Origin of the sequence: Caulobacter sp. CCG-8, from assembly GCF_037402475.1 — a bacterium.
Classification (GTDB): domain Bacteria; phylum Pseudomonadota; class Alphaproteobacteria; order Caulobacterales; family Caulobacteraceae; genus Caulobacter.
In genome coordinates this window covers 225,164-280,642 of record NZ_JBBEUD010000002.1, presented here as the reverse complement: position 1 = coordinate 280,642, position 55,479 = coordinate 225,164, and the positions used below count along the sequence as shown (strand labels likewise).

Sequence of the window (55,479 nt, the reverse complement as noted above, 5' to 3'; positions counted from 1 at the left end):
GCTTTCGGCGCTCTATATCCCCGGTCACATGACCATCGATCACGACTCCCGCCTCCGGCGGCTGAAGTTCCGGGCCTGGCATCGCGGATTTCGGGAAGCGGACCTCATTCTGGGGCCGTTCGCGGACACCCATGGCCCCAACCTGACCCCCGAGCAGCTGGATACGTTCGAAGCGCTGATGGAGGAGTCGGATCGCGAGATCTACGCCTGGATCGTCGGCCAGGAACCGACCCCGGCCAAGTTCGACACCGACGTCCTGACCCTGATCAAGACCTTCCGCTACGAAGCTCATGCGTCGCGGCCGATCGGGGACGGGATGTGATCCCCCTGAATCCGCTCATCCCGGCGAATGCCGGGACCCAGATCCCATGGCGGCGCGGATGATTGGAGGCGCTCAGCGTTCATGGCGTCAGTCATACCGCCATTCCATCTGGGTCCCGGCATTCGCCGGGATGAGCGGGGGTTGAAAGTCCCGAGCGCGATCTTGGTAACAACATCATCGTCAGCACGTTGTCGCTGACCAGTCTTCGAAGAGTCCCCATGGCCTACGACGCCAAACAGATCGCCAAGGCCTCGGGAGGCCTGACCCTGGCCGGCGCGCCGGAGGGCTTCGACGCCCTGGTCATGGCCGACATCGCCCGGGCGCGCGGCGGCCTGACCGCCTTCGTGGCCCGCGACACCGCCCGGGCCAGCGCCTTCATCGACGCCCTGAAGTTCTTCGCCCCCGAGATCGAGACCGTGCTGTTCCCCTCGTGGGACTGCCTGCCCTATGACCGCATCGGCCCGTCGGCTGGGGTGGCGGCCGTGCGCATGGCCACGCTGCACCGCCTGGCCGAGGGCCTGGGCAAGGACAAGCCGGCCATGCTGGTCACGGCCGCGCCGGCCCTGCTGCAGCGGGTGCCCGAGAAGGCCGTCCTGCTGCGCGCCAGCTATTCGGCCAAGGTCGGGAATTCCGTCGATGTGGCGGACCTGGAACGCTATTTCGCCATCAACGGCTACAGCCGCGCCTCCACCGTCTCCGAGCGCGGCGAATTCGCCATCCGCGGCGGGGTGATCGACGTCTATCCGCCGGCCGCCGAGGAACCGGTGCGCCTGGACCTGTTCGGCGACACGCTGGAGAGCATCCGCGCCTTCGATCCCGAGACCCAGCGCTCGACCAAGCAACTGAAGGAAATCCAGCTGCTGCCGGTCAGCGAGGCCCTGCTGGACAAGGACGGCGTCTCGCGGTTCCGCAACGGCTACATCCGCGCGTTCGGCGCGCCGGGCGACGATCCGCTGTACGCCACGATCAGCGAGGGCGGCCGCCGCGCCGGCCTGGAGCACTGGCTGCCGCTGTTCTACGAGCGGATGGCGACCCTGTTCGACTATCTGCCGGACGGAGCCCTGGTCGGCGTCGACCACCAGGTCACGGAAAGCCGCGACGAGCGCCTGGCGATGATCGCCGACGCCTATGACGCCCGCGCCTCGGCCGACCGCAAGTCGGCCTACCGCCCGCTGGAGCCGCACGCCCTCTACCTGACCGCCCAGGAATGGGACCAGGCGCTGGACGACCGCCCCAACCGCAAGTTCACGCCGTTCCAGCCCCAGGGCCTGGACGTCGTCGACCTGGGCGCGAAGCTGGGCCGCACCTTCGCCGCCGAGCGGGCCCAGGACAGCGTCAACCTGTTCGAAGCCACCGCCGACCACGCCCGCAAGCTGGCCGGGGAGGGGAAGCGCGTGCTGTTCGCCTCGTGGTCCGAGGGCTCGTCCGAGCGCCTGGGGACCATGCTGGCCGACCACGGCCTGAAGAAGATCCCCTACGCCGCCTACTGGCAGGCGGCCAAGGCCAACGATCCCAAGGCCCCGCAGCGCGTGGTCCTGCCGCTGGACAACGGTTTCGAGACCGACAGCCTGGCGGTCATCTCCGAGACCGACATCCTGGGCGACCGCCTGGCCCGGCCGCGCAAGAAGCGCCGCGCCGCCAACTTCCTGGCCGAGGCCAGCGCCCTGACGCCGGGCGATCTCGTCGTGCACATCGACCATGGCATCGGCCGCTACGAGGGCCTCAAGACCCTCGATGTCCAGGGCGCGCCGCACGACTGCCTGGACCTGCTGTACGGCGGCGAGGCCAAGCTCTACCTGCCGGTCGAGAACATCGACCTCCTGACCCGCTACGGGACTGACGGCGAGAACGTCCAGCTGGACAAGCTGGGCGGCGCGGCCTGGCAGGGGCGCAAGGCCAAGGCCAAGGAACGCCTGCGGGTCATGGCCGAGGGCCTGATCCAGATCGCCGCCGCCCGCCAGCTGAAGTCGGTCGAGGAGACCGATCCGCCGCACGGGGTGTTCGACGAGTTCTGCGCCCGCTTCCCGTACGAAGAGACCGACGACCAGCTCTCGGCCATCGCCGACGTGCTGGAGGATCTGGGCTCGGGCAAGCCCATGGATCGCCTGATCTGCGGCGACGTGGGCTTCGGCAAGACCGAGGTCGCCCTGCGCGCGGCCTTCGTGGTGGCCATGAGCGGCAAGCAGGTGGCCGTGGTCTGCCCGACGACGCTGCTGGCCCGCCAGCACTACAAGACCTTCAAGGACCGCTTCCAAGGCTGGCCGGTCAAGGTCACCCGCCTGTCGCGCCTGGTGACCGGCAAGGAGGCCTCCGACACCCGCGAGGGCCTGGCCAACGGCCAGTTCGAGATCGTGGTCGGCACCCATGCGGTGCTCTCCAAGCAGGTCTCGTTCAAGGACCTGGGCCTGGTGATCGTCGACGAGGAGCAGCACTTCGGGGTCAAGCACAAGGAGAAGCTCAAGGAGCTTCGCGCCGACGTGCACATGCTGACCCTGACCGCCACGCCGATCCCGCGCACCCTGCAGATGGCGCTCAGCGGCATCCGGGAGATGTCGATCATCGCCACCCCGCCCGTCGATCGCCTGGCGGTGCGCACCTACATCAGCCCGTTCGACCCGGTCACCCTGCGCGAGGCCCTGCTGCGCGAGAAGTATCGCGGCGGCCAGGCCTATTACGTGGTGCCGCGCATCAAGGACCTGGAGGACATCGAGAAGTTCCTCCGCACCCAGGTGCCCGAGGTGAAGTACGTGGTCGGTCACGGCCAGATGGCCCCGACCCAGCTGGAAGACGTGATGACGGCCTTCTACGAGGGCCAGTACGACGTGCTGCTCGCGACGACGATCGTCGAAAGCGGGCTCGACATCCCCTCGGCCAACACCCTGATCGTCCACCGCGCCGACATGTTCGGCCTGGCCCAGCTGTACCAGATCCGCGGCCGGGTGGGGCGGTCCAAGGCCCGGGCCTACGCCTACCTGACCACGCCGGCCGAGAAGCAGATCACCTTGTCGGCCGAGAAGCGCCTGAAGGTCCTGCAGTCGCTGGACAGCCTGGGAGCCGGCTTCCAGCTGGCCAGCCACGACCTGGACCAGCGCGGCGGCGGCAACCTGCTGGGCGACGAGCAGAGCGGCCACATCAAGGAGATCGGGGTCGAGCTCTACCAGCAGATGCTGGAGGACGCCGTCGCCGAGCTGCGCGAGCGCCAGGGGGCCGAGGCCCTGCTGGAGGACCGGGGCTGGTCGCCGCAGATCAACACCGGCGCGGCCGTGATGATCCCCGACGACTACGTGCCCGACCTGAACGTGCGTCTGTCGCTCTATCGCCGCCTGTCGGAAGCCGAGAAGGCCGCCGACCGCGAGGCCCTGGCCGCCGAGCTGATCGACCGCTTCGGCCCGCTGCCGCCCGAGACCGACAGCCTGCTGAAGGTGGTCGCCATCAAGGGCCTGTGCCGCGAGGCCAATGTCGCCAAGATCGACGTCGGTCCCAAGGGCGCGGTGGCCAGCTTCCGCAACGACGAGTTCGCCAACCCGCTGGCCCTGGTCCAGTTCGTGTCCAAGAACAGCCTGATCTGGAAGGTGCGCCCCGACCAGAAGGTGGTGATCAAGGGCGAGTGGGACACCCCGGCCCAGCGGCTGGACGCGGCCGAGAAGATCCTGTCGCAGCTGGTGAAGTTGGCGAAGGCCTAGAAGGCCGCTCGCAGCCGCACCCAGCCGGACACGCGGTTGAAGCCGGACCCGACTTCACCGTCGGCTCCAGCCGACACGGTGGTCCCCGCCCCGAGCTTCAGATCGAGCCCACCGGCGATTAGGGCGACATTGCGAGGCGGCCTTGAACCCAGGATCGTCATGTCCGAACCCGGCAGGCCGATGAACCGCGCGGTCATGGCGCGGTCCCGTTCGAGATAGTATCCCCATCCCGCTTGAACGAAGCCCGCGACTTTGTCGGAGCCGACCAGCTCTCCGGTCGTGGCCCTCAAACCCAATTCGGCGCGCGCGTTGTCGCTCGTGCGCCCCGCGACCTGAAGCACGGTTTCCGTCACGGTCGCCTCTTCCTTGATGTCGGGGCTTTCGACCGACACCCATCGCAGGCTCGCGATCGGCGCGAGGGCGCCGGCCTTGCCTTGGATGACGGCAATGGACGCATCCAGTTGTGCGCTCCAGGCCTTCAGATCGTACTTGGCCGAAACGTCCGACAGGCTGAACACCGGAATAGCCCGATGCGTATCCGTGTCGAACACGCCATGGCTGACGGCGCCGGCGAGGTAGAGTTTGCCGATCCGGCCAAGGCCATAGACCCCAAATTCCAGCGTGTCGGACTTGGCGCGCCCCTGATCCCGGGCCAAGGACAGATCGTTTGTGCCGGCCGCGATCGCGGCGCCGAACAGCGCGTTGGCGTTCGGATGAATATCGACGCCGAAAGCCAGTTGGCCGTCGTGACTATCGCCATGGGTGGATCCGACGCCCGAGACGTCCCCGTCGCTGCGACCGGTCGACCCAAACGCCGCGCCCCAGAGGATCAGACCGCGTTCGTCGCGGGTGACGCGGCGGCCGTCGGCGGCGAAGGGATCCAACATGACGCCCAGGAATTGCTCGGCGACAGGCGCGACCGAGGACGCGGTCGCCACATGGATTTCCCCAGACAGGCTCGCCAGGGCCGGACCCAAGGCGCCGCTGGGCTGGCTGTACAGGGCGAAGAACGGCGAGGGATCGCCGCCGGCGGCGACAGCGCGATCTATGCCGACCGCGACATTGCGTTCGTTCTGCGTAGTGGCCCCCTGCTCAAGGAGCAAAGACAGGTCATCCGGCAGCACGTTCAGCACGACCGAATTGGCGGTGTAGGCGATGAACCACCGGACGTCGGGGCCAAACGAGCCCTGGGTTTCGACCGTGCCGAACTTTCCCGTCCGGCCACCGGTGGCGGACAGGAGCGTATAGGAGACGGCGCCGGTATAAGGTCCGACCGCGGGGAGGAGACGCAGGGTTCCGGCCAGGCTGGCGACACCGCCGACATTGACCCGATCGGCGCCCGCGGTCACGACATCAACGATGTAGACGCCGTCCGCGCCGAAGGTGAGCGGACCATTGATCGTGAAGACGTCCGCGACGACGGGATTGCCCGGCGCCAGCGCGCCATGAACGATCGCACCGCCCACCGAACCTGATCCGCTGAGCCTTCCCGACGGGTTGACGGTGACCGTGGATACAAGCGAGCCGTTCACGATCAGCCGGCCCTCTTCGATGATCGTCGGCCCGGTATAGGTGCTGCCCCCCGTCAATGTCAGCTCGGACGGGTCGCGCTTGATCACCTGGCCCGTGCCGGAAATGACACCGTCGAAATTGGCGCGACCGCCGCTCGCGAAAATCAGCGTCGCGTTGTCGACTACATTGCCGACAATGCTGCCTGCGCCGCCACGACCGATCTGCAACGCCCCGGCGGAGATCACCGTGCCGCCGGTGTAGGTGTTGTCGCCACTGATGATCGTCGTGCCCGTACCGTCCTGGTGCAACGATCCTGAACCGATGACGCTCCGGACCAACTGGAAATCATTGGAATGGTTGATCGCAAGCACACCCGACCCCTGGGTCACGATGTTGCTGAGCAGGCGTCCGGGGAACGCTCCCGTCGTCCCGCCATCGCCGAACTGAAGCACGCCGTTCTGGATGACCACACCGCCGGTGGCGAAGACGTTGTCGTTCGTCAGCACGGTGACGCCGGAGCCGATTTGCCAAATGTTTCCCGCCCCCCGCATCTCCGTCGCGACGACGAGCCGGTCGGACCTGTTGAACTGCAGAACGCCATTACTGAAGATCAAGCTCGTGTTCGCGATCGAGCCGGTGACTCCTCCGTTTCCGAGGGCGAGGGTCCCGCTAATGTCCGTCCGCCCGGTGTAGGTATTGGCGCCCGTCAGGACGAGCGTACCGGCGCCGCCCTTGGATATGCCGAAGGGACCGCTGATCGGGCTGGATTGGGTCGCCGACGCCGCTTCCGCTGAGACGACGAGGGAGCTGTCCTGGGTCAAGACGATAGGACCGAAAGGATCGACCTGGCCGTCCTGATAGACGTACGTCTGGGCCCGCGCCGGCGAAGCGCAAACCGACACCGCTGCTGCACATCCCAACAGTAGGACCTTTAGGGGTCGTGAAGATGTCGTCCGCACAACAGTTCTCCTGCGCTCGCCAAGAGACAACTTAAGGGTGTCATACTACGGGGGATCGGTTGGGCTTGCTTATTTTCTTGATCGACCGGCCCTCGGCCGCGACGACCGGGTCCGGATCCCGCCAGCCAGGCCGACGCGGATTTGCCAGGGTCGGGGAAACCTCAGGAGGAGTTTTCCCATGGCTGCCGTCACCAAGTCCGTCGATGTCGCCGTCGCGCCCGCCCAGGTGTGGGACGCGGTGCGCGACTGGGGCCGCGTCCATCAGCGCCTGTGTCCCGGCGTGCTGACCGACTGCCAGGTGGAGGAGGGGGCCCGGACCGTCACCTTCGCCGGCGGCCTGGTGGCCCGGGAGCTGATCGTCGCGGTCGACGACGAGACCCGCCGCCTGGTCTGGTCGGTGGTCGGCAGTCAGCTGCTGAGCCACCACAACGGCGCCATGCAGGTGCTGGACGAAGGGTCGGGCAGCCGCATCGTCTGGACCGCCGACATCCTGCCGCACGACGCGGCCGAGCGGGTGGCCGGCTTCATGGACCTGGGCTGCGCGGCGATGAAGACGACGCTGGAGGGGTGACGCGCCGACGGGGACATGCGCATGCGCGTGTCCCCAGGTCTCGGCTCAGTGAATGCTGATGGGGACACGCCGCGAGCGCATGTCCCCGGCTTGAAACGCTCAGGCCGCCGCCTTCGCCGCCCGCGCCTCGCGCAGCAGGCCCCAGGCCCGCAGGCCCATCTCCACCCGCGACACGGCCAGCAGGCCCACGCCCAGCACGATGAAGCCGTCGGTGATCAGGGCGGCGCTGACGTGCCAGGCCGAGGCCTCGCTCTCGATCAGGGCGCGCAGGGCGAAGCGGACGACGAACAGGCCCAGCAGGAACAGGATCGCCGCCGGCGACGGCTTGATGTTCAGCACGTGGGTCTCGGGATCGATGGCGATCGGCATCAGCTTGCCGCGCCACCAGCCGATCGCCGCCCCCACCGCGAAGATCGCCGCCAGCCAGGCCCAGTCCAGGCCGTGGGGCGGGAACTGCAGCAGGACCGCGACCATGGCCGCGACCAGCAGGGCGGGCATGATCCAGATCAGCTCCAGCTTGAACGGCCGTTCGCGGGTCATGCCGCGGAACCGCAACGCGAAGATCACGGCGACGACGGCGATGGTGATCGCCATCTGGATGCTGGAATGGTTCATGAGACGCCCCCGAAAAAGACCGCTGACAACGCGGTTTCCGCCGGGGAGATTGTCGAGCTAGGCCGTTTGTTCAAGGGCCTTGTCGATGGCCTCGGCGATATTCTCCGGGCTCTCGGCGCCGACCACCGCCAGCTTGCCGCCGAAGATCACGAACGGCACGCCGGTGACGCCGCCCTGGACGGCCATGGCGTGCTCGCGGGCGATCACGTCCTTGTCGGCGCCTTCGGACAGCAGTTTCAGGATCAACACCGGGTCCATGCCCGCCGCCTCGCCGATCTGCGCCAGCACCACGGGATCGCCGATGTCGCGGCCTTCCGTGAAATAGGCGGCGAACAGGGCCTCGACCACGGCGTCCTGCCTGCCCGCCCCATGCGCCCAGCGGATCAGCCGGTGGGCGGCGCTGGTGTTGGGCGACAGGGCGATGGCGTCGAAGTCGAAGACGATGCCTTCCTCGGCCCCGGCCTCGACCAGGGCGGTATGCACGGCCTTCAGCTTCAGGGCGTCCTTGAACTTGCCGGCCATATAGGCTTTGCGGTCAACACCTTCCTCGGGAAGGCTCGGGTCCAGCTGGTAGGGCCGCCAGACGACCAGCGGCTCGACGTCCGGACGCAGGGCCAGGGCCGACTTCACGCGACGCCAGCCCAGATAGCACCAGGGGCAGACGACGTCGGCGACGAGGTCGATCAGCAACGGCTGGCCCATGGAGGTTTCCTCTTACGCGGAGTGGCGCTGCAGGGCCTGGGCGGCGGCGCGTTCCAGGGCGTGGACCGCGCTCTCGCCGGCCTCGATCTGGGCCACGCCGATGTCGAACTCGCAGACGAACGGCGGACGGTCGTCGCCGGCGTCGAAGGCGGTGCAGCCGATCACCGCGGCGATCCGCTCGGCGGCGGCCCGTCCAGCGGCCGCGTTGGTGGCGGGCAGGGCCAGGGCGAAGACCTCGGGCGCCAGGCGGGCGGCGGTGTCCTCGACGCGGACCAGGCGGCCGACCATCGAGCCGATCTGCGGGATGGCGCGGTCCAGCCAGCCGTTCTTGCGGGCCCAGACGGTGTCGGGCTTGTCGGCCACCCGCAGCACGCAGATCGACAGGGGCCGGGCCCGTTCGCGGGCGGCGGTGGCCAGGCGCACCAGGTGGGCGGCGAACAGGTCGCGGGTGAACAGGCCGGTGGCGGCGTCCATCAGGCCCGAGCTGCGGGCCTTCTCCAGGGCGCCGCGGATGGCTTCGCCCCGGCGATAGTTGCGGGCCAGCTCGATGACCCGCTTGGCGGTCTCGATCTCGGCCGTCTCCGGCGAGGCGACGTCGGACACCCCGCGATGGAAGGCGTCCGACATGGTCACGTAGCTCTCGGCCTTCAGGTACAGCAGGGCCGGGATGTGGAAGAGGCGGGTGTTGCGTCGCATACCCGCCGCGATCGACAGGGCTTCCTGCTGATTGTCGCCGGCCCACAGCACCACCGCGTCGAAGGCGCGCTCGTGCAGATAGTCGAAGGCCGTATAGGCGGTGAAGGCGCCGACCACGTCGGCCCCGCTGCGGGTCAGGGCGTTGGACAGGGCCAGGAACTGCGGGGCCGGCTCGCCGATGGCCAGGATGCGGAACGGCTCGGCCTGGGGCTCGGGCAGGTCCAGCCGCCGGCCGCGATCGCCGAAGGTGGCCAGGCGGAGCTCGAACTCCTCTTCGGCGATGGCGGTGCGGACCAGGCTCTCCAGGCGCAGCACGGCCTGGCTGGGATGCAGGGGCGGCGACAGGGTCAGGTCGAAGGCCTGGTGGTTGGCCTCGGTCCCCGGCTCGCCGATGGCGATGACCGGCAGGCGGCGCGGGGCCACCGCGGCCTTCAGGCGGCGAGACAGGGAATGGGCGTCGGGACCGGCGCTCTCCAGGTCGACGATCACGGCCTCGATGTTCAGGTCGCCCAGGGCGGCGAGGGCGGCGTAGGGGCCGCGCGCGGTGATGGTCCGCCAGCCGAGCTTGTCGAGCCCTTCGGACAGCGGCCCGGCGCGAGCATCGTCGCGCGCCACGATCAGGATTCGGGCGTTCACCGCCAACTCAAGCCTCCGCCCCGGATACCGGTATCGCTCGACGACGCGGCGTCCTCGAGATTCGACGTTGCAACATAGCAGAGGCCGCAACGCCTCATAGGTCCGCATCGCCGCAGGCCTGTGAACGGATAAACGCTCTTGCCTGACCGAAGGGCAGGGTCGTTCTAGTGGCTTGGACGATGAAGCGCCGCGAGAGTCGGCCGGGAGGAACGTCATGGCCCAGGGTCCGCTGTCCGGCCTGAAGGTGCTGGAATTCGCCGGGATCGGCCCGGGGCCGTTCTGCGGCATGCTGCTGTCGGACCTGGGAGCCGACGTGGTGCGCATCGACCGCAAGGGCTCGGGGCGCAGCTCGCCCGCCGACGTCACGGCCCGGGGCCGCCGCTCGGTGGCGCTGGACCTGAAATCGCCGGCCGCGGTCGAGACCTGCCTGAAGCTGATGGAAGGCGCCGACGGGATCATCGAGGGCTTCCGGCCCGGCGTGATGGAGCGGCTGGGCCTGGGTCCGGACGTCGCCCTGGCCCGCAATCCCAGGCTGGTCTACGGCCGCATGACCGGCTGGGGCCAGACCGGCCCCTACGCCAAGGCCGCCGGCCACGACATGAACTACATCGCCATCACCGGCGCCCTGGCCGCGATCGGCACGCAGGACAAGCCGGTGCCGCCGCTGAACCTGGTGGGCGACTTCGGGGGCGGGGCGCTCTATCTGGCCTTCGGTCTGCTGGCCGGGGTGATCCACGCCCGCGCGACGGGGCAGGGCCAGGTGATCGACTGCGCGATGAGCGACGGCGCGGCCTCGCTGATGGCCATGTTCTACGGCTTCAAGGCCGGCGGCATGTGGGGGGACGGAAGGCGGACCAACCTGCTGGACGGCGGGGCGCACTTCTACGACACCTACCAGTGCTCCTGCGGCCGCTGGATTTCGATCGGCTCGATCGAACCGCAATTCTACCTGCTGCTGCTTGAAAAGACGGGGATCACCGACCCGCAGTTCCAGCACCAGATGAGCCGCGAGGAGTGGCCCCAGCTTCGCGAGAAGCTGGCGGCGGTGATCGCCACCAAGACCCGCGACGACTGGTGCGCCCTGATGGACGGCACCGACGTCTGCTTCGCCCCGGTCCTGACCATGGACGAGGCGCCGACCCACGCCCACAACGCCGCCCGTCAGACCTTCGTGGAGGTGGCCGGCGTCACCCAGCCGGCCCCGGCCCCGCGCTTCTCGGCCACGCCCGGCGCGATCCAGGGCCCGCCGCCCAAGATCGGGGCCGACAACGACGCGGCCCTGGGCGACTGGGGCTTCTCGGCCGAGGCCATCGCCGATCTGAAGGCCCAGGGCGCGCTCTAGGAAGGGCGCCCCAGAGACCTTCCCTGACGACGCCATTCAGGTGCGGTTCAGCCGGAGGGGCCTAAACCTGATCCTGCAACCGGCCGTCGCGCCACCCGTCCCTCGATGCGGCGTTCGGTTCAGGTTCGTCCTGCGGAGGCCCGCCGCTTTCCCTGAAGCGGCGGGTCTTTGTCGTTGGACTCCATGTTTTTTCGGCGGCGCGCTTGCGTCAAAGCGGCGCCGAGGCCAGTTTCCGCCGCATGAAATCCCCCCAGGACCGCCTTCGCTTTCGGGACCTCGACCTAGATCCGATCCATTGGGTGACCGAAACCCTCCGCGTTCTGGGCCTGGCCCTGCAGCGTCTGTGGGGCCGCGACGTCATGCTCTACGTCGGCGGCGTCTCGTTCTTCATCCTGCTGGCGGTGTTCCCCGGCCTGGCCATCCTGATCGGCCTGTTCAGCCTGCTGCTGACCCCGGAACAGGCCGCCTTCCAGGCCGACAAGCTGTCGTTCCTGATGCCGTCCGGCGCCCGGCCGATCTTCCAGAGCGAGCTGGCCCGCCTGGCCCACGCCCCGGAGAAGGCCATCTCCGCCCAGAGCGCCGTGGTGCTGGTCATCGGCCTCTACGCCGCCCATCGCGGGTTCAAGGCCCTGCTGGCCGGCCTGTCCTTCATCCATGACGAAGAGGACCAGCGCGGCTTCTTCGGCTTCAACTTCATGGCCCTGGTGGTGCTGGTCGCCGCCTTCGGCCTGCTGTTCGTGATGTCGGGCGTCTTCCTGACCTTCCGCCTGCTGGCCAGCACCCTGAACCTGCGGCCCCTGGCCGGCGCGTCGTGGATCCAGAGCGAGTGGACCTGGGCCAGCCTGGGCCTGCTGGTCGGCATGACCCTGATCTACCGCTACGCCATGTCGCGCGAGCCGGTCGGCTGGCGCGCCTCATCGACCGGCGGGTTCGCCGCGGCGGTGATGTGCGTGTTCATGTCGTGGGCCAGCGCCTTCTATGTCGAGCAGGTGGCCCATCTGGGCGCGACCTACGGCTCGATCTCGGCGGTGATCATCTTCCTGATCTGGCTGTCGTGGAGCGTCAACGCCGTGTTCTTCGGCGGCGCCCTGGCCACCGAGATGGAGATCGCGCTGGACGAGCGGCCCCGGGCCCTGCTGGAGGGACCCAAGGCCATTCCGCTCAAGGCGCCTTCGCCACCAGAAAGCTGATCGCGCCGTTCGGGGCGTCGACGACCTCCAGCACCGTGGCCCCGGCGCTGGCGGCGAAGTGCGGCACGTCGATGCGGGCCAGCGGGTCGTCGGCCAGCAGGCGGACCAGACCACCGGGCGGCGCGTCCTCCAGGGCCCGGCGCAGGCGCAGGGTCGGCACCGGGCAGCGGTGGCCGCGGGCGTCCATCAGGCGCTCTTCAGACATCGAAGACCTCCTCTGCCTGGGCCGCCGTCAGGATGCGGTGCTGGCCCGGCTCCAGGTCGTCGGGCAGGGCGATCCCGCCGATCCGCTCGCGATGCAGGCCAACCACGTGGTTGCCCACGGCGGCGAACATCCGGCGCACCTGGTGATAGCGCCCTTCGGTGATCGTCAGCCGCGCCTCGCGCTCGCCCAGCACCTCCAGGGTCGCCGGCAGCAGGGGCTTCTCCTCGCCCTCCAGCATCAGGGTCCCGCTGGCGAACGCCGCGCCCTCGGTTCCGGTCAGCGGCCGGTCCAGCGTGGCGCGATAGACCTTGGGCACGTGGCGCTTGGGCGAGATCACCCGGTGCAGGAAGTCGCCGTCGTCGGTGATCAGGATCAAGCCCGAGGTGTCCTTGTCCAGCCGCCCGACGCTCGACAGGGCCGGGTCGCGGATCTGCCAGCGCTTGGGCAGCAGGTCGTAGATGCGCTCGCCGTCCTCGCGGTGCGAGCAGACCACGCCCAGCGGCTTGTGCATGATCAACACCAGGGGCGCTGGCGGATCAACGGAAACGCCGCGGATCTTCATCCGCTGCGGCAAGTCGGCGGTGACGGCGATCTTCTGCCCCGAGTCCTTGATGGCCAAGCCGTCCAGCACGACCTTGCCGGCCGAGACCAGGGCCTGGACGTCGCGCCGGCTGCCGTAGCCGAGATTGGCCAGCAGGCGGTCCAGACGCGCCATCAGGGCTTTCGTCACTTGCGGGCCTCGTAGACCTTGAACCCGCCGGCGTCGGCCACGGGACGGACATTCTTGAAGTGCTCGTTCAGCACCGCCTCGTAGGGCAGGTGGCGGTTGGCGACGATCCACAGCACGCCGCCCTTGCGCAGCATGCCGGCCGCCGAGGTGATGAAGGTCTGGCCCAGGCCCTTGTCCTCGACGCCGGTCTCGTGGAACGGCGGGTTGGTCACCACGAAATCCAGGCCCGTGGCCAGGTCGCCGCCGCGCCGGGCGTCGGCCTGCACCACCTCGACGCGCGGGTCGTTGACGTTGCGCTTGGCCGCCTCGACCGCCCGGCGGTCCAGGTCGACCAGGGTCAGCTTGGTCACCTTGGGCGAGGTCAGGACGGCGTGGGCCAGCACGCCGATGCCGCAGCCCAGGTCGACGCCGGCGCCGGCCAGCGGCGGCAGGGCTTTGAGCAGCAGGGCCGAACCCGGGTCCAGGCGGTCCCAGCTGAACACGCCGGGCTGGGTCCATAGGCCGTCGCCGTCCAGCCGGCGCGGCGCGCCCTCGGCCACGGCGGCGTCCAAGCCGACGGGCGCGGCGGGCTTGAGGGCGACGCAGATCCGCTGGTGGCGCTTGGCGCTCTCGCCGACGACGCAGCCGAACGCGGTCAGCTCCTTGTTCATCCGCAGGCCGCCCCGGTCCTTGGGGGCGAGGGCGGTCAGGCGCCCCTCGACCTTCAGCGCCCGCAGGGCCTGGGCCAGGACGTAGCGCCGCTCGGCGACGCCGGCGGGGGCCTGGATCACGATCTCGTCCAGCGCGCCGTCGGCCAGGTCGGCTAGGTCGGTCGAGCCCACCACCAGCGGCGAGGTCTGCACGGCGCCGCCCGGGACATCGACGATGTCGAAGGACGGGGAACCGTAGACGGCTGCGCGGACGGTGTCGGACATGATCTGGTCTCGGGAGATGTGGCGGGCAGGGTGGGATTCGAACCCACGGTGGACTTTCACCCACGGCGGTTTTCAAGACCGCTGCCTTAAACCACTCGGCCACCTGCCCGGAGCAGGGGCCTATATCAGCGGTCGCGCGCCGGCTCTAGTCCGTTTGCGGTTCGTTTGGTCGCACCTTTAGTTAACCAGACCTCAAGCCTCCTGAACGACCCTGCTTTCTGATATACAACCTTCAGGAGGGCGGCTGGGTCATGGGAGGCGAGGCGCGAGGCGACTTCCGTCTGCTGCGCGGCGTGGCCGTGGCCGCCTTGGGCTGCGCCGGTCTGGCCGCCTGCGCCACGCCGCTGCCGACCCGCCTGCCTCAGGCCACCTCGACCGCCAGGCCCTATTCCGGACCCCCGCCGCCGGGCTCGACCAACGGCCTGCGCGGCACGGAGAAGCCGTATCAGATCAAGGGCATCTGGTATTATCCCAAGGCCGATCCCGACTATGACGAGAAGGGGATCGGCTCGTGGTACGGCGAGCAGTTCCACAATCGCCGCACGGCCAACGGCGAGATCTTCGACATGGACCTGCCGTCGGCGGCCCATAAGACGCTGCCGCTGCCCAGCATCGTCGAGGTCACCAACCTCGACAACGGCCGCAAGATGCAGGTGCGGGTCAACGACCGCGGTCCGTTCGTCGACGGCCGGATCATCGACCTGTCCAAGGCCGCCGCCGAGCAACTGGGCTACGGGCGGGCAGGCGTGGCCCATGTCCGCGTCCGCTACATCGGCCCGGCCGGCAAGACGCCCTTCGACCAGCGCCGCATGATCGCCTCGGCCGCGCCGCCCCCGCCGGAACCGCGCTACACCCCGCCGGCCAAGCCCCGCGTCTACACCACGGGCCTGCCGCCGGCCCAGCCGGCCTGGGACGCCCCGCCGCCGCCCAAGGCCGCCGATCCCGACTTCGTGCCCTATGCGCCGCCGACGCCCGCGCCGGTGGTCCCGGCCGAGCCCGCGCCGGTCCTCGCCAACGCCGGCGTGGAAAGCGCCTATCGTGTCCAGGCCGGTTCGTACGCCAGCCGCGCCAACGCCGAGCGCGCCGCCGCCCAGCTGAGCGGGGCGGGCGAGGCCTCGGTCGAGTCGGTGGAACGCGCCCAGGGCACGCTGTATCGCGTCGTGGTCAAGGCCGGCCCGGACGAGGCCGAAGCCTTCGGCGTGCGCGATCGCGTGGCTTCGATGGGCTTTTCCGACGCCACGGTGCTGCGGCCCTAGAGCTCCCCGCGATCGCCTCTGGACAAGAGGTGCGTTACGGCCGATTTGAAGCCCGTGACGCGTGGAACCTTCATCAGTTTCGAGGGCGGCGAGGGGGCTGGAAAGTCCACCCAGATCCGCCGCTTGGCCGAACGCCTGAAGGCGGACGGCGCCGACGTGGTGCTGACCCGCGAGCCGGGCGGCAGTCCGGGCGCCGAACAGATCCGCGACCTGATCCTGAACGGCGACGTCGACCGCTGGTCGCCGGTCACCGAGACCCTGCTGATGTACGCCTCGCGGCGCGACCACATCGAGCGGGTGATCCGGCCGGCCCTGGAACGCGGGGCCATCGTGCTGTGCGACCGCTTCGCCGACAGCACCCGCGCCTATCAGGGAGCCGGCGGCGAGGCGCCGATCGGCCTGATCAAGGCGCTGGAGGAGCACGTCCTGGGCGGTACGGTCCCAGACCTGACCCTGATCTTCGACATCCCGGCCGAGACGGGCCTGGAACGCGCCCTGGCCCGGGGCGGCGAAGCCCGCTTCGAGTCCAAGGGCCTGGACTTCCACAAGCGCCTGGGCGAGGCCTTCCTGGAGATCGCCCGCCGCGAACCCGAGCGCTGCGTGGTGATCGAGGCGGACGACGCGATTGACGCGGTCTGGGCCGACGTCTGGGACGCGGTGTCCACGCGGCTGGGCCTCTAGGTCATGGACGCGCCTCCGCATCCCCGCGACGTGTTCGCCATCGACGGCGTCGAGGCCGCCGAGCTGGCCTTCCTGGACGCCCTGGACCGCGGCCGGCTGCACCACGCCTGGCTGCTGACCGGCCCCGAGGGCGTGGGCAAGGCGACCCTGGCCTACCGCATGGCCCGCCGCCTGCTGGGCGCGCGGCCCGATCCCGCCTTCGGCGCCCTGGGCTCGGCGCCCACCGACTTCGTCAGCCGCCAGGTCGCCGCGCGCTCGCACCCGGACCTGATGGTGCTGGAACGCGAGACCGACGACGGCAAGGCCCGCAAGTCGATCCCGGTGGACGAGGCCCGCCTGCTGCCGGCCTTCTTCGCCAATTCGCCCGCCGTCTCGCCTTATCGGGTGGCGATCATCGACGCGGCCGACGACCTGAATGTCAACGCCGCCAACGCCGTATTGAAGACTCTTGAAGAGCCGCCGCCGCGCGGGGTGATCCTGCTGATCAGCCACTCGCCGGGCCGGCTGCTGCCGACCATCCGCTCGCGCTGCCGCCGGCTGGTGGTGCCCGCGCCGCATCTGAACCTGGCCGCGTCGATGGTCCAGCAGCGGGCCGGCGTCTCGGCCCACGACGCCGATCGCCTGTCCCGGATGGCCAAGGGCGCGCCGGGCCGGGCGCTGCAACTGGCCGCCGCCGGGGCCATCGAGGCCGACGACGCGGCCGGCGAGATCCTGCGCAAGCTGCCCGACCTGGACGAAGGCGCGCTGCTGGCCATGGCCGACACCTTCCGCGGCGCCGAGGGCGTCCAGCGCTTCGAGCTGCTGTTCGACCGCCTGGGCGACCAGATCCACGCCATGGCCACCGGCATGGCCGGCGAGCGCACCCCGGCGGGCCTGGACCGCTGGGTGGCGGCCTGGGAGAAGATCGTCCGCGCGCCGGGCGAGGCCGAGGCGGTGAACCTCGACCGCGCCGACGTGTTCTGGACCGCGATCATGGACTTGCGCGCCGCCGCCCGGGCGGCCATGTGACCGAATGCTCATCGACAGCCACGTAAACCTGCACGCCCACCAGTACGACGAGGACCGCCAGGCGGTGATCGACCGCGCCCGCGAGGCCGGGATCGAACTGATGGTCACCATCTGCGACAAGATTCCGTCGTTCGAATCCGTCCATGCCATCGCCATGGCCAATGACGACATCTGGTGCACAGTCGGGGCCCACCCGCACGAGGCCAAGGACCATGTCGACCTGACCACCGCGCGTCTGGTCGAGTTGGCCGGCCGCCCGAAAGTGATCGGCATCGGCGAGACGGGCCTGGACTTCCACTACGACCTCAGCCCGCGCGACGTGCAGGCCGACGTCTTCCGCGCCCACGTGGCGGCGGCCCGCCAGACCGGCCTGCCGCTGGTGGTCCACACCCGCGAGGCCGACGACGTGATGGGCGCGATCCTCGAAGAGGAACACGCCAAGGGCCCGTTCAAGATCCTGATGCACTGCTACACCAGCGGCGCCGAGCTGGCGAAGCGGGCGGCGGCGCTGGGGGCGTGGTTCTCGGTCTCGGGCATCGCCACCTTCAAGCAGGCCCAGGACGTGCGCGACATCATCGCCGACATGCCTGCCGACAGGATCATCCTCGAGACCGACTGTCCGTACCTGGCCCCCGTGCCGATGCGCGGCCGCCGCAACGAGCCGGCCTATCTGCCCCATGTGCTGGACAAGCTGGCAGAGATCCGGGGCTGGACCCGGGCCGATGCGGAACAGCGCACCGAGGACGCCTTCTTCGCCCTGTTCGACCGGATCCCGCGCAAATGACCGGAAAGCTGGAGTTCACGATCCTGGGCTCCGGCTCGTCGGGCGGCGTGCCACGCGCCGACGGCAACTGGGGCGATTGCGACCCCGCCGAACCGAAGAACCTGCGCACCCGCTGCTCGATGCTGGTGCGCCGGCCTGGAAGCGATCCGGCGGCCGAGACCACTGTCGTCGTCGACACCGCCCCGGACTTCCGGCTGCAGGCGGTGAGGGCGGGGGTCAGGCGCGTCGACGCCTGCCTGTTCACCCACGACCACGCCGACCAGGCCCACGGCATCGACGACCTGCGCCCGTTCTTCCTGAACGCCCGCAAGCGCGTGCCGACCTATATGGACGCCTACACGACCGCCAGCCTGGAGCGGCGGTTCGACTACGTCTTCAAGAGCCAGGGCGGCTATCCGGCGATCTGCGACCCGCAGCTGATCGCGCCCCACGGCCAGGCCTGGGAGATCGACGGCCCCAGCGGCGCGATCCCGGTCACCACCTTCGACGTCGATCACGGCGAGATCCGCGCCGTCGGCTATCGCTTCGGGAACGTCGCCTACACCCCCGACGCCATCGGCTTTCCCGAGGAGAGCTGGGCGGCGCTGAGCGGCCTCGACGTCTGGGTGGTGGACGCCCTGCGCTGGACGCCGCACCCGACCCACGCCCATGTGGGCCTGGCGCTGGAGTGGATCGCCCGCGCCAAGCCGCGCCGCGCCATCCTGACCAATCTGCACATCGACCTGGATTTCAACGCCTTGGCGGCGAAACTTCCGCCAGGGGTCGAGCCCGCCTATGACGGCATGCGCTTCGAAGCCTGATCGCCTAGACTGTCCTCCTCCCCGGAGACTCGCCTTGCCCGCCGACGCTTCCGACACGAACCGCCCCGATCCGGAGGCGCTGCTGGCGGCCGCCAACCGGGCGGGCCGGGGGCGGCTGAAGGTGTTCCTGGGCATGGCCCCGGGCGTGGGCAAGACCTACGAGATGCTGCGCGCCGCCCGCCGCCGCAAGGCCGACGGCCAGGACGTGCTGATCGGCCTGATCGAGACGCACGGCCGTCGCGAGACCGAGAGCCTGCTGCGCGGCATGGACGTGCTGCCCCGCAAGCCGATCGATCACCGCGGCCACGTGATGATGGAGTTCGATCTCGACGCGGCCCTGGTCCGTAAGCCGGCCCTGCTGCTGGTCGATGAGTTCGCCCATTCGAACGCCCCGGGATCGCGCCATCCCAAGCGTTGGCAGGACGTCGAGGAGCTTCTGGCCGCCGGCATCGACGTCTGGACCACCCTGAACGTCCAGCACCTGGAGAGCCTGGTCGACGTGGTCCAGCGCATCACCGGGGTGCGCCAGCGTGAGACGGTGCCCGACAGCGTCCTGTCGCGGGCCGACGCCATCGAGGTGATCGACATCACCCCCGACGAGCTGCGCGAGCGGCTGGGGGAGGGCAAGGTCTATGTGCCCGAGACCGCGCGGCTGGCCTCGGAGAACTTCTTCAAGGTCGAGAACCTCACGGCCCTGCGCGAGCTGGCCCTGCGGCGCGCGGCCCAGACCGTGGACGACCAGCTGGTCGCCGCCATGCGCGAGAAGGGCGTCGAGGGCCCCTGGGCGGCGGGCGAGCGCATCCTGGTGCTGGTCGGCGGCGACGCCATGGCCGCCAGCCTGGTGCGCGCCGGGCGGCGGCTGTCGGACATGATGATGGACGCGCCGTGGACGGTGACCCACGTCGAACGCCTCGACCATCCGGTCACGGGCCCGGCGGCGACCGAGCGGCTGCGCGACGCCCTGAAGCTGGCCGAGCAGCTGGGCGGCTCGACCGTGGTGCTCAGCGGGGCCGACATCGTCGCCACGGTGATGGCCTACGCCCGGCGCAACAACGTCACCCAGATCGTCATCGGCAAGTCGGCCGACAGCCGCTGGCGCGAGCTGCTGGGCCGGTCCCTGGCCGCGGCCCTGCTGCGCGAGGCCCGGGGCGCGGCGATCCACGTCGTCACCGAGGCCACCCACGAGCCGGTGGTCGAACCGCCCAAGCGCAGATCGGCGGCGGGCTGGACCGCCTATCTGCTGGCCGCCGGCTGCGTGGCCGCCGCGACGGCGGTGGCCTGGGGCCTGGACGTGGCTTTCGACCGCGTGGACCTGGGGATGATCTTCCTGGCCGCCGTGCTGGCGGCCGGCGTGCTGCGCGGACTGCGGCCCGCCCTGGCGGCGGCGACCGTGGCCTTCCTGGTCTACAACTACATGTTCCTGGAGCCGCGCCATTCGTTCGCCATCGGCGCGCCGACCGACTTCCTGACGCTGATCGTGTTCTGGGCCGTCGCCCTGGCGGCCGGCGGCCTGGCGGGGCGGGTGCGGGACCAGGGCCGCGACGCCCAGCGGCGGGCCTCGGCGGTCTCGGCCCTGCTGGCGGCCAGCCGGACCTTCTCGGCGGCCGCCGGACGCGAAGCCGCCGCCAAGGCCCTGGCCGAGCAGACCGCCGCGGCCGTGGGCGCCAAGGCCGTGGTGCTGCTGCCGACCGGCGGCGAGCTCCAGACGACCGCCGGCGCCCCGACGCTGGACGAGCTGGACGCCGCGCCCATGGCCGCCGCCCGCTGGGCCTGGGAGAAGGGCGAGGCCGCCGGGTTCGGCACCGGCACCCTGCCTCAGACCCGCTGGACCTTCTGGCCGCTGGAAGGCGTGCGCTCGCGGGCGGGCGTGGCCGGGATCGAGGCGGGGGCCATGGCGCCCGGGTCGGAGGACGAACGCCTGCTTCTGGCGCTGCTGGAGCAGGGCGCGGTGGCCCTGGAGCGGGCCGAACTGGCGACCGAGGCGGTCGAGACCGAGACCCTGCGCCGCGCCGACCGCTTCCGCTCGGCCCTGCTGAACTCCATCAGCCACGACCTGCGCACGCCGCTGTCCACGGTGCTGGGCGCCTCCACCACCTTGCTGGACTTCGGCAAGGGCATGACCACGGCGGTGCGCGACGACCTGCTGATCAGCATCCGAGAGGAGGCCGAGCGGCTGAACCGCTATGTCGGCAACCTGCTGGACATGACCCGCCTGGAAGGCGGAGCCCTGCGGCTGCGCACCGACTGGACCGACGTCCGCGACGTGCTGGGGGCGGCCGCCGACCGCGTCTCGCGCCGGCTGGCGACCCGGACCCTGACCCGCGACTTCCCGGTCGAGCTCAGCCTGGTGCGGGCCGACTCCAGCCTGCTGGAGCAGGCCGTCGTCAACATCCTGGAGAACGCCATCGCCTACAGCCCGCCGGCCACCCGCATCGAAATGGCCGCCTACGAGGATCGCGCCAACGTGGTGATCAGCATCGAGGACGAGGGCAGGGGCATCCCCACCGCCGAACTGGAGCAGGTGTTCGAGAAGTTCCGCCGCATGGAGGAGCCCACCGACCGCAGCCAGGGGGCGGGCCTGGGCCTGTCGATCTCCAAGGGCTTCATCGACGCCATGGGCGGGCGCATCGCCGCCGCCAGCCCCATCTACGACGGCAGGGGCACGCGCATCCTGATCAGCCTGCCCAAGGCCGTCGCGACTCCGCATCATCTGCTATGAGCGCCTGATGTCCGCCATCCGACAACGCATCCTAATCATCGACGACGAGCCGCAGATCCACCGCTTCCTCGGCCCGGCCATGGACGCCGCCGGCTATGAGCCCCTGCGCGCCGACAGCGGCCAGGAGGGGCTGCGCGGCATCGCCCTGTGGTCGCCCGACGCCGTGGTGCTGGACCTGGGCCTGCCCGACATGGACGGCAAGGAGGTGCTGGAGAAGGCCCGGGCCTTCTACGACGGCCCGATCGTCATCCTCTCGGCCCGCGACCGTGAGCCCGAGAAGATCCAGGCCCTGGACCTGGGCGCCAACGACTATGTGGAAAAGCCGTTCGGGGTCGGGGAGTTGCTGGCGCGTCTTCGCGTCGCCCTGCGCCAGCGCGGCGCCGCGCAAGGTCCGGTCGCGCCGATCCGGGCCGGGGCCGTCGAGATCGACCTCGAAAAGCGCCTGGTGACCCGCGACGGCGCCGTGGTGAAGGTCTCGCCGCGCGAATACGACGTCCTGGCCCGCCTGGCCCAGGCGCGCGGCAAGGTATTGACCCACAAGGACCTGCTGACCGCCGTGTGGGGTCCGGCCCATGCCCACGACACCCAGTACCTGCGGGTGTTCGTCGGACAGCTGCGGCAGAAGCTCGAGGCCGATCCCTCGACGCCGAAGATGATCCTGACCGAACCCGGCATCGGCTATCGGTTCATCGGGGACTAGGGATCACATGAAGTCCAGGAACAATAACGCCTGAAATTCAGCGGCCTGCGGCCTCAATCGGAGTCTTGGTGACCCGCCAGGGCGGCGACGCCGTCGTTGGTGATCACCCAGCCGCCGCCGTTGCGCTCCGCCAGGCCCAGATCAGTCAGGACCCGGGCGTCGGCGATGTTGATCCAGTCGACCGCCTCGCCGGCCTTCTTGCGGGCTAGGTTCTTCAACGCCACGAGCTGGCCCGGTGAAAGCGTCATCACCGGCCGCCCGCCAGCGGATCGGGCGAGATCGCCGCCCGTCGACCATGCATCCGCTCCAGTTCCTGCTGCATCCTCAGGACCTGGCCGCCCAGGCTGGTGACGTCGTCCTGCAGTTGGGCGTTACGGCGCTTGAGATAGTCGTTCTCCCGGCGCAAGGCCTGAGCTTCCTCGTCGGTCATTGGTCGGCTCCCGCCGCGTCCTGCACGGGAACCGCCCGGATCACGGCCCGCAGCAGCGCGACGCGATAGGCGGATATTCCGGAGGCCTTGAGCTCCAGGCGCGCGCCCTCGGCGATCCGCCCCTGGTGGCGGTTGCCCAGGAACATGGTCTCGGCGCGGATCTCCTGCGCGGTGATCCGATGGATGCCGAGGAGTTCGAGCAGGGCGGTCCAACGCGTCGTCTCGCGCGTGTCCGGGTGGTCGGACATGAAGTCCTTTCAGGCCGGCGATCCCGCATGGCGCGGGGCGATCACGGGCGCCGCCCACTATAGCGCGCCCGTCGCCCAATAGCTCTGGGGCTTTTTCGGATCGCCCCTGGAAAGCCTCAGGGCTTCGGCGCGACCACCAGGCGGCTGAGGTTGGCGGGATAGCGCTGGGCCAGGGCGTCGGCCTTCTCGGCCAGCGCCTTGTCGCCATAGGCGTTCGCGGCGGCCGCGAACAGCGGCAAGGCCTCGGACGAGGCGTCCTCGGGCTTCAGCTCCGGATAGGGGAAGCTGGCCTCCCGGCCCACATAGGGCGCCAGGAAGTCGAACGCCGCGCGCAGGCCGCGACCGTCGGCGGTCCGGTAGCGCCAGAGGTCCAGGTCCACGCATCGCCCGAACTGCGCCGTGCCGACCAGGGCTTCCAGGGCGAAGTAGCTGTAGTGCAGGGCGCGGGTGCGGGTCAGCTCCAGCGGCAACGAGCCGTCCGGCGCGACCTGGGTCGCGATCCGCCGCGCGCCGGCCTCGGCCACGACCTGGCGGGCCACGTCGTCCTGGCGGGCGAACAGCGAGAACCCGGCCAGCTGGTAGTCGAACCAGATGCCATGGTTGTTGGCGGCGGCCTGCTCCTCGCGCCCGTTCGGATCGGTGCGCATCCAGGTCGTGTAGTCGGCGAACCACCGCTCCAGGCCCTTCTGGTCGGCGTCCGACAGCGCCTTGGACGGCGCCAGGAGCCCGACGCCCTCGATCACCCTCAGCAGGCGGTAGGTGTCCAGCACGCCCTCGGCCCGTCCCGTGGTGCGCCCCGGCACGCCCTGGGCGTACTTGGTGTTGGGGTTCATCCGGGTCGCCGGGTCCAGGAACCAGACGCGCAGCAGCTGGGCGGCCTTGGTCGCGTAGCGGGCGTCGTCGGTGAACCAGTAGGCCAGGGACAGGGCCTCGACCGAGGCGCTCATGGCGTCCAGGTCGGTGACGTCGAACGCGTTGGTCGAGCGCTCCGGATTGAACTCGCCGTCGCGGCGGATGTAGGGCTCGCCGTTCGGCTTGGCGGGATCGGGCCACCAGTAGGGGCCCATCGAGATGTAGTCGTGCTTGTCGCCGCTGGGCGGGGTGCGGGTCTTGTCGACGACGGTATAGGTCGGGCCAGCCAGGGCCGCGTCGGCGCGCTTGATCACCGCCGCATAGGCCGGCGCGATCGCGGGGTCGGTCCGGTGCGCCTTGGCGTATCGCAGGGCCTCGGGGCTCCAGCGGAAGGTGCGGCGACCGCCGAACGCCGCGGCCGTCCCGTCACCGCCCTTGCAGACGCCGGCCGGCGCGGCGGGGACCACGGGCTCGGCGGCCCAGGCTTGGACGGCGACGCCCAGCGACAACAGGGCCGCAAGGCCGACGACAGCCGTTTTCGCGCGCATACACCGATCTCCCGACACCTCGACGCACTCTGGAGTCGGCGCCGCTTGGGCGCACCATAGCGGGCTGGGCCGGCCGCACAAGCAACTGGCCTGACCAGATTCTGAATTTGGTCAGTTAAGTCGCCGCGCTCCGCCAATCGGCGCCCGACGCCGCGAACAGGCGCACCGCGTCGGCCAGGCGTTGCCCCTGGGCGCGCACCCGGGAGGCCTGGATCTCGTGGACGCGGCGCTGGGCGTCGAGCACCTCCAGCAAGGTGCCGCCGCCCTTGTCGTAGGCGACGCGGGCCAGGCGCAGGCTCTCGCCGGCCTGAGCTTCGGAACGGCCGTAGGCGGCGATGGCCGCGTCGTCGGCGTTCAGGGCCGACAGGGCGTCGGCCACCTGGGCGAAGGCGGTCAGCACCGTCTGCTGGTAGCGGGCCGACGAGGCCACGGCCGCTTCGCGCGCCTGCTGCCGGCGGGCCTTCAGGGCGCCGCCGTTGAAGATCGGCGCGGTCAGGCCGCCGCCGACGCTCCAGGCGGTGGCGTCGTAGAAGAAGAAATCCGACGGGTTCAGCGAGCCCTGGGTCAGGGACGCGGTCAGCTTGACGTTCGGATAGAGGTCGGCGGTCGCCACCCCGATGTCGGCGGTGGCGGCGTGGAGGTCGGCCTCGGCGGCCAGGATGTCGGGGCGCTTGCGGACCAGGGCCGAGGGCAGGGCGACCGGCACGGGCGCGGCCAGGTTCAGTTCGGCCAGGGTGAAGTCCGGCGCGGTCCAGTCGGCGGGCGTGCGGCCGACCAGCAGGGCCAGGGCGTGGCGCGCCGCGGCCAGCTGCCCCTGCAGGGGCGGCAGCAGGGCGCGATCCTGCTCCAGCTGGCTCTGGGCCGAGACCCGCGCCGTGGCGGTCGAGCCGCCCAGGACGTTGGCGCGATGGACCAGGTCGATGTTCGCCTGGTCGGCGGCGATCATCTGGTTCACCGCGTCGATCTGGGCGCTCAGGGTGGCGATGGTCAGGGCCTGGAGGGCGACGTTGGCCGTCAGGGTCAGATAGGCCGCGTCGCTCCGCCGGCCTTGCGCCTCGGCCCGCGCCGCCGCGCCTTCGATGCGGCGCCTGTTCCCGCCGAACAGGTCGAGGTCGTAGCCGACGGCGCCGCCCACCGAATAGAGGTTGAAGGTCGGGTTCTCCAGCTTGACGTCGCCGAAGCTGGTGAAGCCGAAGGCCTGGAGGTTGGCGCGCTCGCGGTTCACCCCGGCCGTGGCGTCGACCTGCGGACCGGCCGCGCCGCGCGCCTGGGCCAGGGCGGACTGGGACTGCCGCAGGGTGGCGTCGGCCTCGGCCAGGGTGGGGCTGTCGGCCAGGGCCTGGCGGATCGTGGCGTCGAGGGCCGGCGAGCCGAAGGCGTTCCACCAGGGCCCGACCGAGGCGGCGGCGTCTAGACGGGCCTCGGCGGGCGTGGCCTCGCCGGCGGCCGCATAGCCGGTGGCCTTGGGCGCGGCCGGCTGGGCGAAATCCGGACCCACGGTCGTGCAGGCGCCGGCCATCACGGCCAGGCTGACGGAAGCGGCGAGGGTGGCGAGGCGTTTAGTGTTCGGCGACATGGACGGTCTCTTCCCCCGGGGTCTTCTTCTTCGGGGTTCGCATCAGGAGGATCATGGGGGCGCAGAGGATGGTGATGCCCAGCATCAGCTGGAAATCGTCGATGTAGGACAGCATCGAGGCCTGCTTGGTGATCTGGCCGTTGAACCGGGCCATGCCCTCGATCGTGGCGAAGACCTGCGGCGCATAGGCCTGGAACAGCGGATTGTCGGGTCCCGCGTGGGTGATCAGCACCGCGTGGTGGGTCTCGATGCCGCTGACGAAGCGGGCCTGCATGATCGAGATGCCGGCCGCCGAGCCGATGTTGCGGATCAGGGTGAACAGGCCCGCGCCCTCGGCCCGGTGCTGCGGCTTGACCGTGGCGAAGGCGATGGTGCTGAGCGGGACGAAGATCAGGCCGGTGCCGACGCCCGACAGGAAGCCGGAGACGATGATCAGGTGGGTGTCCATGCCCAGGCTGAACTGGGTCATCATCCACAGCGACACCGCGCTGACCGACAGGCCGACCAGCAGGATCAGCTTGATGCTCATCCGGCCGATCAGCTGGCCGACGGCGAACATCGCCAGGAACGAGCCGATGCCGCGCGGCATGCTGACCAGACCCGTGAAGGCCACCGGATAGCCCAGCAGGTTCTGCATCATGGGCGGCAGCAGGGCCAGGACGCTATAGAGCAGGATGCCGATGAAGAAGCCGAACACGCAGCAGGTGACGAAGTTGGTGTCGGCCAGCAGGGCGCGGTCGACGAACGGCTTCTTCGCCGTTGCCAGCTGCACGCCGAAGATCCACAGCGAGATGATCCCGACGATCAGATAGATCCAGATCTCGCTCGACCCGAACCAGTCCTGGCTGGGACCGCGGTCCAGCATCATCTGGAAGCCGCCGATCGCCAGGGCCAGGCTGGCGAAGCCCAGCACGTCGAACCGGCGCTTCTCGGCGCTCTTCTTCTCGGACAGGAACAGGAAGACGCCGGCGAAGGCCAGGATGCCGATCGGCAGGTTGATGAAGAACACCCAGCGCCAGTCGAGGTTGTCGGTCAGCCAGCCGCCCAGGGCCGGCCCCAGGATCGGGCCCAGCACCGCGCCGGCGCCCCAGATGGCCATGGCCGAGCCGTGCTTCTCGGGCGGGTTGATGTCCAGCAGCACCGCTTGCGACAGCGGGATCAGGGCCGCGCCGAACAGGCCCTGCAGCAGGCGGAACAGCACGATCTCGACCAGGCTGCCGGCGATCCCGCACAGCATCGAGGCCGCCGTGAAGCCGGCGATCGACACCAGGAAGACCATCTTGCGCCCGATGCGGTCGGCCAGGAAGCCGGTCAGGGGCGTCATGATCGTCGCGGCGACGATGTAGGAGGTCAGCACCCAGGTGATCTGCTCGGCCGAGGCCGAGACGCTGCCCTGGATGTGCGGCAGGGCGACGTTGGCGATCGTCGTGTCCAGCGAGTTCATGATCGTCGCCAGCATGACCGAGATCGTGATCGCGACCCGATTGGCCGCGTCGCCCTTGCCGTTGCCGGCGCCGGTCATTTCGCGCTCGCATCCTTGGCGGATCGGACATCGACCTTGGCCTTGGCGCTCAGGCCCGCGCTGAGCTGCGGGACCTCCTCGTCGAGGGCCAGGCGCACGGGCAGGCGCTGGACCACCTTGACCCAGTTGCCGGTGGCGTTCTCGGGCGGCAGCAGGGCGAAGCTGGAGCCGGTGCCGGGGCTGAAGCTGACGACGTGGGCCTTCAGCACGCGGTCATAGGCGTCGACCTTGATCGTCGCCGGTTGGCCGATACGCATGTGGGCCAGTTGGTCTTCCTTGAAATTGGCCTCGATCCAGGGCCGGCCCGAGACGAGCCAGAACAGGGTCTGGGAGGCGGCGACGCGGTTGCCGACCTGGAGCTGCTCGACCTTGGTGACCACGCCGTCGGCCGGCGCGACGATGGTGGCGTAGCTGAGGTCCAGCTTGGCGCGGTCCAGGGCGGCCTTTGCCTGCATGACCTTGGGCTGCTGGTCCGCGGCCACGTCGACCCGGCCGCCGATGTCGGCCAGGGCCGAGGCGATCTGCTGACGGACCACCGCGACCTGGCGGCGGGCCTGTTCGGCGGCGTGGGCGGCTTCGTCGGCCTGGGCCTTGGTGGCGACGCCGGCGGCGGCCAGGTCCCGCTGGCGGACCGCCTCGCGCTCCGTATAGGCGACCGTCTCCTGGGCGGCGGCCAGGTCGGCGTTGCGCTGCTCGTAGACGGCGCGCGACCCCTGCGTCTCGAAGCGCGCGGTGGCCAGGGCCGCCTCGGCCTGGGCGACCGCGACCTGGAAGTCCGACGGATCGAGCCGGAACAGGACCTGGCCCTTCTTGACCGCCTGGTTCTCGCCGACCTCGATCTCGATCACCCGTCCCGCCACGCTGGGGCTGATGGCCGCGCGCGCCGCCTGGACATAGGCGTCGTCGGTGGTCTCGAACTTGCCGCCGGTCAGGACGAAGAACGCCACGACGGCCAGGACGATCAGCGGGCCGCCGATCATCAGCGGCCAGCGCAGTCTCTGGCCCAGGGTGCGTTGCTGACGCTTCCGGGCCGCGTCTTCCTCGACCTCGGCGATCGCCTGATAGCCTTCCGCGTCGCTCACGCAATACTCCACGCCCAAGCGGCCGGCGCTCGCGCCAGCCGCGGTTCTCATCCGGTTTGAGGGGAAGGGCCGGGGAGGGCCTTACCTTGACCGGGAGATAGGACTCCCAAGGTCATGAGCAAAATGATATTCCGTCACGGATATCATGAACGATGCGCATTTCAGAACCCTCGACCTCAACCTGCTGCGGGTGTTCGACGCCCTGCTGGAGGAGGAGAGCGCGACGCGGGCGGGCTCCAAGCTGGGCCTGACCCAGTCGGCGATCAGCCACGCCCTGGGCCGTCTGCGCCTGTCGCTGGGCGACGAACTGTTCGTCCGCGGCCCCTCCGGCCTGCAGGCGACGCCGCGCGCGGTCGAGATGGGTGGACCGGTCCGCGCGGCCCTGAAGATGCTGGAGGCCGCCGTCACGGCCTCGCGCTTCGATCCCGCCGTCGATCAACGCACCTTCCACATCAGCGCCAGCGCCTATCTGTGCTCGGTGCTGATGCCGGGCGTGGTCCGGCGCGTCCAGGTCCAGGCGCCCGGCGTGAAGCTGCGCATCCGGGGGATCGAAGGCCCCCTGGCCGAGGACCTCGACCACGGCCGGCTGGACATGGTGATCGGCGGCTTCGAGCATGTCGCGCCGCGCTTCCTGCACAAACCGCTGTTCACCGAGACCGGCGTCTGGGTGATCCGCGTCGACCATCCGGTCGCCCTGGCCGCCGGTCCGGACGGGATCACGCCGCAGGCCCTGGCGGGCGTTCCCTATCTGGTCGTCTCCGGCGGCCAGGAGAACGAGGAGATGCGGCGGGGATCGCGGCGCGAACTTGGCCTGCGGCGCATCACCAGCTGGAGCGACGACTACGCCCTGCCGTCGACGCGCGGGCTGAAGGGGCCCGTGACCGTGCCGGACGCGTCCTCGGCCCTGGTGATGGTCAGCCAAACCGACATGGCGGCTTTGCTGCCCCGGCGCCTGGCCACCCTGGCCGCCGATCGCGGCGCCGTCGTCCTGGTGGAGCCCACCCGCCATCCCGAACCGGCCCAGTTCGGCGCGGTGATCCGGGGTGGCGAGAGCGAAACCGGTCCCGTGGCCTGGCTCATGCGCCTGGTGGCCGAGTCCGCCGCCGAGCTCTGAAGGCCGCCGTCTGCCCCCGCACCCCGTTGCGCAATCTCCACAGTTTGACGGAAAACCCTGAACCCCTATCACTCAGTAGGTCGTTTTCCGGGTGTCGAAGCGGGGTTCGCCTGATTTCAGATCGCTCGGGACGCCCTGATAAGGGTGGACGGTCCAGAAGAAACATCCCACGCATTATACGAATATGTGTTTGTCGCGCGGTCCCCGCGTAGCGAGGACGGCGCCGCGAACGTCGCGCGCCGTTCGCTCTGGTCCGGGAGAATTCACGACGGGTCGGCTGACCGCTTCTCTTTTCAGCCGCGCCGCCGCACTAATTAGCTTCTTGAACGACCCAAATAACGTTTCGCCCGTTCTACTCTGATGTCGTCCTGGGATTCGCCTACGGGGAGTCGGTCGTGGCGCAGCTTGATCTTCATGGCTACCGTCGAACCATCGCCAAGACCCGATCGCGTTCCGTCCCTATCCGTTGGCGCCCTGCCTCCTCAGCGACATGCCGATGACAAATCTTGAGATCCGAGTCGCCGCGTTGCAGTTCCTGAGCCTCCGCCTGTGCGCGGCGCTTTCGCTCGAGCAGCTCGAGGAGATCCGACAGTCGACCCTGGACGGGGTGAGGGCGTCGGACGTCGAGTCGATGCAGATGCAGTCGGAGTTCCTGAAGCTGCTCGACGACGCCATCGACCGCGCCCGCCAGAAACAGGCCGCCACCACCGCGATCAAGAGTTCGGTTCACCTGGCCTGAGCATTTCCCTCGGCCATAAGGGTTTTCGCGCCTCTTCCTAGGGTTTGACCTGATGGCGCTCGCGTCGGCGCGGCGGCAATCTGGACCTGCTCGCGCGTCAAGGCGTCACCCCCGATTTCCCTTGGCAAGCTCCGGTTCGCTCATCCCCCAAGAGCGCGGCCGTGGTTGCGGGTCGAGAGCCGGCCCACATGTCCCGACGCATGTGATGGGCCGGCTCTCCCACGCCTTCTCGTCAGATCAGTCCTCGCCCTCGGGCAGGAACGGCACCCAGGCCTCCAGGGCCAGGCCCGGTTCGGCGTTGCGCAGGGTCAGATGGCCCTTGAGGAATTCGAGGCGCAGACGCATGCCCTCGAGCCCGACGCCGGACGCGCCGCCCCGCCGAGGCGGCAGGCCGGAGCCGAAATCGCGGACGGCCAGAAGCACCATCTCGCCGGCGATCCTCAGCCTGACCAGCGCCTGCTGGCTTCCGGAATGGCTGTGGACGTTGGCCAGGGCCTCCTGCACCACGCGGTACAGCGCGATCTCCGTGGCGTGGGAGAGCCGAGGGAAGTCGTCCGGGATGTCGATGGTCACCGCCACGTCGGCGCGTCGCGAGAACCCGGTCGCGAACTGCCGGATCGCCGCCGCCAGCCCCAGATGCTCCAGGGCCGGCGGATGGAGCAGGTAGGCGAAGCTGCGGATTTCGTCCAAGGCGTTGGACAGCAGCCCCGACACCTCGTCGCGGACCGCGCTCGTGCTGGCCGGATCCCGGGCGTCCAGACGCCGCAGCATCAGCTTGGCGCCCGCCAGGTGCTGGGCGGTGCTGTCATGCAGTTCCCGGGCGATGCGCCGCCGCTCGGCGTCCTCGGCGAGCAGCAGGCGCGCCGTGGCCTCCCGCAAGCCCAGCTCGGCCCGGCGCTGGATCGAGATGTCCTCGTGGGCCACGATGAGAAAGGGCCGATCCAGACGCCCGACACGCACGGCCGACAGCTTGACCCAGCGGGGACCGGCGTCCAGCGGCATGACGTATTCGTGCCGGAAAGGGCCGCTCCCGCCGGCCAGCAGCGCCCGGAGACCGGCCGCCACCGCGTCGCCGCCCGGCGTGCCCAGCCGATCGCAGAAGCCGATATAGTTGCAGCCTATGGCGTGATCGACGGCCTTGACGTCGTTGAGGTCGAGGAACTGAACCCACGCGTCGTTGACCGCCAGGATCTCGCCGGACTCGTCGATGACCGCGACGTTGGCCGTGAACGCGTCCAGGGCGGACTCGAAGAACGCCGGGTCGAAGCCGCCGGCCATGCGCTTGCCCGTGTGCATTCAGCGGCGCCTTGGGATGGAGGCTAGGCCTCGATCAACTTGTTGCGGATCGCATAGCGCACGATGTCCGCCAGCGAATGGGCTCCCAGCTTTCGCATGATGTTGCCGCGGTGGCTCTCGACGGTCTTGACGCTGATGTCGAGCATCGAGGCGATGACCTTGTTGCTGCGGGACTCGGCGAGGAGCTGGACGATCAGCAGTTCGCGCGTCGTCAGGGTCTCCGACCCTTCGATGACTTCCCCCAGGCCATGCCCGCCGGGCGAGAGATAGCCGCGCAGCACCGCATCGGTGATCCCGGGGCAGAAGTAGGGCTTGTGGTTCAGCAGCGAGGCCACGGCGGCGATGATGTTGTCGGTCGAGGCCGACTTGAGCACGAAGCCGCGCGCGCCGGCGCTGAACACCTCGCGCACCAGCTGTTCGCTGTCGTGCATGGTGAAGATCAGCAGCTCGGTGTGGGTCTTCAGCTTGCGCACGTCGCGGGCGACGATGACGCCGCTGAGGTCGGGCATGCTGATGTCCAGGATCATGACGTCCGGGACCAGCTCCTTGGCCAGACGGACGGCGTCGCGTCCGTTGGAGGCCTCTCCGCAGATCGTCCAGCCGGGCTGCGACTCCAAGGCTTCGCGCAGCCCCGCCCGGACGATCGAATGATCGTCGGCGAGCAGGATGGTCGGCGCGCTAGGCACGGGCATCGTCAGTTCTCGCTCCGATAGTAATTCGCATTATAATTGTCAGCTTTTAGACGAAATGCTCGCTGAATTTTCCGCGAGAGGTTGTGAAACACCCCATCACCGGCGCTTTTGATCGCGCGGTGGACTGGGTTGATGAGGTTGGGGAATAGAGGTTCGCCGACGCGACCGGCCCGATCGACGCCCTGGTGAACGCTGGGGGTTTTTCCGCCGAGAACCTCGGCGAAACATCCAATCCCCCGACAAACAAGCGCCGTCCCGGTGAAGGCCGTGGCGACTCTAGGCATTTTGACAGCTCTTCCCTCTACCCGGGAAGCACGGTTGCAGCGCTCCGTCGCTCTAATCTACCCGGTAAAACCCTTAGTCGCCCTCCCTAAATCCCCCGATGGTTTGGCGCTTGGGGCAATCCATCCGGGAAATACTGGGGCTTCCACAAGGGGGGCTAGGACTTCACCTGATTGTTCGGCTCTGACCAGCGCCCAAAGTTGACGGGATAAAGCCGAAGGCCGTCCGTCATGCGAAGCCTGCTCCTTTGCGGAATTCTGATCGCTTCGCCGGCCGCCTCGTGGGCGCAGGACGTCGAGACCTCCGCCACCAGCCTGCGGACGCCGGCCGAACAGGTCGGCAGCATGAAGCCCAGCTTCGTGGTCATGCCGATCCCCTTGTCCAATCCCGCCATCGGTAGCGGCCTCGGGGTGGTGGGCCTGGCGCTCTACAAGCCGAGCGGATCGGCCCGCCCCTGGACCAGCGGCGCCGGCGGCCTCTACACCGACAGCAAGAGCTGGGCGGTGGCCGCGTTCCAGAAGGCCTATCTGGGCGGCGACAAGTACCGGGTCACCGCGGGGGCGGGGACCGGGGTGTTCAACGTCGACTACTTCGGCATCGGCTCGGACGCCGGCTCCGACGGACGATCGATCGAGCTGGAACAGAAGACCACGGGCGGGGTCGTCGAAGGGCTCATGCACGTGAAGCAGCACGTCCACGCGGGCCTGCGCTTCCGCTACATCAAGATGGACTCGACCTTCAAGACGACGAGCCTCCTGCCGCAGTTCGAGCTGCCCGACATCGAGCTGCAGAGCACGGTCTCGCAGCTCGGCCCGGCCATCGAGTACGACACCCGCGACAGCGAGTACTATCCACGGTCCGGGACCTACGCCAGCGGCCAGTGGCTGGTGTCGTCCGACAACCTCGGCAGCGACTTCGACTATTCGCGCCTCACCGCGGCGGTGAACGGCTATCACGACGTCAACGACAGGACCGTGGTGGCCTGGCGCGGATCGGTCTGCCGGTCCACCGACGGCGGGCCGTTCTACGACCTCTGCAACTACGGCCAGAGCAACGACCTGCGCGGCTACACCGCCGGCCAGTATCGCGACCACGCCATGTTCGCGGTCCAGGCCGAGGTCCGGCGCAAGATCTACGGGCGCTTCGGGGCGGTCGCCTTCGCCGGGGTCGGCGAGGTGGCCCCCGAGTTCGCCAAGTTCAACACCAAGGACCTGCTGCCGGCGGCCGGGATCGGCGTCCGCTTCGAGGCGTCCACCAAGTACCACCTCAACATGAGCGTCGACTACGCCGTCGGGGACGGCTCGTCGGCCCTCTACTTCTATGTCGGCGAGGCCTTCTGATGGTCGGCGCGCGTCCCGTCGCGACGACCCAGCCGCGCGACCGTCCGCTTTCCCCGGGGCCGAGGCCCCATTCCCCTGGAGGTCTGTAGGATGCGTAGACTGGTTCTCATCACCGCCGTGGCGCTGCTCTCGGCGTCAGCCGCGAACGCCCAGCAACTGCTCGCCGACTCCAACAAGGACGGCAAGGTGACGCAGAAGGAATATCAGGACAGCCGCCGGACCTTCCTGATGCGCGCCGACAAGGACAAGGACGGCAAGCTCAGCAACGCCGAGTGGACCAAGGGCGCGGAACTGGTGAAGGCGCAGGTCCGCGACGAGGGCGTCGACGGCTGGCCGAAGATCGGCAAGGCCGGGCTGTTCGGCATCCTCGACACCGACAAGGACGGCTTCGTCACCCCGGCGGAGATCGACGCCTATTACGGCCCGCGGTTCGCCACCTTCGACACCAACCACGACGGCGTCGTCACCCGGTCGGAAGCCAATGCGGCCGAAAAGGCGGCCCGCAAGGGCGGCTGATCGCCGCTCGAGCGGCGCATCGCGCCCGTCGACGGGAGTCGACGGGCCATTGTTCCGTCCGGCGGCCTAGAGGGTCTTGTCGCGAAACAGCCGCGACCAGTCGTCCTTCATGCTGACGACCGTCCAGCCGCGCTCGATCGCCGTGCTCAGGGCCACGTCCAGCTTTCCGACGTGGGTGTCCTTGTCGTAGGCGTATTCGCGCTCGGCGTCGTCGTGATGCAGCAGCATGGGCAGCCGCCGGCCGGGTCCCGAGGCGGTGTATTCCAGCATCGCCAGGTCGCCGTCGGAATTGCCGAACGCCAGGATCGGCCGCCGGCCGATGTGCAGGGCGATATTGACCGGCTTCTCCGCGTACTCGTTGAACGACTGCAGTTCGGGCAACTTGCGGATCTCGCCGCGACGGCCGTTCAGCCGGAATTCGGTCTTGCCGCTGGAGCCGATCACCCGCTCGCGCGGCACCCCGTAGGTCTGCTCGCTGAACATCCGGACCACGTCGATCCCGCCGGCCGTGACGATGAAATTCCGGAAGTCGTTGGCCGCCAGATAGGCCAGCAGCTCGCGCATGGGCTGGTAGGCGAGGGCGGGGTAGGGCCGGTCGAAGCGGGGGTGCCGGGCCTCGGTCAGCCAGGTCGCCACCTCCAGGGCGAACGACTCCTCGGTGGCGTGGGCGTGGAGATGCAGCAGGAGCTCGACCACCTCCTGCTTTCCACAGGCGGCCAGCGCCGGCAGGTCCTGGTTGACGAACGCCTGGAACACCGGCTTGGCGGCCAGTTCGGGATGCGACGCCGCCATGGTCTTGGCGCGGTCCAGGGCGAACATGCCCTGGGCGTAGAGGGGATGTTCCACCCAGAGGGTGCCGTCGTTGTCGAACACGGCGATGCGGTCGGCGGGCGCCACGTAGTCTCGGCCGCCGGGCCGCGTGACCCGCGCCACGAAGTCCAGGATCTTCCGCCTGGGCGAGGTGTCGGACCAACTCGGTAACGGGACTTTGGTCATGGTCGCCTCCGAGCGGCTCAGGCACGGGATCTGACGATGCAGCGGAACCCCACGTGCGAGGCCGAGGTGTCGATCGGCTGCGCGTGCCGCGCCGCCGGCCGATAGCGCTTGCAGTAGCTCGGCGCGCACAGGTGCGAGCCGCCCTTCAGCACCTTCCGGGGGATCGGAAGCCCCCCGGGTTCGCGGCTGTCCTCCTCGGATCCGCCTCTAGGATTCTTGGCCGCGCAGCAGCGGGGCGTTCCGCTTTCCGCGTCGGGCGTGGACCACCAGTCCGCCGTCCACTCCCAGGTGTTGCCGATCATGTCGTGGAGGCCGTGGCCGTTGGCCGGATAGGCGCCGACCGGCGAGGTCCTGGCCCAGCCGTCCTCCAGGGTGTTCTGGTGCGGGAACGCGCCCTGCCAGGTGTTGGCCATGTGCCGGCCGTCCTGCAGGAAGGTGTCGCCCCAGGCGTATTCGGCGCCGTCCAGCCCTCCGCGCGCCGCCAGCTCCCATTCCGCCTCGGTCGGGATCTCCAGCCCCGCCCACTCGGCGTAGGCCACGACATCGACCCAGGCGACGTGGACCACCGGGTGGTCGCCCAGCCCCTCGAGATCGCTCGCCGGACCATACGGATGACGCCAGTCCGCGCCCTGGACGAAAGCCCACCATTGCAGGTGATGGCGCAGGTCGACCGCGTTGCGCGGCGGGGTGAACACCATCGAGGAGGCCACCAGCAACGCCGGATCGGCGCCGGGATAGTCCTTCGGATCGGGCGGCAGTTCGGCGAAGGTGACATAGCCCGTGGCGTTCACGAACTGGGCGAACTGTCGATTGGTGACCGGATGGGGGTCGATCCAGAACCCGTCGACGGCGACCCGGCGCGCCGGCCGCTCCTCCGGATAGTGATCGTCGGACCCTATGGTGAACACGCCGCCGGGAATCCAGACCATCGCTTCGCGCAGGGGCCTGCGCCAGACCTTGGGGGAGGGAGCGGTACCGTCGAGATGCTTCATCCTGCTCCCCTTCGACCCCAGCGGTCGTCGGCGTCGAAGGCGGGCGCGCAAGTCCGCATGGCCCACCGTCGCCGCGAGATTTTAAAAGGGATCATGGGCGGGGACGCTGATCGATCAGGCGATCCCCCGGGGCTCGAAGGGAAGATTCCCTACCGATCCGACCATCCGTGCTGGTTTCACCCCGAGCGCCTCGGCGCTTCGCCGGATAGCGTGCGCGCGGCAAAGGCCCTTTGCTTACGCCCCTGGAAGCCCGTCACCCCGAGGTCGTGCATGGAGCTGCTGCTGCGGGATTGCGCCGGCTCCGTCGCGCCGGCCGCCGAGCTCTGTTCGGCGCTCTGCATCGCGGTCGGCATGGTGGAAACCCTGGTTCGGGCCGCCGGGGCCGAAGAGGCGAGGGCGCGGTCATGAGCGAACGGTTCGATCGCGCCTGGTTCGTCGAGGTCTCGGCCGCCCTGGTGATCTCGCTGGCCGCCGCCATGACCTCGTGGGTCGGCTTCCAGGCGGCCCTGTGGGACGGCGAGCAGGCGTCGCACTACGCCCAGGCCGGGGCCGCGCGCGCCGAAGCCACCGCCGCGGTCTCCGCCGGCGGGCAGCTGCAAACGGCGGACCTTCTGATGTTCCAGGGCTGGCTCAACGCCGCCGCCCAGGACGAGCCCGCCCTCCAGGCCTTCTACCGGCAGCGCTTCCGGCCCGAGTTCGCCACCGCGTTCGAAGCCTGGACCAGGACCGGGCCGCTGACCGATCCGGCGGCGCCGGCGTCTCCGTTCGTCATGCCCGAATACCGCTCGGCCCGGCTGGACCAGGCCCAGCGGCTGCAGAAGCACGCCGACGAGCAGTTCGCCCAAGGGCAGAGGGCCAACGACATCGGCGACCGCTTCGTGCGCGCCACCGTGCTGCTGGCCGTGGGGCTGTTCTTCGGCGGCATCGGCCAGACGTTCAAGTCGATCACGATCAAGGGCGTGCTGGTGGCCCTGGCGTTCCTGGTCTGTCTGGCGAGCGGACTTCTGGTCGCCAAGCTGCCCATCCTCGAGCTGAAGTTCTTCTAGTCACGACCAACCTGTCCAGGAGGTGACATGTCTCTTTCCACACGCAGAACCGTCCTCGCCGGGCTCGCCGCCTCATGGGCGCTGGTCGCGACCCAAGGCGCGGCGGCGGCGCCCGCCGATCCGCTGCCCTCGTGGAACCCCGGCCCCGCCAAGACCGCGATCACCGGCTATGTCGCGCGGGTCACCCGCCAAGGCCCCGACTTCGTGCCGCCCGCCGAGCGGATCGCCGTCTTCGACAACGACGGCACGCTGTGGGCCGAGCAGCCGATCTATTTCCAGTTCGCCTTCGCCCTGGAGCGGATCGGCGACCTGGCCGCCAAGAATCCGTCGCTGCGGCAGAACCCGGCCATCGCGGCGATCGCCGATCGCGATCAGGCGGCGATCGCCAAGCTGAGCGAGAAGGACCTGTTCGAGGCGGTGCTCGCCGCCCAGGCCGGCCTGACGACGGAAGAATACCAGGCCGTGGCCAAGGCCTGGCTCGACCAGGCCCGTCATCCCCGGTTCAAGACGCCCTACACGGCGCTGACCTACCAGCCGCAACTGGAGCTGCTGGCCTATCTGCGCGGCGCGGGCTTCAAGACCTATATCGTCTCGGGCGGCGAGGTCCGCTTCATGCGGACCTTCGCGGAGACGTCGTACGGCGTCCCGCCCGAACAGGTCATCGGCACGACCCCCACCACCAAGTTCGAACTGCGGGACGGGAAGGGCGTCCTGGTGGCGCAGCCCGCGCTGGGCAGCCTGGACGACGGTCCCGGCAAGCCCGCCAACATCGACCTGCACATCGGCCGCCAGCCGCTGGTGGCGGTCGGCAATTCCGACGGCGACCTGCAGATGCTGCAGTACTCGGCCTCCAGCACGCGTCCCAACCTGCAGATCCTGGTCCATCACGACGACGCCGTGCGCGAATACGCCTACGACCGGCAGTCGAAGATCGGCAGGCTGGACAAGGCCCTGGACGAGGCCTCGACCCGCGGCTGGACGGTCGTCAGCATGAAGAGCGACTGGAAGACGGTGTTCCCGACCAAGCCCTGACGGCTCCAGGAAATGCGGCCGCGCGACTAGGGTGAACCCCGCGCGCGCGCCGGGGGTCCCGTCGATACTCCTCGTCCGGGCGGCGTGATGAGGTTCGGCCGCCCCGTGTCCTGGGGCGCGACCGCAGGATGACCGTCATGCCCAAAGGAAAACCCAATATCCTCGTCATCTGGGGCGACGATATCGGCATCAGCAACCTGAGCTGCTACTCGCACGGCCTGATGGGTTATCAGACCCCGAACATCGACCGCATCGCCAAGGAAGGCATGATGTTCACCGACAGCTACGGCGAGCAGTCCTGCACCGCCGGTCGGTCGTCGTTCATCACGGGGCAGAGCGTCCTGCGGACGGGCCTGTCGAAGGTCGGCGCCCCGGCGTCCCCGATCGGCATGAACGACAAGCTGGTGACCATCGCCGCGCTGCTGAAGGAGCAGGGCTACGCCACCGGCCAGTTCGGCAAGAACCACCTGGGCGACCTGAACCACATGCTGCCCACCAACCACGGGTTCGACGAGTTCTTCGGCAATCTCTACCACCTCAACGCCGAGGAAGAGCCGGAGATGTACGACTACTATCCGGACAAGGACTTCCCGAACTTCAAGAAGAAGAACGGCCCGCGCGGCGTCATCCACTCGTGGGCCACCGACGTCGACGACCCCACCACCCACGAGCGCTGGGGCAAGGTCGGCAAGCAGAAGATCGAGGAAACCGGCCCGCTGACGAAGGAACGGATGGAGACCTGCGACGACGAGTTCGTCGAGAAGGCCACCGCCTTCATCAAGAAGCAGCAGGCCGACGACAAGCCGTTCTTCGTCTGGCTGAACACGACGCACATGCACATGTTCACGCACACGAAGAAGTCGAGCCTGGGCCAGGCCGGCCGGTGGCAGTCGCCCTATCACGACACCATGATCGACCACGACAAGAACGTCGGCCAGATGCTGGACCTGCTCGACGAGCTGGGCCTGGCCGAGGACACCATCGTGGTCTACTCGACCGACAACGGTCCCCACCGCAACAGCTGGCCGGACGGCGGCATGACGCCCTTCCGCAGTGAAAAGGACACCAACTGGGAAGGCGGCTTCCGCATTCCCGAACTGATCCGTTGGCCCGGCAAGATCAAGGCCGGCGTGGTGTCCAACGAGATCGTCCAGCACCACGACTGGCTGCCGACCTTCCTGGCCGCCGCCGGCGAGCCGGACATCGTCGAGAAGGTCAAGAAGGGCGTCACCGCCTGCGGCCGCCAGTACAAGAACCACATCGACGGGGTGAACCTGCTGCCCTACCTCACCGGCGAGGTCGACAAGAGCCCCCGCAACCTGTTCGTCTACATCAGCGATGACGGCGACATCCTGGCCATCCGATACGACAACTGGAAGGCCGTGTTCATGGAGCAGCGCCTGAAGGGCACGATGGGCATCTGGGCCGAGCCGTTCACGCCGCTGCGGCTGCCCAAGCTGTTCAACCTGCGGACCGACCCGTACGAGTTCGCGGACATCACCTCGAACAGCTACTACGAGTGGTTCCTCTACCACGCCTACATCATCTACGGCGCCTGGGCGGTCGCGGATCAGTTCGCGGCGACCTTCAAGGATTTCCCGCCGGTGCAGAAGCCCAACACCTTCACCATCGGGGACGCGGTCGCCAAGTTGGCCGAGGCGCAGGGCGGCGGCTGACCGGCCTCGCATCCCTGGTTTTCCAAGGGCCGGCGGAGAAATCCGCCGGCCTTCTTGTTGCCGCCGGGCCACGCCCCGCTCAACTCAAGGGATTACCCCCTACGGCCAGGGTTTCACCTGATTGAGGCCGCTACGCGCCGGGCTGAGAGTTCAGACGGCGCCGCGCGAAACGTAAGACGGGACGCCGCAGTCGAGCAGGAGTCCGTATGATGTCCTCCAGGTTCTTGGCCCAAGCCCTCCTCGCCGCGGCGGTCGCCGCGTGCCTGCCCCTGGCCGCTTGCGAAAGCCCGGGCGGAAAGGTCTCGGTCCTCACCGGCACGACGCCGCTCTCCGGCTCGACCTACGCCTGGGCTCCCGCCCAGACCGAAAGCGGCGACCCGCGCGTCGACAACGACATCATGCGCGAACGCATCCGCACCGCGATCGACACCAACCTGGCCGCCAAGGGCTACCGTCAGGTCGATGCGGCCCAGGCCAAGCTGCTGGTGTCCTACCATGTGGGCCTGAAGAGCGGGACCGACTACTCGGCCACCAGCATGGGCGGCGGCCCCGGCATGGCCTGCGGCGTTCGCGGCTGCATCGGCGGCTACGGCTGGGGCATGTACGGCGCGCCGATGGACGTCGACGTCCGCGCCATCAACTACACCGAAGGCGCCGTGATGCTGGACCTGGTCGACACCGCCAGCGGCAAGCTGGCCTGGCGCGCCATCTCGCAGAAGCGGGTCGACGAGAAGGACGCCACCCAGGACGGCCTGAACGCCATCGTCGCCGACATGGTCAAGACCCTGCCGCCCGGCGCGCCCCCGGCGGGGTGAGCCGCGACATCGACCTTGGCCTCATCCCCGCGATCTTCTTCCCGAAGCTCGGCCCCCTGAAGCTGATCCCCGCCATCTGATTTCCGGAGTTCCATATGACGGACCGCAGCCCGACCGAGAAACTGCTCGAGACCTCCGCCCGCTGGCGCGGCTCGAAGGCCGAGGTCGCCGCCGAACCCCGCAGCTTCGCGGCGCCCGCCGACCGCCCGCCGCCGCTCGACGAGGACGACTTCAAGCGGCAGGTCGTGGAGAGCATCCCCGTCCTGCGCTCGTTCGCCCGCGGCCTGTGCGGCGACATGGCCAGAGGCGACGACCTGGCCCAGGACGCGCTGCTGAAGGCCTGGCAGCACCGGGCCCAGTTCACGCCCGGCACCAACTTCAAGGGCTGGATCCTGAAGATCGCGCGGAACCACTTCTACTCGCAGCGTCGGCGCGTCTGGCGGGAAACGCCCCTGGACACGACGATGAGCGCCCAGATCCCGGCGGCCGGGACCGACCAGGTCCAGTCCCTGATGCTCAACGACCTCCGCAACGCCCTCAACGCCCTGAGCGACGAGCAGCGTGAAGCCACGATCCTGGTCGGGGCGGGCGGCTTCTCGCATCGACAGGCGGCCGAGATGTGCGACGTGCCCGAAGGGACGATGAAGAGCCGGGTCTGCCGGGCGAGGGCCAAGCTGGCGGCCATGCTGGAACACGGAGAGGTGACCCACGACGCCGAACCCGCCTGGCTGGCGGCCCAGCTGATCATGGCCGAGCTGTCGACCCTTTCCAGCGCTCGGATCGATCAGAACCGGGCCTGAAGGGAAAGCCGTCGCCGAGCGGTGACGACTGGCGGCTCGCCGCGCGTCCTCCTAAGACGGGCGTCGGCAAGACGAGGCGTCCATGACCGCGATCCATTCCTACGATCCCAAGACCGGCCACGGGCTGAAGCACGATCCGCTTAACGCCATCGTCGCGCCGCGCCCGATCGGCTGGATCTCGACGGTCAGCGCCGCCGGGGTCCGCAACCTGGCGCCGTACAGCTTCTTCAACGCCTTCAACTACCGGCCGCCGATCATCGGGTTCTCGAGCACGGGCTGGAAGGACTCGGTGCGCAACATCGAGGAGACCGGGCAGTTCGTGTGGAACCTGGCGACGCGGCCGCTGGCCCAGGCGGTGAACGCCACCTCGGCGATGGTCGCCCACGAGGTCGACGAATTCGAGCTGGCCGGCCTGACGGCGGCGCCGTCCGTGCGGGTCGCCGCGCCGCGCGTCGCCGAAAGCCCCGTGGCGTTCGAATGCCGGCTGACCCAGATGATCCGCCTGACCGACGCCGAGGGCGCCCCGGTCGACGCCTGGCTGACCCTGGGCGAGGTGGTGATGGTCCATATCGACCAGACGCTGCTGATCGACGGCGTCTACGACACCGTGGCCGCCGAGCCGATCCTGCGGGCCGGCGGCCCCGCCGACTACTTCGGGATCGATCCGGCGGGCAGGTTCCAGATGTACCGGCCGACCTGACGGCCCGTCAGCCCGGTGCGTTGACCACCACGTATTCGACGTTGGTGCCGGAATAGCGCGGCGCGTACCAGGTGCTGCCGCATTGCGAATAGCTGATCCCGTTGACCACCACGGTCGAGCAGCTGGGCGGGACGCTGTAGACGACCGAGCCGACGACGGCGGCGGTCACGGCGGCCGTCGCGCCGATGGCCACGCCGGTGGCGATCGGATGATAGTCCCAGCCGTCACGGTAGCCGTAGTGGTTGTCGACGTTCACGTTGACGTTCCGGTTGATGTTGGTGTTCCGGTTGACGTTGCGATTGGCGTTGACGTTGTGATTGACGTTCGAGCTGGCGTTGGCGCGGACGTTCCGCCCACCGCCGCCGCCACCGCCGGCCGGCCGGGAGGCGGCCGCTGGACGCGCGCCCGCATGCCCCCCGCCGCCGCCGCGCCGCTGGCAATCGGCGGTCGACGCGGATTTCGGGAGCAGGCTCTGGCCGGCCAGGATGTCGGCGGCGAACGCGGGGACGGGCGCGGCCAGGCCCTGGATGGCGGCCGCCGCCGTCAGCGCGACGGCGTATTGCTGGATCTTGTTCATGGTTTCGACCCTCACTTCGTCGCCCCCGACGCCGACAGGTCGGCGACGGTGATGCGATGGGCGTTGGCGGGCGGGTTGAAGGTGTAGGCCGCCTGGGCCGGCGCCTTGTCGTCCCAGGTCATGACGGCGGTGTACTGCGGCTGGGCTTGGTCCTGGGTGGTGGTGATCACCATCTTGCAGGGGAGGGGGGGACCATCGCTGCGGATCCACACCTGCCAGTCGGCCGCCGCCTGGCGGAAGGCGTAGTGTTCGCAGGCCACGCCGCCCACCTTCTCGGGACCGACGTCGAAGCCCGACTGGATGCGGGCGGTCAGGGCCGGATCGACGCCCAGCTGGAACAGATCGGCCAGCGGGATTTCGACGCCGTACTTGTCGCTGATCGTGGCCACCGTGGCGGCGATGGTCGGCGGCGCGGGCACCGAGGCGTAGTAGCCGACCTTGGGCGCGAACAGCGTGACTGACTTGCCGTCGTAGTAGATCTCCCGTTCCTTATGGTCGAAATCCATGTGGATCTTGAAGCCGCTGGGCCGCAGGGCCTCGATCTTCAGATCGCCGCCGTACTGCAGCTTCTGGCCGCTATCCAGCACCTGTTCGGTGGTCACGTCGGCCGTGAGGGTGAAGGCGTTCAGGGCGCGCAGGGCCTCGCCCATCTTGTTCAGGGCGGCCAGGGCGTCGGGATCGGGCTTGGCGGCCGCGGGCGCCGGCTTGGTCTGAGCCTGGGCGGCCACGCCCAGCCCGATGGCCAGCGGCGCCGCCACCGCGCCGGCCAGCAACTTTCGAAACACGCTCATGGGTCTTGGCCTCCCGGCCGGGTCCGTTGAAGACCGGCAGGATGGGCGCGAGGCCCCGACCCTGGATATCGAGGGATTGCCCTAGGCGGGCTCCTCCAAAATCCTCATTTCGCGGGGGTGATCGGGGAGGGGGCTAGCGCGAGCGGCCCCGCGCCGAGACGGGCCACAACGCCACCAGCGTGTCGCCCTCGACCACGTGGTAGGTGTCGTAGAGGTTCACGGTCGGATCGCAGTGCGGCGCGCCCAGGATCACCCGCTCGGCCAGGCCCGGAGGGGTCTCGCCCGGCGGCGGCAGGATCGCACCGTGCTCGTCGCCCATGAAGAAATAGCGCGAACCCTCCGGCGCGCCGCCGACCACCTTGGGCGGCTCGGCGTCGGTCGACAGGGCCTTGAAGCCGGCGTCGATCGTGACCATGCCCGGGGTGTTGGCGCTGACCACCCGCGCGTCGATCAGCAGCGACGGCTCGTAGGGGCTTTCGTCCGCGCCTTCGCCGGCGATGTCGCAGACTAGGTACTGGCCGTCCATGAACACGTACGAGCCGACCTGGAACTCGGTGAAGATCCCCAGCTCCGCGTCGATCCGGTGCGAGCCGGTGCCCGAGCCCGACACGATGGGCGGCGCGCCGCCGGCGGCGGTCAGGGCCTCGATCACCGAACGGATATAGGCGCCGCGATCCTCGAGATTGGCCTTGCGGTCGGCGAAGCTCTCGATGTGCTGCTGCATGCCGCAATAGCACTGCAGGCCCGCATAGATCAGGCCCGGCTCGGCCTGGATCGCTTGGAACAGGGCGACGGCGGCCTCGGGCGAGGCGACGCCGGTGCGGTGGATGCCGGGGTCGAGGTCGATCACCACCTTCAGCGGCTTGCCCGCCGCGGCGGCGGCCTGGCCCAGGGCGGCGACATTGGCGGCGTTGTCGACCACCGCCATCAGGTCCGTGGTCCGGCCGTTCAGCGCGATCAGGCGGGCGATGGCCGGCGCCGAGACCACCGGCGAGGTGATCAGCAGGCCGGTCGACACCCCGCCCTCCGCCAGGGCCTCGGCCTCGCCGATCTTGGCGCAGCACAGGCCCACGGCGCCGGCGGCGATCTGCAGCCTGGCGATGTCGACGCTCTTGTGGGTCTTGGCGTGGGGCCGCAGCTTGACGCCCTTGCCCGCCGCGAATTCGGCCATGCGCACGATGTTGCGCTCCAGGGCCGGCTTGTCGATCACCAGCACCGGGGTGTTGAGCTCACGGCGCGAGCCCGGGGCGCCGATCAGGCCGGCGTGCAGGTCTTGGTCGGTCATGGCGGTCTCCGCTCGAGGCCCCGATCAAAGGCTGAAGAGTTGCGTCAGGTGAGTATTGGCGAACTTGCCGGTCGGGTCCCAGGTCTTGCACGCGCTCACGAAGTCGCCGGCGCGCGGGTACAGCCGGTGGACGTCGGCCGTCGTCAGGGTGTGGCGCTTGGCCCAGTGCGGGCGGCCCGCGCCGTCGCGCAACACCGCCTCCATCTCCGTGAACAGCGGCCGCCAGGGCATCTTGGCGTACTGGTGGAACGAGATCGAGGCGCCGGGGCCGGCGTTGAACGGGCTCATCCAGATGTCGTCGCCCGCCGCCAGCCGGAACTCGAACGGGAAGGTGACGGGCAGCCGGCGCTTGCGGATGTGGGCCATGGCCGCCTTCAGGGTCGGCAGGCCGGCGGCGCGCGGCAGCTCGTACTCCATCTCCTCGAAGCGGATGTTCCGCTCGGACGGGAAGATCTCGTAGGCCGGGCCGGCGCGACGGCTGGGCTTGCCCATCATCCGCATCATCAGGCGCTGCAGCGACGGCGTCAGGAACGGGGCGGCCGCGCAGATGTCGCAGATGGTCTTGAAGGTGGCCTCGCTGTCCTCGCCGACCTCCCGGGCCGGGCGCCCGGGCTCGCGCGGCTCCACGGGGTGCAGGGTCTTGAAGATCACCTCGTCCGAATACGGGAAGACGAAGAACTCCATGTGGCGCGTGGCGGCGGCCAGTTCGTCCAGGCGCTCGGCCACCTCGGCCAGCGGCCGGCGCTCGACCCGCTCCTCCAGGTGGTAGGCGGGGATGACGTTGATCCTGATCTCGACGGCGACGCCCAGCAGGCCCAGGGACAGGCGCTGGGCCTGGTAGAGCTCGGGGTTCAGGTCGGGTCCGCACTCGACGATCCGGCCGTCGGCGGTCATCAGCCGGAAGCCGCAGGCCTGGGTCGACAGGCTGCCCAGCTCCGCGCCCGTGCCGTGGGTGCCGGTCGAGACGGCGCCCGCCAGGGACTGCGGATTGATGTCGCCCTGATTGATCAGCGACAGCCCCTCGGCCCACAGGGCCGCGGTCAGCTTCTTGAGGCTCCAGCCCGCCGGCGCCCAGACGGTTTTGCGGTCCGCCGCGATCTCGACCGCGCCCTCGTAGTCCGACAGGTTCAGCAGCAGGTCGCCGGTCTCGCACAGCGGCATGAACGAATGGCCGGCCCCCACCACGCGGACCTTGCCCGCCTGGCCGACCAGCGCGGCCAGCTCGGCGGCTTTGCGCGGCCTGGCGATCAGGCGAGGGGAGGCGGCCACGCTGCCCGACCAGTTGTTCCACCCCGTCATCCGCATCTCCCCGTTCGCGATAGGAATGGCCGCGATGCAGTGATGATAGTAAAAACTATCGTTCTTGCAAGCCGTCGCTCCAGGGCACCAGGGAAGGGTCGCCGAAGGTGTCGAAGTAGCGTTCGAACAGCAGGCAGACCTCGCGGCTGAGCGCCAGGGCGTCCTGGTCCGGCTCTTCCACGGCCATCTCGGTGGCCGAATAGGTCAGCTCGACCATCATCCGCATCGCCAGCCGCACCCGAGCCTCCGGCGCGCCCGGATAGCGGCCCTTGAGGATCTCGGCGAACTGGCCGGCCACCATGTCGCGCGAGGCGAAGCGCAGTTGCTGCAGCATGGGCACGGCGCGCAGGGCCCGGCCGATCGCCGCGCCGCCGGGGAACCGGCGGGTCATCTCGATCATCTCGGTCAGCATCGCGACGTTCTTCTCGATGCGCTCGGCCGCCGTGTCGCCCTCCAGGCCGCCGGCCTCGATCCATTCGAAGACCTTGTCGTCCTGGGCCTTCATCAGCCGGTCGCCCAGCTCCTTGAGGATCGCGTACTTGTTCGGGAAGTAGCGGTAGAGGGCAGGGGGCGTGAGCCCGGCCCGCTTGCAGATGGCGTTGGTGGTCAGTTGCTCGAAGCCGATCTCGCCCAACATCTCGCCGGCCGTGGCCAGGACCACCTCGTAGGTGTCCTGCCCGCGCGCCTGGGTGGGCTGCAGCTTGGCGTCCAGCGCGATGTCGGGGCCGGCGGTCTTCTTGGCCGTCGCCTTCGGCATGGCGGTTTCTCCGTTCCAGTTCCCTTGGACTAGAACGCTTCGAGGCAAAACGCCAATCCGCACGAACCCTTAGCGCGCCCCTCTAGCGTGATCGCGTCAGGTGCAGGAAGGCGACGATCACCAGGGTGACCAGGGCCAGCCCCACGCCCAGCCAAACCGCCGGCCGCACGTCGGCCCCGCTGACGATGAACGAGGCCAGCAACGGCCCCGCGCCGCAGCCCAGCAGGCTGGCCCCGGGGCCGAGCAAGGCGGCCCGGCGGCTGGGGTCGGCCTCGATGGCCAGCGGCGTCAGATAGGGCGAGGCGAACAGCCAGACGAAGCCGAACACCGTGGCGGCCGCCAGGAACACCGGCGCCGAGGGCAGGGCGGCCATCACCAGCAGGGCGACGGCGGCCAGCACCACCGAGGCGGTCAGCGACCAGAACCACGACAACCGGCCGGCCAGGGCCGTGGCCGTCGCGCCGCCCGCGACCTGGGCCGCCAGCGACATCGCGAAGGCCGCGCTGGCGACGCTGGGCGGATGCCCGGCCTGGCGCGACAGGGGCTCGGCATAGATCCACACCGCCAGGATGAAGGCCTGGAAGCAGAAGACCGCCGCCAGGGCGATCCAACCCCGCGCGCTGGGCAATCCCTTGGGATTGTCCTCGCTCTCGACCAGGGGCGCATAGAGGCCGGGGATCGCCAGGCCGGCGACGGCGGCGGAGACGGTGAGGGCGGCCAGCATCACGAAACCGCCGTCCGGGCCGAAAGACCCCATCACGAGGGCCCCGATCGCGGCCACCACGCCCAACTGCAGCAGGGTCTGGATCGTCAGGTACAGCCCCGCCCAGCGCTCGGGGCGCGGCGAGCGGACGATCATGCCGGTGATCAGCCAGATCATCGCGCCGGCCGGCAGGCCCGCGACGGCGCGGACCAGGATCAGCAGATCGCCCGAGACGCGAGTCGTGGCCAGGTCCAGCGCCGCCAGCAGCAGGCCGCAGGTCACGGCCGCCAGCCGCAGTCGACTCCGCCCGAACATCGGACCGATCACCGCCGCCCCGATCCCCATGGCCACCAGCTCGGCCATGCCGGCCAGGCCCAGCTGGTTGGCGGTCAGCCGGCCCGCCGCTTCCAGCCCGCCCAGCAGCAGGGGGCCGACGCCCGGGAACAGCACCCCGACCAGGCCGATCCAGAACACCGACAGGCGCTGGGTCAGGCTGGGCGGCTGGCCGATCCAGGCGCCCGTCGCGGCCGGCGACGCTTCGCCGGCCTGGACCTCGACCGCGCTCAATACTTGGCCCGGAAATAGACGCCGTAGGTGCGCGGCGGACCCATGCTGAACACGTCGAAGCCGAAGGCCGCGATCTGGGTGATGTCCGAGATGTTGGTGGTGTCGGCCAGGTTCTTGCCCCACACGCCCAGTTCGTAGCGGCCGTCGGCGAAGGCCCAGCCGACCTGGCCGTCGACGAAGGCCCGGGCCTTGTCGCTGAGCCGCTCGGTGTTGGCCGTGTCGTAATAGACCTTGCTGCGATAGGTGAAGTCCAGCTGGGTGATCAGGTCGCCGGCGCCCAGCGGATGCTGGTAGCGCGCCGCGCCGTTCAGGCTGACCTTCGGCGCCGAGGGCAGGGTGTTGCCCGAATAGTCGGCCGGGGGCAGGGACGGGTCCTCGAACGAGAGGAAGTCCTTGTACTCGGCGCTCAGCAACGACGCGCCCAGGGTCAGGCTCAGGCCCGTGATCGGCCGGGCCTCGATCTCGGCCTCGCCGCCATAGACCCGCGCCTTGGAGGCGTTGGTGAACAGCTGGACGGGCAGGCCGTCGCGCTGGACCTGGGTGTAAACCTGCAGGTCCTTATAGTCGTAATAGAAGGCCGAGACGTTCACCCGCAGGCGGCGGTCGAGGAACTCGCTCTTGGCCCCGATCTCGTAGGCGTCGACCGTCTCGTCCTTGTAGGGCCCCAGGTCGCGGGGGTCCGTCGTCTGGCCGCTGAAGAACCCGCCGCTCTTGGTCCCGCGATTGTAGGTCGCGTAGACGTTGGCGTCGTCGCTCAGCGCGTAGCGCAGGCCCAGGCGGCCCGAGATCGAGCTGAAGGTCTTCTGGTTGTCGTATTCGAACAGGGTCAGCAGGCCGTAGTCGACGTCGCTGACATAGTGGAAGGTCTTCTTGTCCTGCGACCAGCGCAGACCGCCCGTCAGGGTCAGTTTCGGCGTCAGGTCGTAGTCCACCTGGCCGAAGGCGGCGTAGCTGGTGGTCTTCTGATGCAGGGGCCAGCCGAACACGCCGACGCTGTTGGCCGGGTCCATGCCGGTCGGGTTGTTGACCGGATCGGGGACGCGCAGGACCTCCAGGACGTTGTAGTGGCTGTCGTTGTCGAGGTTGTCGCGGGCGGCGTAGAGGCCGGCGACCCAGCGCAGGCCGGTCGCGCCGTTCGACTGCAGGCGGAACTCCTGGCTGGTGGTGTCCTGCTTGGCGATGTAGCGGGCGTCGAAGATCGAGATCGGGTTGGAGTCGGTCTCTTCGTAGTCGTCGCGCTTGGCCTGCTGGTAGCCGGTGATCGAGAACAGGGTCACGCCGCCGAAGTCGTAGCTGATCGCGCTGGTCGCGCCGAACAGCTTGACGATGTCCTTGCCCTCGAAGCGGTAGTCGCCCTCGTACTTGTTGTCGCTGGTGTTGGCGTAGCCGGCGGCGTTCGTGCACTGGCCCGACGTGTAGTAGGCCGGCTTGCAGAAGATGTAGCCGTAGGTCGGGTCGGGATCGGCCGTGCTGGCCGCCTCGGCCGTTTGGGCGATCAGCGAGCGGTTGTAGGTCAGGATCGAGCCGCCGCTGGACTTGCTGTAGCTGGCCGAGACGTCGACCGTCAGCTTGTCGTCGGGTTTCCACTGCAGGGCGCCGCGCACGGCCTTGCGGTCGGCGTCATTGCCCTTGTTGCCGGTCAGGCGATTGAGCGTGTAGCCGTCGCTCTTGTCGTAGAGGCCGGCGATCCGGAAGGCCAGGGTGTCGGCGATCGGCCCGCCGAAGCCGCCCTGGACGTTGAGCGAATTGAACCGGCCGTAGTCCACGGCCAGGTCGCCCTCGGGCGTGCTGCTGGGCTTCTTGGTGGTGACGTTGATCGCGCCGCCGGTGGTGTTGCGGCCGTAGAGCGTGCCCTGGGGCCCGCGCAGCACCTCGACCTGCTGCAGGTCGTAGAAGCCGGCCATCTGGGCGAGGGGGGAGGCGACATAGACGCCGTCGACATAGACCCCCACGGCGCTTGCGGTGGCGGGATTGAAGTCGTTGACGCCGATACCGCGGATGAAGATGCGGGGATTGGCGGCGTTGTCGTCGGTCTTGATCTGAAGGCCCGGCGAAAGGCCCGACAGCGCCAGCACGTCGCCGACGCGCTGATCCTTGAGCTGGTCGGCGGTGAGGGCGGTCACCGACACCGGCACGTCCTGGAGGTTTTCCGATCGTTTCTGGGCGGTGACGACGATCTCGTCGAGCGCGACCGCCTCCTGGGCGTGGACCTGACCCGCCGCCGCCATCATCGCCATCCCGGCGACGCCCGCGAGCACCTGAAGCTTCCGCATTCCATACCCCCGTCACTGTTTTTATGAGGGTTACAGTAGCTAAAGCTATCATTATGGCAAGCGACGTTCGCGGAGCTTCGTTCGACCGCCGATCAAGCCCCGAACCAAGGCAGTTTTAGGCCTCCCGGCGCTCGAATTTCGAGCGTCGCGCCTCAGGATTCCCCCCGATTGGCCCACGGCGCGAAAAGCGTAATCTGTGGGGCTGAGGGAGCACGTCATGCACACATCGCACTTCTGGCAAAGCGCAGGCCTCATCGCCATCATCTTCGGCGCGGCCGTCCTGTCGGCCATGATCGGGTCGCGGGCCCATGCGGCGGAACCTTGCGGCCTGGCGGCGGGCCTGACTCAGACGTTCTGACGGTCGAGGCGGCTCAGGGACAACCGGGCTCGTGACGGGCGGGCGCTTGGCCGTTCGTCGTCACGCCAGCCGGCTGCGGCCGCTGTGGAGCGCTCAGAAGTCCGCGCCACGGAGATGGCGGCGACGCCGGCGGTCCAGATCCACGCCAGGCCAGATTCACGCCAGGATCGCCAGAGACATTATTTCCGATAATATTCCTTAGGCGATGTATATGAACTTCGGCCCTGCTAACGCCTGATGTCACTGACTCCAAACTCTGCGAGTCGCACGCCGCCTGTCACCGGTTGCCCCAACGTTCCGCCCTTTGACGATTTCTGACCCCAAACCCCGCGACTGCCTGTCTCCAATCGTTGCGACTAGCCCGGTGCCGAAAAATCGAGCCTGTGCCGCTCAGCCGTTTGTGAGATGCTCCCGATATGGCCAACCGCTCTCACACGCCCAGCCTGTTCGGAAATTCGCCGGCGTACATCACGCGACTACGCATCCGGATGTTCGCCCGGATGATCCGCAACATCGGCGTCTTCGCGTTTGGGATCAGCGTCGGCTGGATGGCCCTGACGCTCACGTTCAGCTGGAACCTGGCGATTATCGCTTCGGCCGGCCTTGGCGCGTTCCTCGTCGGCTACTGGCTGATCCCGTTCTACGTCGAGCCGGATGGCGACGCTTGAGCTAGTAGACGTAGCCGCCAATCGCGCCCGCGGCGGCGGCATAGGTCCAGCGCCGCCTCAAGTCCCGCGGCCACGCCAAAGACCGCTCGTCGATCTGTAGGATTGCATTCCTAGGCAACTCCATTGGCAGCAAGAACATCAGATCTTGCGCGGCGTGTTCAAACAACGCTTGCCAGCCTTTGATCTTGGTATGGCGGTAGCTGAACAAGAGCCAGTTACGCCCGAGTGGCGATATCTTCTCCGAGAGGACTGGATCGCCAGGCTCAGCCAGCACCAGAAGCGCAAGGCGCACGTAGAGAAGTCTCGCCGCTGCGTCGATGTCGGCCCAGCAGTCCTGGGGCATATGATTGCTGCCCGTTGGCGAGCGCCTTTGAAGTAGCGGGCTTTCGAGCAGCGAGCTGAGCACCCCTGAGTTCGGAGCCCTCATGTTGGTTCTCAGGGCGTCGATGACGTCGCGTACCGCCCAACGAAGGCGAAGTCGCCGTTCGAGCGCCTCGGCGCTGCCGCTGTCGTCCAGCACGCGAAAAACGCGCGCGAGCATCGCCGGATCATCGAACTGTGCGCCGTCCAACAAGCTGTCGCGCGGTTCGATCGGTTCCCCTCCCCCGAACGCGCCGCCCCAATCGTCATCATCTGTGAGAGGCGGCGCTGGAATGACCCTTAGATCCGCCACGGCCTGGCGCTCGAGGCGAAGGCGTTCTACTTGGCGCGCGGCGGGGCCGGACCTCGCTGCTGCGGCATTGATAATCGCCTCGGCCCGTTCGACGCCTTGCCGAACGTTCGGGTTGCGAGCGATGGGTTCTAGAGGCCGAACGCCGCGGCGAGCTGCGTTGAGAAGCCATAGAGTTGGTGCCGGCCCTTCGCGCTGGAGGCGGTAAGGGACTTCGAGATAGCCACGGCCGGGGATCTGGACATATAGGCGGGAAAGGTCGCGAGGATCGTACTTCGCGATCACTTCGCGCGCGCCCAGTATGTAGGCGTCGCCAAGCGCTGGACTGTAATACTCGTCGCTGAAGGCCTTGATGCCGCGCCGCCCGATCATCGATTTGATCTCGGGCAAGAGGTTGAGGCGGAAAGTCTTCATGTCCTCCGGGAACCGGGGTTCGCGGCCATGGGCTTTGGCGGTCCATGCCTCCAGCGGGCTGATGCCTAGCTCGCTATGTTTGGTCTGGTGATATACCCCGAGAATTTGATGCGCGAAGTACAGCTCCAGCTCGTCAATTCGTAGTCGAGCGGATGCTTTGCTGTCGTATTTACCCCGAGCCAACGGGTTGCGGTGCGTTGCGCCGGGTATTATGCGGCACTTTCCCATCAACGTGCCGATTAGGCGCTCGACATGTCCGCCATAGCGCGTGCGGCCGGGCGGCCGTAACTCCCAGCCAGTGCCTTCATTGCGCACTGCACGTTGTGTCGAAAGCGAACGGAACTCAGCCGCCCGGTCGCTGTGTAGAAGTAGAGGCAGGCCTTCCGGGGGCCAAGCGTAGGTAAGACCGCGAGCGGCAAGCCAGTTGGACTTTCTGGACACTGCCAAGTCTACTGCTGTTGCGACGCGAATTCGGGAGGGAGGATCAAGGCCGATGTAAAAGGCTACGACCATGCGTGTGGCTACATCAATGATAACAGTCAGCCAGACGCGACCGATCGGTCGACCTTTTGAGTCCACCACGATAACGTCTGCAAGACGTATGATCGATTTGCCAAACGTCCCAAGGCATCTCGACATTAAATCTACCTGCCCTTGGCGTTTGCTGTTCTGCTGCCGCCGCCCCTTTTCGCTTAAGAACAATAGTTCGATTTGGAATAGCATTTTTCCGGCGAATGACGGCCGTCCGACCCACTCGAGGAAGGCCTTCATCCTCACATGCATCTCCAATCTTCTCAGCAACGCTGACCAGAGAAGCTTGCGCCAGCGTCAAATATTCCGCGTCTAAGAATTTTGCGATCAGTTCTTCCTGGCGAGGCAGAAGGCGAGATCGTCCCTTGGGGTAGCCCTTGGGCTGTGACACTAGATCCTGGATCGTGCCCTGAGCTGCTCGCGCGCGTCCCTATTGATTTCGACTGCCTCGCCCTTCTCCTGACCAAAGTGGATGTCGGAGAGGTGCAGAGTGACAAATGGCGCGGGGGCGACGGGAGCATTTGCCATTGGGGTCAAGCCTCAATCCGGATGCGACCCGAACGCTTCGCGTCGGCCAACGCCGACTCGACTCGCGCTCGCAGCGGGACGTCGCTGAAGCGCGCAATTACGCGCTGTACCGTTTTGGACTGTTGGTCGGTCATTACGAGAGGAGCGCCGTCAGCGGGCAAGGCCGACGGGAGGCTGAGCGCCTCTGGAATGCTGAGAACGTCGACGATTTGTGCTTCGATCGCACTCAAGTCCGCGTCACTTAGCGAAGTATCGCTCAACCGCTTAAACAGTGTTCGCAGGTTGTCACGCAACTGAGGATTCCCGACAAGCGCCTTCTTAAGGATCGTTCGCTGGATGAAATTCGTCATGTCTGATCCGCCCCAAGGACAACTAATAGCTTCAGCTTTACCGGAGTCGCAACGCTTGAGTGCTCTGGGTGCCGTGCGTTTTTGGAGCCAGTTTTCGCGAGTTTGGAGACAATCGCGGGGTTTGAGGCCAATTTTGAGATCGGTCCTGGAGGCGTCAAAAACGGCCTTCTGGGCGTGCAGGTTTTGAAAGGGGGTTATGAAAGGCGCTATCCCTTTTCCGCCATAAGCCGCTGAATCCTTTCACAAACGGCCGATTGCGCTTTCGGTTTCCAGAAATAGGAATATATTCCTCACCCCCGATTGGCCGCGCAGGCAAATGTGGCTGTGGTCAAAACTAGGAAAATATTCCTATATCTCTGTCGCGACTACTGGAGACAGCGACATCGAGGATCGTGGCCCGATATGCACGCTGCTGGTCTATATCGACGACGCCATCAGCCGGCTGATGCATCCGCGGTTCGTAGAGACGGAGTCAACTTTCGCCGACTTCGCCGCGACCCAGGGCTGCCTGGAAGTCCACGGCAAGCCGGTCGCGTTCTACAGCGACCTACGATGGCGGCCGCCGATCATAATGGGAAAATATTCCTAATCCGGCGCTGGCGATTGCTTGCGGTAGCGCGATGCTACTATAGGAACATATTCCTATAGACGATGATGTGGCTGCGGACCTGAGATCGCGATCAGGCCGGAAATGGGTCGGATGGGCGCGGCCCGTTCGCGGGCACGCCCATCCGACTGCCCTCCCCCAAGGGCAAGGCGGTGCGGCTGGCGCGTATGAGCCCGCCCCGCCTGAACGCTTCAGACGCCGCCCCCGCCACACCGAAAGCCGCTGCGCCGTCAATTCATCCGGTCGACGGCGGGATCGGACTCTCCGTGTCCCAGCGCGTCGGCAACGACCCGGTTGGCCTTCGCGAATCGGCTCTCGCCGAGCGGATCCGGATCGTTGCTCGACGGGGCCTCGACGCCGGACTCGCGGGCGATCGCCTCGGCCGCGGCCTGATCGATCGCGCGCCTGAGGTCGGCCAACCGCCTGTCAGCTCCGGCCATGGTGGCCCAGAAGCCCTTGTCTTGCGTCGCCGGCTCCCAGGCGTTCCTTGCGTCTGCCTCCGGGACAGGCGCGGACAGCGCCTCCTCCATCCGGGGCGGCGCGGCGCGCGCGTCGCCGCCGACGATGAGGCTCCTGGCCTGGGCCAGGATGGCGCCAAGGCTCTTGAGCGTCGCCAGGCTACGCAACCGCCCGGACCTTCTGCTCGTGGATCGCCGAACGCGCGGCTTCCATGACCCTTTCGGCCAGGCGCGCGATGTCGTCTTCGGCGACGCCATGCTCGCGCGCCCAGATCTTTACGGCGTGCTTGACGATGCCCGCGGCGGGATCGGAGGCGAGCGCGC

54 protein-coding genes, 1 tRNA gene and 1 pseudogene (1 of these 56 running past the window's edge) are annotated in these 55,479 nt (G+C 68.7%); 26 read left to right on the top strand and 30 right to left on the bottom strand.

Translation table 11 applies throughout. The annotated features are described in order from the left end of the window. The first annotated feature begins 28 nt into the window (after positions 1-28). Positions 29-322, top strand: a complete 294-nt coding sequence (locus WAE60_RS02810) for a succinate dehydrogenase assembly factor 2 (RefSeq protein ID WP_029917263.1) — start codon at positions 29-31, stop codon at positions 320-322. A gap of 218 nt (positions 323-540) precedes the next feature. Beyond that, positions 541-4,005: a transcription-repair coupling factor gene (mfd, locus tag WAE60_RS02805; RefSeq protein WP_337684866.1), complete on the top strand. Its 3,465-nt coding sequence runs from the start codon at positions 541-543 to the stop codon at positions 4,003-4,005. Here the strand turns inward: mfd and WAE60_RS02800 are convergent. Next, positions 4,002-6,338, bottom strand: a complete 2,337-nt coding sequence (locus WAE60_RS02800) for an autotransporter domain-containing protein (protein ID WP_337684865.1) — start codon at positions 6,336-6,338, stop codon at positions 4,002-4,004. The genes mfd and WAE60_RS02800 overlap by 4 nt on opposite strands. 316 nt (positions 6,339-6,654) lie before the next feature. On the opposite strand from WAE60_RS02800, the gene WAE60_RS02795 reads away from it, so the two are divergent. Further along, a complete protein-coding gene (locus tag WAE60_RS02795) occupies positions 6,655-7,047 on the top strand; it encodes an SRPBCC family protein (RefSeq protein ID WP_337684864.1) in 393 nt (130 codons plus the stop codon). 99 nt (positions 7,048-7,146) lie between these two features. Here the strand turns inward: WAE60_RS02795 and WAE60_RS02790 are convergent, their stop codons facing one another. From WAE60_RS02790 to WAE60_RS02780, 3 genes are read right to left on the bottom strand one after another with little or no spacing between them, the layout of a single operon-like run. Beyond that, complete coding sequence (locus WAE60_RS02790) at positions 7,147-7,662, bottom strand: hypothetical protein (RefSeq protein ID WP_337684863.1); 516 nt, start codon at positions 7,660-7,662, stop codon at positions 7,147-7,149. Positions 7,663-7,719: 57 nt separating this feature from the next. Beyond that, positions 7,720-8,364 (bottom strand): DsbA family oxidoreductase, encoded by a 645-nt coding sequence (locus WAE60_RS02785; RefSeq protein ID WP_029917258.1) that lies wholly within the window; start codon positions 8,362-8,364, stop codon positions 7,720-7,722. A gap of 12 nt (positions 8,365-8,376) precedes the next feature. After that, on the bottom strand, positions 8,377-9,702 hold the full coding sequence (locus tag WAE60_RS02780) for a diguanylate cyclase (RefSeq protein ID WP_029917257.1): 1,326 nt from the start codon (positions 9,700-9,702) through the stop codon (positions 8,377-8,379). Between the two features lie 208 nt (positions 9,703-9,910). On the opposite strand from WAE60_RS02780, the gene WAE60_RS02775 reads away from it, so the two are divergent. Continuing rightward, complete coding sequence (locus WAE60_RS02775; protein WP_337684862.1) at positions 9,911-11,038, top strand: CaiB/BaiF CoA-transferase family protein; 1,128 nt, start codon at positions 9,911-9,913, stop codon at positions 11,036-11,038. Positions 11,039-11,277: 239 nt separating this feature from the next. After that, entirely contained in the window at positions 11,278-12,228 is a 951-nt protein-coding gene (locus WAE60_RS02770) for a YihY/virulence factor BrkB family protein (RefSeq protein WP_051696096.1), read from the top strand. On the opposite strand, the gene WAE60_RS02765 is transcribed toward WAE60_RS02770, so the two are convergent. The 4 genes from WAE60_RS02765 to WAE60_RS02750 form a co-directional block, all read right to left on the bottom strand. Continuing rightward, positions 12,200-12,433, bottom strand: a complete 234-nt coding sequence (locus WAE60_RS02765) for a sulfurtransferase TusA family protein (protein ID WP_337684861.1) — start codon at positions 12,431-12,433, stop codon at positions 12,200-12,202. The genes WAE60_RS02770 and WAE60_RS02765 overlap by 29 nt on opposite strands. Further along, a complete protein-coding gene (locus WAE60_RS02760; RefSeq protein WP_337684860.1) occupies positions 12,426-13,163 on the bottom strand; it encodes a 16S rRNA pseudouridine(516) synthase in 738 nt (245 codons plus the stop codon). The genes WAE60_RS02765 and WAE60_RS02760 overlap by 8 nt, the downstream gene beginning before the upstream one ends. Continuing rightward, positions 13,160-14,077 carry a class I SAM-dependent methyltransferase gene (locus WAE60_RS02755; protein ID WP_337684859.1) on the bottom strand — a complete coding sequence of 306 codons (918 nt, stop codon included), beginning with the start codon at positions 14,075-14,077 and terminating at the stop codon, positions 13,160-13,162. The genes WAE60_RS02760 and WAE60_RS02755 overlap by 4 nt, the downstream gene beginning before the upstream one ends. Before the next feature lie 19 nt (positions 14,078-14,096). After that, a tRNA-Ser gene (locus WAE60_RS02750) sits at positions 14,097-14,186 on the bottom strand. Positions 14,187-14,328: 142 nt separating this feature from the next. Here WAE60_RS02750 and WAE60_RS02745 point away from each other — a divergent pair. From WAE60_RS02745 to WAE60_RS02715, 7 genes are read left to right on the top strand one after another with little or no spacing between them, the layout of a single operon-like run. Continuing rightward, positions 14,329-15,333: a septal ring lytic transglycosylase RlpA family protein gene (locus WAE60_RS02745; RefSeq protein ID WP_029917247.1), complete on the top strand. Its 1,005-nt coding sequence runs from the start codon at positions 14,329-14,331 to the stop codon at positions 15,331-15,333. A 54-nt stretch (positions 15,334-15,387) separates the two neighbouring features. Further along, positions 15,388-16,014 carry a dTMP kinase gene (gene tmk, locus WAE60_RS02740; RefSeq protein ID WP_029917245.1) on the top strand — a complete coding sequence of 209 codons (627 nt, stop codon included), beginning with the start codon at positions 15,388-15,390 and terminating at the stop codon, positions 16,012-16,014. Between the two features lie 3 nt (positions 16,015-16,017). Then, positions 16,018-17,022, top strand: coding sequence for a DNA polymerase III subunit delta' (locus WAE60_RS02735; RefSeq protein WP_029917244.1), 1,005 nt, complete (start codon positions 16,018-16,020; stop codon positions 17,020-17,022). A 4-nt stretch (positions 17,023-17,026) separates the two neighbouring features. Beyond that, entirely contained in the window at positions 17,027-17,806 is a 780-nt protein-coding gene (locus WAE60_RS02730; protein ID WP_337684855.1) for a TatD family hydrolase, read from the top strand. Continuing rightward, positions 17,803-18,606, top strand: coding sequence for an MBL fold metallo-hydrolase (locus WAE60_RS02725; RefSeq protein WP_029917241.1), 804 nt, complete (start codon positions 17,803-17,805; stop codon positions 18,604-18,606). Before WAE60_RS02730 ends, WAE60_RS02725 begins: the two co-directional genes overlap by 4 nt. Before the next feature lie 34 nt (positions 18,607-18,640). Further along, a complete protein-coding gene (locus WAE60_RS02720; RefSeq protein WP_337684853.1) occupies positions 18,641-21,325 on the top strand; it encodes a sensor histidine kinase KdpD in 2,685 nt (894 codons plus the stop codon). Between the two features lie 7 nt (positions 21,326-21,332). Continuing rightward, entirely contained in the window at positions 21,333-22,025 is a 693-nt protein-coding gene (locus WAE60_RS02715; RefSeq protein ID WP_029917236.1) for a response regulator, read from the top strand. Positions 22,026-22,078: 53 nt separating this feature from the next. On the opposite strand, the gene WAE60_RS02710 is transcribed toward WAE60_RS02715, so the two are convergent. The 7 genes from WAE60_RS02710 to WAE60_RS02680 all read right to left on the bottom strand — a co-directional run bounded on the left by WAE60_RS02710 (position 22,079) and on the right by WAE60_RS02680 (position 28,283). Further along, positions 22,079-22,273 (bottom strand): hypothetical protein, encoded by a 195-nt coding sequence (locus tag WAE60_RS02710; protein WP_029917234.1) that lies wholly within the window; start codon positions 22,271-22,273, stop codon positions 22,079-22,081. Then, entirely contained in the window at positions 22,273-22,455 is a 183-nt protein-coding gene (locus WAE60_RS02705; RefSeq protein ID WP_337684852.1) for a hypothetical protein, read from the bottom strand. Before WAE60_RS02705 ends, WAE60_RS02710 begins: the two co-directional genes overlap by 1 nt. Then, positions 22,452-22,703 (bottom strand): hypothetical protein, encoded by a 252-nt coding sequence (locus WAE60_RS02700; RefSeq protein ID WP_337684851.1) that lies wholly within the window; start codon positions 22,701-22,703, stop codon positions 22,452-22,454. The genes WAE60_RS02705 and WAE60_RS02700 overlap by 4 nt, the downstream gene beginning before the upstream one ends. 116 nt (positions 22,704-22,819) lie before the next feature. After that, positions 22,820-24,103 carry an alginate lyase family protein gene (locus tag WAE60_RS02695; protein ID WP_337684850.1) on the bottom strand — a complete coding sequence of 428 codons (1,284 nt, stop codon included), beginning with the start codon at positions 24,101-24,103 and terminating at the stop codon, positions 22,820-22,822. A gap of 115 nt (positions 24,104-24,218) precedes the next feature. Next, a complete protein-coding gene (locus tag WAE60_RS02690; protein WP_337684849.1) occupies positions 24,219-25,679 on the bottom strand; it encodes an efflux transporter outer membrane subunit in 1,461 nt (486 codons plus the stop codon). After that, positions 25,663-27,201 (bottom strand): DHA2 family efflux MFS transporter permease subunit, encoded by a 1,539-nt coding sequence (locus tag WAE60_RS02685; RefSeq protein ID WP_337684848.1) that lies wholly within the window; start codon positions 27,199-27,201, stop codon positions 25,663-25,665. The genes WAE60_RS02690 and WAE60_RS02685 overlap by 17 nt, the downstream gene beginning before the upstream one ends. Then, positions 27,198-28,283 carry an HlyD family secretion protein gene (locus tag WAE60_RS02680; RefSeq protein WP_337684847.1) on the bottom strand — a complete coding sequence of 362 codons (1,086 nt, stop codon included), beginning with the start codon at positions 28,281-28,283 and terminating at the stop codon, positions 27,198-27,200. Before WAE60_RS02680 ends, WAE60_RS02685 begins: the two co-directional genes overlap by 4 nt. 145 nt (positions 28,284-28,428) lie before the next feature. On the opposite strand from WAE60_RS02680, the gene WAE60_RS02675 reads away from it, so the two are divergent. Together WAE60_RS02675 and WAE60_RS02670 are read left to right on the top strand one after the other, a co-directional pair. Then, positions 28,429-29,397 carry a LysR family transcriptional regulator gene (locus WAE60_RS02675; protein ID WP_337684846.1) on the top strand — a complete coding sequence of 323 codons (969 nt, stop codon included), beginning with the start codon at positions 28,429-28,431 and terminating at the stop codon, positions 29,395-29,397. Between the two features lie 496 nt (positions 29,398-29,893). Then, complete coding sequence (locus WAE60_RS02670) at positions 29,894-30,136, top strand: hypothetical protein (RefSeq protein WP_156035885.1); 243 nt, start codon at positions 29,894-29,896, stop codon at positions 30,134-30,136. Between the two features lie 237 nt (positions 30,137-30,373). On the opposite strand, the gene WAE60_RS02665 is transcribed toward WAE60_RS02670, so the two are convergent. Continuing rightward, positions 30,374-31,432, bottom strand: a complete 1,059-nt coding sequence (locus WAE60_RS02665; RefSeq protein WP_337684844.1) for a histidine kinase — start codon at positions 31,430-31,432, stop codon at positions 30,374-30,376. 23 nt (positions 31,433-31,455) lie between these two features. After that, positions 31,456-32,124 carry a response regulator transcription factor gene (locus tag WAE60_RS02660; protein WP_029917217.1) on the bottom strand — a complete coding sequence of 223 codons (669 nt, stop codon included), beginning with the start codon at positions 32,122-32,124 and terminating at the stop codon, positions 31,456-31,458. Between the two features lie 512 nt (positions 32,125-32,636). Here WAE60_RS02660 and WAE60_RS02655 point away from each other — a divergent pair. Both WAE60_RS02655 and WAE60_RS02650 read left to right on the top strand, forming a co-directional pair. Further along, a complete protein-coding gene (locus WAE60_RS02655) occupies positions 32,637-33,746 on the top strand; it encodes a BamA/TamA family outer membrane protein (protein ID WP_051696093.1) in 1,110 nt (369 codons plus the stop codon). 90 nt (positions 33,747-33,836) lie between these two features. Beyond that, positions 33,837-34,262, top strand: a complete 426-nt coding sequence (locus tag WAE60_RS02650) for a hypothetical protein (RefSeq protein ID WP_029917213.1) — start codon at positions 33,837-33,839, stop codon at positions 34,260-34,262. Positions 34,263-34,328: 66 nt separating this feature from the next. Here the strand turns inward: WAE60_RS02650 and WAE60_RS02645 are convergent, their stop codons facing one another. Next, positions 34,329-35,258, bottom strand: coding sequence for an HAD family hydrolase (locus WAE60_RS02645; RefSeq protein ID WP_081916973.1), 930 nt, complete (start codon positions 35,256-35,258; stop codon positions 34,329-34,331). A 17-nt stretch (positions 35,259-35,275) separates the two neighbouring features. Next, entirely contained in the window at positions 35,276-36,250 is a 975-nt protein-coding gene (locus WAE60_RS02640) for a formylglycine-generating enzyme family protein (RefSeq protein ID WP_337684843.1), read from the bottom strand. Positions 36,251-36,520: 270 nt separating this feature from the next. Between WAE60_RS02640 and WAE60_RS02635 the strand changes: the two genes are divergently transcribed. The 7 genes from WAE60_RS02635 (at position 36,521) to WAE60_RS02605 (ending at position 42,319) form a co-directional block, all read left to right on the top strand. Continuing rightward, entirely contained in the window at positions 36,521-36,658 is a 138-nt protein-coding gene (locus WAE60_RS02635; protein ID WP_156035884.1) for a hypothetical protein, read from the top strand. Beyond that, positions 36,655-37,296: a hypothetical protein gene (locus tag WAE60_RS02630; RefSeq protein ID WP_337684841.1), complete on the top strand. Its 642-nt coding sequence runs from the start codon at positions 36,655-36,657 to the stop codon at positions 37,294-37,296. The genes WAE60_RS02635 and WAE60_RS02630 overlap by 4 nt, the downstream gene beginning before the upstream one ends. A gap of 27 nt (positions 37,297-37,323) precedes the next feature. Then, on the top strand, positions 37,324-38,328 hold the full coding sequence (locus WAE60_RS02625) for an HAD family hydrolase (RefSeq protein ID WP_337684839.1): 1,005 nt from the start codon (positions 37,324-37,326) through the stop codon (positions 38,326-38,328). 137 nt (positions 38,329-38,465) lie between these two features. Then, positions 38,466-40,004 (top strand): arylsulfatase, encoded by a 1,539-nt coding sequence (locus tag WAE60_RS02620; protein WP_051696104.1) that lies wholly within the window; start codon positions 38,466-38,468, stop codon positions 40,002-40,004. 224 nt (positions 40,005-40,228) lie between these two features. After that, positions 40,229-40,819: a DUF4136 domain-containing protein gene (locus WAE60_RS02615; RefSeq protein ID WP_337684836.1), complete on the top strand. Its 591-nt coding sequence runs from the start codon at positions 40,229-40,231 to the stop codon at positions 40,817-40,819. Positions 40,820-40,914: 95 nt separating this feature from the next. Continuing rightward, positions 40,915-41,619, top strand: a complete 705-nt coding sequence (locus WAE60_RS02610) for a sigma-70 family RNA polymerase sigma factor (protein WP_081916972.1) — start codon at positions 40,915-40,917, stop codon at positions 41,617-41,619. An 82-nt stretch (positions 41,620-41,701) separates the two neighbouring features. After that, positions 41,702-42,319 (top strand): flavin reductase family protein, encoded by a 618-nt coding sequence (locus WAE60_RS02605; RefSeq protein WP_337684832.1) that lies wholly within the window; start codon positions 41,702-41,704, stop codon positions 42,317-42,319. Between the two features lie 7 nt (positions 42,320-42,326). Here the strand turns inward: WAE60_RS02605 and WAE60_RS02600 are convergent, their stop codons facing one another. The 7 genes from WAE60_RS02600 to WAE60_RS02570 all read right to left on the bottom strand — a co-directional run bounded on the left by WAE60_RS02600 (position 42,327) and on the right by WAE60_RS02570 (position 50,571). Then, positions 42,327-42,896 (bottom strand): hypothetical protein, encoded by a 570-nt coding sequence (locus tag WAE60_RS02600; protein ID WP_337684830.1) that lies wholly within the window; start codon positions 42,894-42,896, stop codon positions 42,327-42,329. Between the two features lie 11 nt (positions 42,897-42,907). Next, entirely contained in the window at positions 42,908-43,687 is a 780-nt protein-coding gene (locus WAE60_RS02595; protein WP_337684828.1) for a DUF2092 domain-containing protein, read from the bottom strand. A 133-nt stretch (positions 43,688-43,820) separates the two neighbouring features. Beyond that, entirely contained in the window at positions 43,821-44,972 is a 1,152-nt protein-coding gene (locus WAE60_RS02590) for a DSD1 family PLP-dependent enzyme (protein ID WP_337684827.1), read from the bottom strand. Positions 44,973-44,996: 24 nt separating this feature from the next. Beyond that, a complete protein-coding gene (locus tag WAE60_RS02585; protein ID WP_337684825.1) occupies positions 44,997-46,271 on the bottom strand; it encodes a D-arabinono-1,4-lactone oxidase in 1,275 nt (424 codons plus the stop codon). 55 nt (positions 46,272-46,326) lie between these two features. Continuing rightward, positions 46,327-47,028 (bottom strand): TetR/AcrR family transcriptional regulator, encoded by a 702-nt coding sequence (locus WAE60_RS02580; RefSeq protein ID WP_337684823.1) that lies wholly within the window; start codon positions 47,026-47,028, stop codon positions 46,327-46,329. 82 nt (positions 47,029-47,110) lie between these two features. Beyond that, positions 47,111-48,298, bottom strand: a complete 1,188-nt coding sequence (locus WAE60_RS02575) for an MFS transporter (protein WP_337684822.1) — start codon at positions 48,296-48,298, stop codon at positions 47,111-47,113. Next, positions 48,295-50,571 carry a TonB-dependent receptor gene (locus WAE60_RS02570; protein WP_337684821.1) on the bottom strand — a complete coding sequence of 759 codons (2,277 nt, stop codon included), beginning with the start codon at positions 50,569-50,571 and terminating at the stop codon, positions 48,295-48,297. Before WAE60_RS02570 ends, WAE60_RS02575 begins: the two co-directional genes overlap by 4 nt. A 217-nt stretch (positions 50,572-50,788) precedes the next feature. On the opposite strand from WAE60_RS02570, the gene WAE60_RS02565 reads away from it, so the two are divergent. Together WAE60_RS02565 and WAE60_RS02560 are read left to right on the top strand one after the other, a co-directional pair. Then, a complete protein-coding gene (locus WAE60_RS02565; protein ID WP_337684819.1) occupies positions 50,789-50,929 on the top strand; it encodes a hypothetical protein in 141 nt (46 codons plus the stop codon). Between the two features lie 416 nt (positions 50,930-51,345). Continuing rightward, positions 51,346-51,597 (top strand): hypothetical protein, encoded by a 252-nt coding sequence (locus WAE60_RS02560; protein WP_337684817.1) that lies wholly within the window; start codon positions 51,346-51,348, stop codon positions 51,595-51,597. A 1-nt stretch (position 51,598) separates the two neighbouring features. On the opposite strand, the gene WAE60_RS02555 is transcribed toward WAE60_RS02560, so the two are convergent. Continuing rightward, positions 51,599-53,452: a transposase family protein gene (locus WAE60_RS02555; protein ID WP_337684815.1), complete on the bottom strand. Its 1,854-nt coding sequence runs from the start codon at positions 53,450-53,452 to the stop codon at positions 51,599-51,601. A gap of 293 nt (positions 53,453-53,745) precedes the next feature. Then, positions 53,746-54,090, bottom strand: a complete 345-nt coding sequence (locus WAE60_RS02550; RefSeq protein WP_337684813.1) for a hypothetical protein — start codon at positions 54,088-54,090, stop codon at positions 53,746-53,748. Positions 54,091-54,475: 385 nt separating this feature from the next. Here WAE60_RS02550 and WAE60_RS02545 point away from each other — a divergent pair. Continuing rightward, positions 54,476-54,637, top strand: a pseudogene (locus tag WAE60_RS02545) (ISNCY family transposase); the annotation flags it as partial. A gap of 290 nt (positions 54,638-54,927) precedes the next feature. Here WAE60_RS02545 and WAE60_RS02540 read toward each other — a convergent pair. Continuing rightward, positions 54,928-55,323: a hypothetical protein gene (locus WAE60_RS02540; RefSeq protein ID WP_337684812.1), complete on the bottom strand. Its 396-nt coding sequence runs from the start codon at positions 55,321-55,323 to the stop codon at positions 54,928-54,930. Further along, positions 55,316-55,479 carry the 3' portion of a hypothetical protein gene (locus WAE60_RS02535; RefSeq protein WP_029917178.1) on the bottom strand. The gene runs 58 nt beyond the window's last position, so only the last 164 of its 222 coding nucleotides appear in the window; its start codon lies off the right edge, out of view — the gene reads right to left on this strand; it ends in the stop codon at positions 55,316-55,318. Before WAE60_RS02535 ends, WAE60_RS02540 begins: the two co-directional genes overlap by 8 nt.

Excerpts from the sequence above, each read along its gene's own strand:
- WAE60_RS02810 (WP_029917263.1), top strand. The coding sequence starts at position 29 with ATGACCATCGATCACGACTCCCGCCTCCGGCGGCTGAAGTTCCGGGCC.
- mfd (WP_337684866.1), top strand. The coding sequence starts at position 541 with ATGGCCTACGACGCCAAACAGATCGCCAAGGCCTCGGGAGGCCTGACC.
- WAE60_RS02795 (WP_337684864.1), top strand. The coding sequence starts at position 6,655 with ATGGCTGCCGTCACCAAGTCCGTCGATGTCGCCGTCGCGCCCGCCCAG.
- WAE60_RS02790 (WP_337684863.1), bottom strand. The coding sequence starts at position 7,662 with ATGAACCATTCCAGCATCCAGATGGCGATCACCATCGCCGTCGTCGCC.
- WAE60_RS02785 (WP_029917258.1), bottom strand. The coding sequence starts at position 8,364 with ATGGGCCAGCCGTTGCTGATCGACCTCGTCGCCGACGTCGTCTGCCCC.
- WAE60_RS02775 (WP_337684862.1), top strand. The coding sequence starts at position 9,911 with ATGGCCCAGGGTCCGCTGTCCGGCCTGAAGGTGCTGGAATTCGCCGGG.
- WAE60_RS02770 (WP_051696096.1), top strand. The coding sequence starts at position 11,278 with ATGAAATCCCCCCAGGACCGCCTTCGCTTTCGGGACCTCGACCTAGAT.
- WAE60_RS02765 (WP_337684861.1), bottom strand. The coding sequence starts at position 12,433 with ATGTCTGAAGAGCGCCTGATGGACGCCCGCGGCCACCGCTGCCCGGTG.
- WAE60_RS02755 (WP_337684859.1), bottom strand. The coding sequence starts at position 14,077 with ATGTCCGACACCGTCCGCGCAGCCGTCTACGGTTCCCCGTCCTTCGAC.
- WAE60_RS02745 (WP_029917247.1), top strand. The coding sequence starts at position 14,329 with ATGGGAGGCGAGGCGCGAGGCGACTTCCGTCTGCTGCGCGGCGTGGCC.
- WAE60_RS02735 (WP_029917244.1), top strand. The coding sequence starts at position 16,018 with ATGGACGCGCCTCCGCATCCCCGCGACGTGTTCGCCATCGACGGCGTC.
- WAE60_RS02730 (WP_337684855.1), top strand. The coding sequence starts at position 17,027 with ATGCTCATCGACAGCCACGTAAACCTGCACGCCCACCAGTACGACGAG.
- WAE60_RS02725 (WP_029917241.1), top strand. The coding sequence starts at position 17,803 with ATGACCGGAAAGCTGGAGTTCACGATCCTGGGCTCCGGCTCGTCGGGC.
- WAE60_RS02715 (WP_029917236.1), top strand. The coding sequence starts at position 21,333 with ATGTCCGCCATCCGACAACGCATCCTAATCATCGACGACGAGCCGCAG.
- WAE60_RS02710 (WP_029917234.1), bottom strand. The coding sequence starts at position 22,273 with ATGACGCTTTCACCGGGCCAGCTCGTGGCGTTGAAGAACCTAGCCCGC.
- WAE60_RS02705 (WP_337684852.1), bottom strand. The coding sequence starts at position 22,455 with ATGACCGACGAGGAAGCTCAGGCCTTGCGCCGGGAGAACGACTATCTC.
- WAE60_RS02700 (WP_337684851.1), bottom strand. The coding sequence starts at position 22,703 with ATGTCCGACCACCCGGACACGCGCGAGACGACGCGTTGGACCGCCCTG.
- WAE60_RS02695 (WP_337684850.1), bottom strand. The coding sequence starts at position 24,103 with ATGCGCGCGAAAACGGCTGTCGTCGGCCTTGCGGCCCTGTTGTCGCTG.
- WAE60_RS02690 (WP_337684849.1), bottom strand. The coding sequence starts at position 25,679 with ATGTCGCCGAACACTAAACGCCTCGCCACCCTCGCCGCTTCCGTCAGC.
- WAE60_RS02685 (WP_337684848.1), bottom strand. The coding sequence starts at position 27,201 with ATGACCGGCGCCGGCAACGGCAAGGGCGACGCGGCCAATCGGGTCGCG.
- WAE60_RS02675 (WP_337684846.1), top strand. The coding sequence starts at position 28,429 with ATGAACGATGCGCATTTCAGAACCCTCGACCTCAACCTGCTGCGGGTG.
- WAE60_RS02670 (WP_156035885.1), top strand. The coding sequence starts at position 29,894 with ATGACAAATCTTGAGATCCGAGTCGCCGCGTTGCAGTTCCTGAGCCTC.
- WAE60_RS02665 (WP_337684844.1), bottom strand. The coding sequence starts at position 31,432 with ATGCACACGGGCAAGCGCATGGCCGGCGGCTTCGACCCGGCGTTCTTC.
- WAE60_RS02660 (WP_029917217.1), bottom strand. The coding sequence starts at position 32,124 with ATGCCCGTGCCTAGCGCGCCGACCATCCTGCTCGCCGACGATCATTCG.
- WAE60_RS02655 (WP_051696093.1), top strand. The coding sequence starts at position 32,637 with ATGCGAAGCCTGCTCCTTTGCGGAATTCTGATCGCTTCGCCGGCCGCC.
- WAE60_RS02650 (WP_029917213.1), top strand. The coding sequence starts at position 33,837 with ATGCGTAGACTGGTTCTCATCACCGCCGTGGCGCTGCTCTCGGCGTCA.
- WAE60_RS02645 (WP_081916973.1), bottom strand. The coding sequence starts at position 35,258 with ATGACCAAAGTCCCGTTACCGAGTTGGTCCGACACCTCGCCCAGGCGG.
- WAE60_RS02640 (WP_337684843.1), bottom strand. The coding sequence starts at position 36,250 with ATGAAGCATCTCGACGGTACCGCTCCCTCCCCCAAGGTCTGGCGCAGG.
- WAE60_RS02635 (WP_156035884.1), top strand. The coding sequence starts at position 36,521 with ATGGAGCTGCTGCTGCGGGATTGCGCCGGCTCCGTCGCGCCGGCCGCC.
- WAE60_RS02630 (WP_337684841.1), top strand. The coding sequence starts at position 36,655 with ATGAGCGAACGGTTCGATCGCGCCTGGTTCGTCGAGGTCTCGGCCGCC.
- WAE60_RS02625 (WP_337684839.1), top strand. The coding sequence starts at position 37,324 with ATGTCTCTTTCCACACGCAGAACCGTCCTCGCCGGGCTCGCCGCCTCA.
- WAE60_RS02620 (WP_051696104.1), top strand. The coding sequence starts at position 38,466 with ATGCCCAAAGGAAAACCCAATATCCTCGTCATCTGGGGCGACGATATC.
- WAE60_RS02610 (WP_081916972.1), top strand. The coding sequence starts at position 40,915 with ATGACGGACCGCAGCCCGACCGAGAAACTGCTCGAGACCTCCGCCCGC.
- WAE60_RS02605 (WP_337684832.1), top strand. The coding sequence starts at position 41,702 with ATGACCGCGATCCATTCCTACGATCCCAAGACCGGCCACGGGCTGAAG.
- WAE60_RS02600 (WP_337684830.1), bottom strand. The coding sequence starts at position 42,896 with ATGAACAAGATCCAGCAATACGCCGTCGCGCTGACGGCGGCGGCCGCC.
- WAE60_RS02595 (WP_337684828.1), bottom strand. The coding sequence starts at position 43,687 with ATGAGCGTGTTTCGAAAGTTGCTGGCCGGCGCGGTGGCGGCGCCGCTG.
- WAE60_RS02590 (WP_337684827.1), bottom strand. The coding sequence starts at position 44,972 with ATGACCGACCAAGACCTGCACGCCGGCCTGATCGGCGCCCCGGGCTCG.
- WAE60_RS02585 (WP_337684825.1), bottom strand. The coding sequence starts at position 46,271 with ATGACGGGGTGGAACAACTGGTCGGGCAGCGTGGCCGCCTCCCCTCGC.
- WAE60_RS02580 (WP_337684823.1), bottom strand. The coding sequence starts at position 47,028 with ATGCCGAAGGCGACGGCCAAGAAGACCGCCGGCCCCGACATCGCGCTG.
- WAE60_RS02570 (WP_337684821.1), bottom strand. The coding sequence starts at position 50,571 with ATGCGGAAGCTTCAGGTGCTCGCGGGCGTCGCCGGGATGGCGATGATG.
- WAE60_RS02565 (WP_337684819.1), top strand. The coding sequence starts at position 50,789 with ATGCACACATCGCACTTCTGGCAAAGCGCAGGCCTCATCGCCATCATC.
- WAE60_RS02560 (WP_337684817.1), top strand. The coding sequence starts at position 51,346 with ATGGCCAACCGCTCTCACACGCCCAGCCTGTTCGGAAATTCGCCGGCG.
- WAE60_RS02555 (WP_337684815.1), bottom strand. The coding sequence starts at position 53,452 with ATGAAGGCCTTCCTCGAGTGGGTCGGACGGCCGTCATTCGCCGGAAAA.
- WAE60_RS02550 (WP_337684813.1), bottom strand. The coding sequence starts at position 54,090 with ATGACGAATTTCATCCAGCGAACGATCCTTAAGAAGGCGCTTGTCGGG.